This window comes from Aquipseudomonas alcaligenes NBRC 14159 (assembly GCF_000467105.1).
GTDB classification, from domain to species: Bacteria; Pseudomonadota; Gammaproteobacteria; order Pseudomonadales; family Pseudomonadaceae; genus Aquipseudomonas; species Aquipseudomonas alcaligenes.
In genome coordinates, this window is the sequence record NZ_BATI01000002.1 from 54,630 (window position 1) to 112,300 (window position 57,671).

At 66.9% G+C, this 57,671-nt stretch carries 46 protein-coding genes and 1 pseudogene (2 of these 47 cut by a window edge); 35 read left to right on the plus strand and 12 right to left on the minus strand.

What is annotated here, in order from left to right:
• Window positions 1-319, minus strand: the start of a protein-coding gene (locus PA6_RS00600; RefSeq protein ID WP_021698910.1) for an NAD(P)H-dependent flavin oxidoreductase. It extends 725 nt beyond the left edge of the window; only the first 319 of its 1,044 coding nucleotides appear in the window; its start codon is at window positions 317-319; its stop codon lies off the left edge, out of view.
• An 86-nt stretch (window positions 320-405) separates the two neighbouring features.
• Here PA6_RS00600 and PA6_RS00605 point away from each other — a divergent pair, with 86 nt between their 5' ends.
• From PA6_RS00605 to PA6_RS00625, 6 genes are all read left to right on the plus strand, one after another.
• The gene (locus PA6_RS00605; RefSeq protein ID WP_021698911.1) at window positions 406-1,284 is read left to right on the plus strand and encodes a LysR substrate-binding domain-containing protein; all 879 of its coding nucleotides are present in this window, start codon (window positions 406-408) and stop codon (window positions 1,282-1,284) included.
• Between the two features lie 65 nt (window positions 1,285-1,349).
• Window positions 1,350-3,269, plus strand: coding sequence for a DUF294 nucleotidyltransferase-like domain-containing protein (locus tag PA6_RS00610; RefSeq protein WP_021698912.1), 1,920 nt, complete (start codon window positions 1,350-1,352; stop codon window positions 3,267-3,269).
• The gene (locus PA6_RS00615; protein WP_043216089.1) at window positions 3,266-3,958 is read left to right on the plus strand and encodes a 3'-5' exonuclease; all 693 of its coding nucleotides are present in this window, start codon (window positions 3,266-3,268) and stop codon (window positions 3,956-3,958) included. The genes PA6_RS00610 and PA6_RS00615 overlap by 4 nt, the downstream gene beginning before the upstream one ends.
• Window positions 3,959-4,061: 103 nt before the next feature.
• The gene (locus PA6_RS00620) at window positions 4,062-5,186 is read left to right on the plus strand and encodes a PepSY-associated TM helix domain-containing protein (RefSeq protein ID WP_021698914.1); all 1,125 of its coding nucleotides are present in this window, start codon (window positions 4,062-4,064) and stop codon (window positions 5,184-5,186) included.
• Window positions 5,183-5,341, plus strand: a complete 159-nt coding sequence (locus PA6_RS23805; protein WP_021698915.1) for a hypothetical protein — start codon at window positions 5,183-5,185, stop codon at window positions 5,339-5,341. Before PA6_RS00620 ends, PA6_RS23805 begins: the two co-directional genes overlap by 4 nt.
• Window positions 5,342-5,495: 154 nt before the next feature.
• Window positions 5,496-6,467 (plus strand): alpha/beta hydrolase, encoded by a 972-nt coding sequence (locus PA6_RS00625; protein WP_021698916.1) that lies wholly within the window; start codon window positions 5,496-5,498, stop codon window positions 6,465-6,467.
• 35 nt (window positions 6,468-6,502) lie between these two features.
• Here PA6_RS00625 and PA6_RS00630 read toward each other — a convergent pair whose 3' ends face one another.
• Complete coding sequence (locus PA6_RS00630) at window positions 6,503-6,880, minus strand: hypothetical protein (protein ID WP_021698917.1); 378 nt, start codon at window positions 6,878-6,880, stop codon at window positions 6,503-6,505.
• Window positions 6,881-7,288: 408 nt separating this feature from the next.
• On the opposite strand from PA6_RS00630, the gene PA6_RS00635 reads away from it, so the two are divergent.
• The 11 genes from PA6_RS00635 (at window position 7,289) to PA6_RS00685 (ending at window position 20,783) form a co-directional block, all read left to right on the plus strand.
• On the plus strand, window positions 7,289-7,684 hold the full coding sequence (locus PA6_RS00635) for a YkgJ family cysteine cluster protein (RefSeq protein ID WP_021698918.1): 396 nt from the start codon (window positions 7,289-7,291) through the stop codon (window positions 7,682-7,684).
• A gap of 486 nt (window positions 7,685-8,170) precedes the next feature.
• On the plus strand, window positions 8,171-9,706 hold the full coding sequence (locus PA6_RS00640) for a glycosyltransferase (protein ID WP_021698919.1): 1,536 nt from the start codon (window positions 8,171-8,173) through the stop codon (window positions 9,704-9,706).
• 13 nt (window positions 9,707-9,719) lie between these two features.
• Window positions 9,720-10,865, plus strand: a complete 1,146-nt coding sequence (locus PA6_RS00645; protein ID WP_021698920.1) for a PilZ domain-containing protein — start codon at window positions 9,720-9,722, stop codon at window positions 10,863-10,865.
• Between the two features lie 8 nt (window positions 10,866-10,873).
• Window positions 10,874-12,193: an SEL1-like repeat protein gene (locus tag PA6_RS00650; protein ID WP_021698921.1), complete on the plus strand. Its 1,320-nt coding sequence runs from the start codon at window positions 10,874-10,876 to the stop codon at window positions 12,191-12,193.
• The gene (locus PA6_RS00655; protein WP_021698922.1) at window positions 12,190-13,566 is read left to right on the plus strand and encodes an alginate export family protein; all 1,377 of its coding nucleotides are present in this window, start codon (window positions 12,190-12,192) and stop codon (window positions 13,564-13,566) included. The genes PA6_RS00650 and PA6_RS00655 overlap by 4 nt, the downstream gene beginning before the upstream one ends.
• A gap of 15 nt (window positions 13,567-13,581) precedes the next feature.
• Window positions 13,582-15,009, plus strand: coding sequence for an MBOAT family O-acyltransferase (locus PA6_RS00660; protein WP_021698923.1), 1,428 nt, complete (start codon window positions 13,582-13,584; stop codon window positions 15,007-15,009).
• A 9-nt stretch (window positions 15,010-15,018) separates the two neighbouring features.
• A complete protein-coding gene (locus tag PA6_RS00665; RefSeq protein WP_021698924.1) occupies window positions 15,019-16,131 on the plus strand; it encodes an alginate O-acetyltransferase AlgX-related protein in 1,113 nt (370 codons plus the stop codon).
• 15 nt (window positions 16,132-16,146) lie between these two features.
• Window positions 16,147-16,785 (plus strand): alginate O-acetyltransferase AlgF, encoded by a 639-nt coding sequence (locus PA6_RS00670; RefSeq protein ID WP_021698925.1) that lies wholly within the window; start codon window positions 16,147-16,149, stop codon window positions 16,783-16,785.
• Between the two features lie 8 nt (window positions 16,786-16,793).
• Window positions 16,794-18,173, plus strand: coding sequence for an alginate O-acetyltransferase AlgX-related protein (locus PA6_RS00675; protein WP_021698926.1), 1,380 nt, complete (start codon window positions 16,794-16,796; stop codon window positions 18,171-18,173).
• Window positions 18,164-19,267, plus strand: coding sequence for a polysaccharide lyase (locus tag PA6_RS00680; RefSeq protein ID WP_021698927.1), 1,104 nt, complete (start codon window positions 18,164-18,166; stop codon window positions 19,265-19,267). Before PA6_RS00675 ends, PA6_RS00680 begins: the two co-directional genes overlap by 10 nt.
• Before the next feature lie 4 nt (window positions 19,268-19,271).
• Window positions 19,272-20,783 (plus strand): right-handed parallel beta-helix repeat-containing protein, encoded by a 1,512-nt coding sequence (locus PA6_RS00685; RefSeq protein ID WP_021698928.1) that lies wholly within the window; start codon window positions 19,272-19,274, stop codon window positions 20,781-20,783.
• A 126-nt stretch (window positions 20,784-20,909) separates the two neighbouring features.
• Here the strand turns inward: PA6_RS00685 and PA6_RS00690 are convergent, their stop codons facing one another.
• From PA6_RS00690 to PA6_RS00705, 4 genes are all read right to left on the minus strand, one after another.
• Window positions 20,910-21,935, minus strand: coding sequence for an HAF repeat-containing protein (locus PA6_RS00690; protein WP_162149668.1), 1,026 nt, complete (start codon window positions 21,933-21,935; stop codon window positions 20,910-20,912).
• Window positions 21,936-22,087: 152 nt separating this feature from the next.
• Window positions 22,088-23,842, minus strand: coding sequence for a phosphoethanolamine transferase CptA (gene cptA, locus PA6_RS00695; RefSeq protein ID WP_043216092.1), 1,755 nt, complete (start codon window positions 23,840-23,842; stop codon window positions 22,088-22,090).
• 79 nt (window positions 23,843-23,921) lie between these two features.
• A complete protein-coding gene (locus PA6_RS00700; protein WP_021698931.1) occupies window positions 23,922-25,982 on the minus strand; it encodes a methyl-accepting chemotaxis protein in 2,061 nt (686 codons plus the stop codon).
• Window positions 25,983-26,160: 178 nt separating this feature from the next.
• Window positions 26,161-27,585: an aminotransferase-like domain-containing protein gene (locus PA6_RS00705; RefSeq protein ID WP_043216094.1), complete on the minus strand. Its 1,425-nt coding sequence runs from the start codon at window positions 27,583-27,585 to the stop codon at window positions 26,161-26,163.
• A 97-nt stretch (window positions 27,586-27,682) separates the two neighbouring features.
• On the opposite strand from PA6_RS00705, the gene PA6_RS00710 reads away from it, so the two are divergent.
• The 6 genes and pseudogenes from PA6_RS00710 to PA6_RS00740 all read left to right on the plus strand — a co-directional run bounded on the left by PA6_RS00710 (window position 27,683) and on the right by PA6_RS00740 (window position 34,821).
• A complete protein-coding gene (locus tag PA6_RS00710) occupies window positions 27,683-28,621 on the plus strand; it encodes a DMT family transporter (protein WP_043216096.1) in 939 nt (312 codons plus the stop codon).
• A 4-nt stretch (window positions 28,622-28,625) separates the two neighbouring features.
• Window positions 28,626-30,516 (plus strand): annotated as a pseudogene (gene moeB, locus PA6_RS00720) (molybdopterin-synthase adenylyltransferase MoeB).
• A gap of 9 nt (window positions 30,517-30,525) precedes the next feature.
• Window positions 30,526-31,440: a PLP-dependent cysteine synthase family protein gene (locus PA6_RS00725; protein ID WP_021698936.1), complete on the plus strand. Its 915-nt coding sequence runs from the start codon at window positions 30,526-30,528 to the stop codon at window positions 31,438-31,440.
• A gap of 18 nt (window positions 31,441-31,458) precedes the next feature.
• Complete coding sequence (locus PA6_RS00730) at window positions 31,459-32,439, plus strand: serine O-acetyltransferase (RefSeq protein WP_043216100.1); 981 nt, start codon at window positions 31,459-31,461, stop codon at window positions 32,437-32,439.
• 3 nt (window positions 32,440-32,442) lie between these two features.
• Entirely contained in the window at window positions 32,443-33,171 is a 729-nt protein-coding gene (locus PA6_RS00735; RefSeq protein ID WP_021698938.1) for an alanyl-tRNA editing protein, read from the plus strand.
• 168 nt (window positions 33,172-33,339) lie between these two features.
• Window positions 33,340-34,821 carry a M4 family metallopeptidase gene (locus PA6_RS00740; RefSeq protein ID WP_021698939.1) on the plus strand — a complete coding sequence of 494 codons (1,482 nt, stop codon included), beginning with the start codon at window positions 33,340-33,342 and terminating at the stop codon, window positions 34,819-34,821.
• A gap of 67 nt (window positions 34,822-34,888) precedes the next feature.
• Here PA6_RS00740 and typA read toward each other — a convergent pair whose 3' ends face one another.
• Together typA and thiI are read right to left on the minus strand one after the other, a co-directional pair.
• Window positions 34,889-36,706, minus strand: coding sequence for a translational GTPase TypA (gene typA, locus PA6_RS00745; RefSeq protein ID WP_021698940.1), 1,818 nt, complete (start codon window positions 36,704-36,706; stop codon window positions 34,889-34,891).
• Between the two features lie 133 nt (window positions 36,707-36,839).
• Window positions 36,840-38,297 carry a tRNA uracil 4-sulfurtransferase ThiI gene (thiI, locus tag PA6_RS00750; RefSeq protein ID WP_021698941.1) on the minus strand — a complete coding sequence of 486 codons (1,458 nt, stop codon included), beginning with the start codon at window positions 38,295-38,297 and terminating at the stop codon, window positions 36,840-36,842.
• A gap of 330 nt (window positions 38,298-38,627) precedes the next feature.
• Between thiI and glnA the strand changes: the two genes are divergently transcribed.
• The 9 genes from glnA (at window position 38,628) to PA6_RS00795 (ending at window position 52,209) form a co-directional block, all read left to right on the plus strand.
• A complete protein-coding gene (glnA, locus tag PA6_RS00755) occupies window positions 38,628-40,037 on the plus strand; it encodes a type I glutamate--ammonia ligase (protein WP_021698942.1) in 1,410 nt (469 codons plus the stop codon).
• 164 nt (window positions 40,038-40,201) lie between these two features.
• Window positions 40,202-40,762 (plus strand): DUF4124 domain-containing protein, encoded by a 561-nt coding sequence (locus tag PA6_RS00760; RefSeq protein ID WP_021698943.1) that lies wholly within the window; start codon window positions 40,202-40,204, stop codon window positions 40,760-40,762.
• A 14-nt stretch (window positions 40,763-40,776) separates the two neighbouring features.
• Window positions 40,777-41,400: a DUF4124 domain-containing protein gene (locus PA6_RS00765; RefSeq protein ID WP_021698944.1), complete on the plus strand. Its 624-nt coding sequence runs from the start codon at window positions 40,777-40,779 to the stop codon at window positions 41,398-41,400.
• A 197-nt stretch (window positions 41,401-41,597) separates the two neighbouring features.
• Complete coding sequence (gene glnL / locus PA6_RS00770; RefSeq protein WP_021698945.1) at window positions 41,598-42,680, plus strand: nitrogen regulation protein NR(II); 1,083 nt, start codon at window positions 41,598-41,600, stop codon at window positions 42,678-42,680.
• Window positions 42,677-44,110 carry a nitrogen regulation protein NR(I) gene (gene ntrC / locus PA6_RS00775; RefSeq protein ID WP_021698946.1) on the plus strand — a complete coding sequence of 478 codons (1,434 nt, stop codon included), beginning with the start codon at window positions 42,677-42,679 and terminating at the stop codon, window positions 44,108-44,110. Before glnL ends, ntrC begins: the two co-directional genes overlap by 4 nt.
• Before the next feature lie 245 nt (window positions 44,111-44,355).
• Window positions 44,356-46,470 (plus strand): TonB-dependent siderophore receptor, encoded by a 2,115-nt coding sequence (locus PA6_RS00780; protein WP_021698947.1) that lies wholly within the window; start codon window positions 44,356-44,358, stop codon window positions 46,468-46,470.
• A 180-nt stretch (window positions 46,471-46,650) separates the two neighbouring features.
• Window positions 46,651-48,843 carry a YccS family putative transporter gene (gene yccS / locus PA6_RS00785; protein ID WP_021698948.1) on the plus strand — a complete coding sequence of 731 codons (2,193 nt, stop codon included), beginning with the start codon at window positions 46,651-46,653 and terminating at the stop codon, window positions 48,841-48,843.
• 272 nt (window positions 48,844-49,115) lie between these two features.
• A complete protein-coding gene (locus PA6_RS00790; protein WP_021698949.1) occupies window positions 49,116-50,300 on the plus strand; it encodes a BaiN/RdsA family NAD(P)/FAD-dependent oxidoreductase in 1,185 nt (394 codons plus the stop codon).
• Between the two features lie 130 nt (window positions 50,301-50,430).
• The gene (locus tag PA6_RS00795) at window positions 50,431-52,209 is read left to right on the plus strand and encodes a diguanylate cyclase (protein ID WP_021698950.1); all 1,779 of its coding nucleotides are present in this window, start codon (window positions 50,431-50,433) and stop codon (window positions 52,207-52,209) included.
• Window positions 52,210-52,222: 13 nt separating this feature from the next.
• Here the strand turns inward: PA6_RS00795 and PA6_RS00800 are convergent, their stop codons facing one another.
• Entirely contained in the window at window positions 52,223-53,077 is an 855-nt protein-coding gene (locus tag PA6_RS00800; RefSeq protein WP_239068341.1) for an HDOD domain-containing protein, read from the minus strand.
• Between the two features lie 97 nt (window positions 53,078-53,174).
• Here PA6_RS00800 and PA6_RS00805 point away from each other — a divergent pair, with 97 nt between their 5' ends.
• Window positions 53,175-53,633 carry a GNAT family N-acetyltransferase gene (locus tag PA6_RS00805; RefSeq protein WP_021698952.1) on the plus strand — a complete coding sequence of 153 codons (459 nt, stop codon included), beginning with the start codon at window positions 53,175-53,177 and terminating at the stop codon, window positions 53,631-53,633.
• A gap of 94 nt (window positions 53,634-53,727) precedes the next feature.
• On the plus strand, window positions 53,728-54,573 hold the full coding sequence (locus PA6_RS00810; protein ID WP_021698953.1) for a hypothetical protein: 846 nt from the start codon (window positions 53,728-53,730) through the stop codon (window positions 54,571-54,573).
• On the opposite strand, the gene PA6_RS00815 is transcribed toward PA6_RS00810, so the two are convergent.
• Window positions 54,554-55,330, minus strand: coding sequence for a substrate-binding periplasmic protein (locus tag PA6_RS00815; RefSeq protein ID WP_021698954.1), 777 nt, complete (start codon window positions 55,328-55,330; stop codon window positions 54,554-54,556). The genes PA6_RS00810 and PA6_RS00815 overlap by 20 nt on opposite strands.
• Before the next feature lie 96 nt (window positions 55,331-55,426).
• Between PA6_RS00815 and PA6_RS00820 the strand changes: the two genes are divergently transcribed.
• The gene (locus PA6_RS00820) at window positions 55,427-55,897 is read left to right on the plus strand and encodes a hypothetical protein (protein ID WP_021698955.1); all 471 of its coding nucleotides are present in this window, start codon (window positions 55,427-55,429) and stop codon (window positions 55,895-55,897) included.
• Here PA6_RS00820 and PA6_RS00825 read toward each other — a convergent pair whose 3' ends face one another.
• Complete coding sequence (locus PA6_RS00825) at window positions 55,898-56,953, minus strand: cyclic nucleotide-binding domain-containing protein (protein ID WP_021698956.1); 1,056 nt, start codon at window positions 56,951-56,953, stop codon at window positions 55,898-55,900.
• A 257-nt stretch (window positions 56,954-57,210) separates the two neighbouring features.
• Window positions 57,211-57,671, minus strand: partial view of a M48 metallopeptidase family protein gene (locus PA6_RS00830; protein ID WP_043216102.1) — the 3' portion only. 37 nt of this gene lie beyond the right edge of the window; 461 of the gene's 498 nt are visible here — the last part of the coding sequence; its start codon lies off the right edge, out of view — the gene reads right to left on this strand; the stop codon is at window positions 57,211-57,213.

The window sequence follows — 57,671 nt, forward strand, 5'->3', positions numbered from 1 at the left end:
TCTCGCGCAGCGCCGCCGGCGGTGCGGCGCCGAACTCGGCAAATAGTGGACGCAGGCGCTCCAGCCAGGCCTGCTCGCGCGCCGCATCGGCGCGGGCCGGTGCATGGCAGAACAGGTTGAGGTTGAACGGGCGGGCCGTCAGCGCGCGGGTCTGCGCGACCAGCTCACGGGCCTGCGCCGGCGTACTCGCGCCCAGACCCAGCGAACCCAGGCCGCCGCCCTCGGACACGGCGGCAGCCAGCGCCGGCGTGGAGACCCCGACCATCGGCGCCTGGATGATGGGATGGTGGATACCGAGCAGTGCACACAGGGACGACATGAACAGCCTCCGCGGGATTGACCTATCAATCTCGATTAAAGATTATTTATAAAACATTATTCTTATTTTGAGATTTATAGAAGCCCATGGATCTCACCAGCCTCGCCCTCTTCCGCGCCGTGGCCCTCGAGCAGAGCGTGACCCGCGCCGCACAGAGCCTGCAGCGCGCCCAGTCGAACGTCACTACGCGCATCCAGCAGCTGGAGGAAGAGCTCGGCGCCAGCCTGTTCCTCCGCGAAGGCAAGCGTATGCGGCTGACCGAGCAGGGCCAGGCCTTTCTCGCCTACGCCGAGCAACTGCTGGCACTGGCCGACGAGGCGCGCCAGGCGCTGCACCCCGCACAGCCGAGCGGGCGCCTGCGCCTGGGCAGCATGGAAAGTACTGCGGCGGCGCGCCTGCCGGAGCCGCTGGCGCGCTTCCATCGCAGCTATCCGCAGGTCAGCCTGGAAGTCAGCACCGGGCCCAGCCAGGCCCTGCTCGAAGGCGTGCTGGCACGGCGCCTGGACTGCGCGCTGATCGCCCTGCCGCAGCACCTGGCACAGGGTCGCTGGCAGGGCGAGGCGCTGGATCAGGGCCTGGAGGGCGAGGCGCTGTTTCGTGAGGAACTGCTCTTGCTCCTGCCGGCCGACCATCCGCCGGTACAGGAGCCGGCGGACGTTCGACTGCGCACCCTGGCCGGCTTCGCCCAGGGCTGCAGCTACCGGCAGATCGGCGAGCGCTGGCTGAGCCAGAGCGGTGCGCCACTGCGGGTACAGGAAGTCGGCTCGTACCACGCGATTCTCGCCTGCGTGGCCGCCGGCACATGCGCTGGCGTGGTGCCGCGTGCGCTGCTGGAGCTGCAGCGCACGCCGCCAGCAGTGCGCCGGGTGCCGCTGCTTGAGGTGGATACGCTGCTGGTCTGGCGCCGCGGCTACGCGGCACCGGCCTTCCGCGCCTGGCGCGAGCAGCTAGGCTCTGCGACCTAGGTCCAATAGCCGCCGCACGCGGGCGGCGCGACCATCGGTGTAAACCACGCCCCCGGGAGCGTCGCATGTCGTCCAGCGTTGCCGGCAAGACGGCCGTTCTGCAGAACATCCACGGCACCATGGAGTTCCTGCGCAAGTACCCGCCGTTCAACCAGATGGACAGCGCCCAGCTGGCCTACCTGGTAGAGCATTGCCAGCTGCGTTTCTATGCCGCCGGCGAGAGCATCATCAAGCCCGGCGACGGCCCGGTGCAGCACTTCTATATCGTCAAGCAGGGGCTGGTGGTCGGCGAGCGCCCGCACTCGGCGCGGCGCGGCAGCGAGACCACCTTCGAGATCGCCAGCGGCGAGTGCTTCCCGCTGGCCGCCCTGCTCGGCGAACGCGCCACCCGCACCGAACACCTGGCCGGCGAGGACACCTTCTGCCTGCTGCTGGGCAAGGACGCCTTCGTCCGCCTGTTCGCCCAGTCCGCGCCTTTCCGTGACTTCGCCCTGCGCGGCGTGTCCAGCCTGCTCGACCAGGTCAACCAGCAGGTCCAGCTGCGCGCCGCCGAGAACCTCGGTGCGCAGTACTCGCTGGACACCACCCTGCGCGAGCTGGCCCTGCAGCAGCCGGTGGCCTGCAGCGCCGCCACGCCGCTGCGCGATGCCGTGCGGCGCATGCACGAACAGCATGTCGGCAGCATCGTGATCGTCGACGAGGGCGAGCGCCCCGCCGGCATCTTCACCCTGCGCGACCTGCGCCGGGTGGTGGCCGCCGGTGAATCGCTGGAGCAGCCGATCAGCGCACTGATGACCCAGCGCCCGTTCCACCTGCCACCGGAGGCCAGCGCCTTCGATGCGGCCCTGGCGATGACCGAGCGGCATATCGCCCACGTCTGCCTGGTGGAGCACGAGCGCCTGGTCGGCGTGGTGTCCGAGCGCGACCTATTTTCCCTGCAGCGGGTCGACCTGGTGCACCTGGCCCGCACCATCCGCCACGCCGGCCGCATCGAGACGCTGGTAGCGCTGCGCAGCGACATCCGCCTGCTGGTCGAGCGCATGCTGGCGCATGGTGCCAGCTCCACGCAGATCACCCAGCTGGTCACCCTGCTCAACGACCATACCGTGTGCCGGGTGATCGAACTGGTGCTGGAGGAGCTGGGTGATCCCGGCGTGCCCTTCAGCTGGCTGTGCTTCGGCAGCGAAGGGCGGCGCGAGCAGACGCTGCACACCGACCAGGACAACGGCATCCTGTTCGAGGCCGACAGTCCCGAGCAGGCCGAGCACATGCGCCAGCGCCTGCTGCCGGTTGCCCGGCGCATCAACCAGCGCCTCGCCGAGTGCGGCTTCGCCCTCTGTCGCGGCAACATCATGGCCGGCAACCCCGAGCTGTGCCTGTCGCGCCGCGAGTGGGCGCAGCGCTTCGCCGCCTTCGTCCGCGAGGCCACCCCGGAGAGCCTGCTGGCGTCGAGCATCTACTTCGACCTGCGGGTGGTCTGGGGCGACGAGCAGGGCTGTGCGCAGCTGCGCCGCCAGCTGCTCGCCGACGTGGCCGACAACAGCCTGTTCCAGCGCCTGCTGGCGGCCAACGCCCTGCGCCACCGCCCGCCGCTGGGGCGCTTCCGCGACTTCGTGGTGGCGCGCAAGGGCGCCGAGAAAGACACCTTCGACCTCAAGGAGGAAGGCCTCACGCCGTTCGTCGATGGCGCCCGCCTGCTGGCCCTGGCCCATGGCGTGGAGGACAGCAGCACCCTGCGCCGCTTCGCCGAACTGGTGCGCCTGGAGGTGATCGACGCCCAGGACGGCGCCGCCTACGAGGAGGCCTACCACTTCATCCAGCAGGCCCGCCTGCAACTGCACCAGCAGCAGGCGGCCCAGGATCTGCCGCTGTCCAACCGCCTCGACCCGGACAGCCTCAACCACCTGGACCGGCGCATCCTGCGCGAGTCCTTCCGTCAGGCCCAGCGCCTGCAAGCCAGCCTGGCGCTGCGCTACCAGCTATGAAGAAGATGCTCGACTGGCTGCGCAGCAGCCCCGCCATCGATCCACGCAGCCTGCGCCTGCCGGCCTCGGCAGCGCTGGACGAGCGCCCGCTGAGCGCGCAGCGCATGGTGGTGGTCGACCTGGAAACCAGCGGCCTCAACCTGCAGCGCGATCAGTTGCTGGCGATCGGCGCGGTGGTGATCGAGGACGGAGCCATCGACCTGTCCCAGCAGTTCGAGTGCACCCTGTGCCAGCCCGGCCACCGCGCCGGCGCCAGCACCCTGATCCACGGCATCGCACCCAGCGCGGTGGCCGCCGGCCGCGATCCCGCCGAGGCCCTGCTGGCCTTCATGGAGTTCGTCGACGACAGCCCGCTGCTGGCCTTCCACGCACCGTTCGACCAGCACATGCTCGAACGCGCCCTGCGCGAGACACTCGGCTACCGCCTGCGCCATCCCTTCCTCGACGTCGCCGTGCTGGCCCCGCTGCTGTGCCCGGACGCCCCGCCCTACAAGGGCCTGGACGAGTGGCTGGGGCACTTCCGGCTGCAGGCCAGCGAGCGTCACCACGCCAGCGCCGATGCCCTGGCCACGGCCGAGCTGGCGCTGATCCTGTTCAGCAAGGCGCGCCGCCAGGGCCTGGACAGCCTGGCCGAACTGCAGCGCCGGGCGCAGAGCTGGAAACGCCGGCAACTGGCGCATTCGCTCTGATCCACCGATAGAGCGGATCAATATCATTTGTAAAATACTCTCGATTCAAACAGCCCGCGCGCTCCACTAGAATGTACGCCCTCCCCAGGTCCTGGCTGCCTTCATGCGTTCCACCACCATCCGCCGCTGGTCCGTTGTCCATACCTGGACCAGCCTGATCTGCACCCTGTTCCTGTTCCTCCTGGCGCTCACCGGCCTGCCGCTGATCTTCCACCACGAGCTCGAACACCTGCTCGGTGAAGCACCAGAGCTGCGCGAGATGGCCCCCGGCACGGCGCACCTGGACCTGCAGCAGCTGGTCGAGGCCGGCGAACGCCACCGCCCCGGCGAGGTGGTGCAGTACCTGGGCTGGGAGGAAGACGAACCCAACGGCGTGGTCACCATCATGGCCGCCACCGCCGGCACCGAACCGAATTCGTCACATACCTTCATGCTCGACGCGCGCACGGGCGAGGCAGTGGAGATGCCAGCGGCCAACGGCGGTTTCATGATGCTGATGCTGCGCCTGCACGTGGACCTGTTCGCCGGCCTGCCGGGCAAGCTGCTGCTGGCCTCTATGGGCGTCCTCTTCGTAGTGGCGATCATCTCTGGCGTGGTGCTCTATGCGCCCTTCATGCGCAAACTGCGCTTCGCCGAAGTGCGCGACAAGTCCAACCGCCTGCGCTGGCTGGACCTGCACAACCTGATCGGCATCGTCACCCTGACCTGGGCCCTGACGGTGGGCGTTACCGGGGTGATCAGCGCCTGCGCCGACCTGCTGATCGAAGCCTGGCGCGGCGACACCCTGGCGGCCATGGTCGAACCCTACCGCGACGCGCCGCCGCTCACCGAGCGCGCCCCGGCCAGCCGCCTGCTGGAAATCGCCCAGGCGGCCGCGCCCGGCATGCGCCCGGACTTCATCGCCTTCCCCGGCACACGCTTCTCCAGCGAGCACCATTACGCGGTGTTCATGGTCGGCAGCTCGCACCTGACCTCGCACCTGTGGACCCCGGTGCTGATCGACGCCCGCACCCTGGCAGTCACCGCCGTCGGTACCCGCCCCTGGTACATGGACGCCCTGGCCATGTCGCAGCCGCTGCACTTCGGCGACTACGGCGGCCGACCGATGCAGATCCTCTGGGCGGTGCTGGATGTGCTGACGCTGATCGTCCTCGGCAGCGGCCTGTACCTCTGGTGGGTGCGCCGCCGCGCACCGCGCGCGACCTTGCGCGACGAGGTGGCGGCATGAGGCAGTCGACCTTCGCCATCCCCGCGCTGCTGGCCATACTCGGCGCCACCGGCCTGTTCGCCGCCCTGCTCGGCGACGGCGCGTGGGATGCCCTGGCCTGGCTCGGCCTGGGCCTGCCGGCCGTGATCGGCACCTGGCCGCTGCTGAGGCGCTGAAAGGTACTGGCGAAAGCGCCATGCCGGCCTAGCGTTAACTCAGGCAGAGAGCGGCAGCACAGGAGTGCCCCGCTGTCAGTCCCTTGTCCCTCGTCGTTCTGCCAGAACCGCCGCCCACACGGCACCCGTCTGCGCAACGCCTGGGAGTCACGCCATGCTGTTCATTACCAATCGCTTCCCGACCGACTCGATCCGCACCGTGGCCGACCGGCCATTCGAGTTCGACCTGAGCAACAACGCCCCCAGCCACTCGGTGTACTTCTGCCAGCGCAAGAGCAAGAAGAAACTGGTCGAACTGGGCAGCAAGGCCTTCCTCGACCACCTGCACGAAGCGCCGCAGCGCCAGGTGCTGCTGTACATCCACGGCTTCTCCAACCTGCCGGACGATGTGTTTGCCAATGTCGAGGAGTTCCAGCGCCTGTGCGACCAGACGTCGGCCAAGGAAGTGCTGGTGATCCCTGTGATCTGGCCATGCGACAACGATCTGGGGATCGTCAAGGACTACTGGGACGACCAGAAGTCCGCCGACTACAGCGCCATCTCCCTGGCCCGCGCCCTCAGCCTGTTTCTCAAGTGGCGCGACGAGCGCGAGGCGGCGGGACTCGACAGCTGCCTCAAGCGCATCAACGTACTGGCCCACTCGATGGGCAACCGGGTGCTGCGCGAGACCCTTTGCGAGTGGGACCGCTACGACCTGGCCCAGGGCGTCCCCATGCTGTTCCGCAATACCTTCCTGATCGCCGCCGACATCGAGAACGAATCGATCCATCGCGGCCAGCGCGGCGAGCTGATCTCGCATGCCTCGCGCAACGTGGTGGTGTACTACGCCTCGGACGACCTCGCCCTGCGTGGCAGCAAGGCGGCCAACCTGAAGAACCGCATCGCCTCGCGGCGCCTCGGCCACAGCGGCCCGGAGAACATGGACCTGGCGCCGCACAACCTGTACGCGGTGGATTGCGATGACGTGAACACCCGCTACGACACGCCCAAGGGGCACTCGTACTTCCGCAGCGACGACAAGGGCAAACCCGGCGTGGTGTTCCAGCACCTGTTCGAGTGTCTGCGCAGCGGCCGGGTATTCCCCCAGGACGAGGCCAAGCGCTCGACCATCCTGCGGGCCAAATGAGGCGAACGGGACAACGCGCCGGGCCGGCGCAGCACTCAGGGCTTGCTGAGCATCTCGCGGTGAGCCTTGAGCTGCTCGAGCATCTGCTCCATGTGCTGGATGTGCTGGTCCACCTGCTCCGGCGTATCCAGCGGCATCATCATGCCCGCGCCCTTGCCCATACCCATCTGCATGCCGCCATGCATCGGGCAACCGCCCATCATCTGCATGCTGCCGCCCATGGCCTGGCGGTGCTCCAGCATCAGCTTGTGCCGCTCCTCGGGCGTTTTGCCGGCCATCCAGCTCTGCTGCAGCTCGCGCATCTGGGTCATGTGCTGCTGCCACTGCTGCTCGGCGCCGGCTTCCGTGGCGGCCCAGGCGCCACCGGCCAGGCCAAGCGCCAGCAGGCCGGCAAGAAGAGTTTTGATGTTCATCGCATTGCCCTCGCAAGGGTGGGTGAACTTTCACTCTAGGACAGCCGGCAACCCGCGGGCTGATCTGCATCAAGCATCGGCCCGCCAGCGGACCAACGGAAATACCGGGCACAGAAAAAAGAAAACCCCGCTTGCGCGGGGTTCTGCAGACTGGTTCCTGACATCCGTGGTCGGTGCGCCATCCTGGCGAACAATCCTTCATGTCCCTGTTCTTTTAGGTGCGCTTCCTGCGCTAAGTCCTTGAAAGAGAGATTAATCCGACTGATGGCATGCTGATAGCAGCCTTCGCCGGCGCACCGTGTAGGCCAAAGCTTACAAAGCCGCCGAGCGGGAAGGGGTTCACAAAGCTGGTGTGACCGCTATCATCGCGCGCCTGATTTGCCTGCGCCCTGCGCCATCGAGCCTGACATGAGACCGCAACTGATCGCCGCCGCGGAAATCGACCGCGTCGAGACCTGGACCAAATACAACAAGGACATGTGCACCAGCTGCATGTCGACCTGCTGCACCATGCCGGTGGAAGTGCGCATCGCCGACCTGATCCGCCTCGGCGTGGTCGACGAATTCGAGCGCGGCGAGCCGCCGAAGAACATCGCCAAGCGCCTGCAGAAGGAAGGGCTGATCGAGCGCTTCAACCAGAAGTCGGGCATCTTCACCCTGACCCGCATGAGCAACGACGACTGCATGTACCTGGACCGCAAGACCCGCCTGTGCACCGTCTACGACAAGCGCCCGGATACCTGCCGCAACCATCCGCGCATCGGCCCGCGTCCCGGCTACTGCGCCTGGCGCCCCAAGCAGTGATCGCGGCGCGCGGCGAGCGCCAAAACGGTTCATCGCCGCCCCGCGCTGCCCGAACAGGTGGCAAAAAAGATCGATAGATAATGCCGAGCCATGTGCTCGGCATTGTTTTTTATCGAGCGCCATTTTTTAGGCGCAACTTAACCCATTGATTCAAAAAAGCCTTTCAAGGCCCAGGCACAACACCCACAAGCACTTAGGGCTGCCTCTGCAGAAATTCACACAACTGCATTAATTTTGGCGCACTGTCTGCACTGTGGACTGCAGCACAGATCGCCGAGTTCACGGCGACCGCTTTCAAGACCAAGAACAGCTGCGCATTTCACCTTCGCCACGCTTTCCACTGCCTCGATCTGACTTGCAACCAACCTTCCGGGATGAGGGGTAGGCAATGGATTTGGGTATCGGATTCCCCGCAGTAGCGCCTCGACAGCCAGGCCGTTTCACCACGCACGCCCCCGCGACCAACCACCCCTGCGGGAGCTGAGCATGTCTGGTCATACCGCTGACAGCGCCCTGCCGCTGTCGCAGGGCAATCCCTGCGCCCGCTTCTTCGGCTGGACCTGCCTGTTCGCCCTGATCGCCCTCTGCTCGGGCCTGGTCGACCCCAGCCTGCTCGACCCGGCGCACAAGCACTTCATCCTGCTGATCGGCGGCATCGGCCTGTGGCGCTATGGCAACGCCGCCATGCACTACCTGCGCGGCATGTACTTCATGCACTGGAAATTCCCGCGCATGCGCCGCGCCGTGGAGGCCATGGGTGAAGCCGCCCTGCCCTCGCAGATATTCATGGTGGTAACCAGCTTCCGCATCCCCACCCACACCACCTACAAGGTGTACCGCTCGGTGTTCGAGGAGGTGCAGCGCCTGCCCGTGCCCTGCACGGTGATCGTGTCCATCGTCGAGAAAGCCGACGAGAACTTCATCAAGCAGATCATGCGCGACTGCGTCAGTCCGGCACGCGACGACATCAAGCTGGTGGTGGTGCGCGCCCGCGGCACCGGCAAGCGCGACGGCCTGGCCCATGCCTTCCGCGCCCTGTCGCGGCAGATGCCGCTGGAGGACGCGGTGGTCGGCGTGGTCGACGGCGACACCATGATGCTGCCCGGCTGCGTGGAGAACGCGGTGAAGTTCTTCGCCTACCTGCCCAGCGTCGGCGGCATCACCACCAACGAGTTCTGCCAGGTCGAAGGCGGCAAGCTGGTGCGCGAGTGGCACTCGCTGCGCTTCGTCCAGCGCCACATCAACATGTGCTCCATGGCCCTGTCGCGGCGGGTGCTGACCATGACCGGGCGGCTGTCGTTCTTCCGCGCTTGCGTGATGACCGACCCAGCCTTCATCCGCGATGTCGAGGCCGACTTCCTGCAGCACTGGCGCCTCGGCCGCTTCCGCTTCCTCACCGGTGACGACAAGTCCTCCTGGTTCAGCCTGATGCGCGCCGGCTGGGACACCTTCTACGTGCCCGACAGCCACACCCTGACGGTGGAGCACCCGCCAGACAGCAACTTCCTGCGCGCCACCCGCCAGCTGATGTTCCGCTGGTACGGCAATTCCCTGCGGCAGAACTTCCGCACCACCCGCCTGCTCGGGCTGCGGCAACTGGGGGTGTTCACCATGTATGTGCTCTATGACCAGCGCGTGTCGATGTGGACCAGCCTGCTCGGGTTGACGGCCTCGGTGGTCGCCGCCCTGCTGTATGGCGTGGAGTTCCTGCTGGTGTACCTGTTCTGGGTGCTGCTGTCGCGCACCCTGGTGACCCTGCTGATGCTGTTCGCCGGGCACCCGGTCGATCCGCTGTACCCGCTGGCGCTCTATTACAACCAGATCGTCGGCTCGGCGATGAAGGTGCATGCCCTGTTCCACATGGACCAGCAGAGCTGGACGCGGCAGAAGACCACCCTCGACCGCAGCGATGCGGCCTTCGACCAGGCCCTCAACCGCTGGTCCTCGAAAACCATGCAGGCCTCCGCGCTCGCGCTGTTCGGCGGCGTCGTGGCCCTGCTCCTCACCCTGTCCCAACCCTGAGAGGCGGAACGCCATGAGCAGTGCCATTTCCTCGATCGCGCCCAATGTGGTCCACGAAGCGGTGGACGAGCGCCAGCACGTGCGCAGCAAGCTGCCGGCGCGCGTCGTCCTGAGCGGCGCCGACGACAGCTTCGCCTGCGAACTGCAGGACATCTCCCTCGGCGGCCTCGGCCTGCGCTGCTCGCGCGAGCTGCCGCAGGGCGCGCTGTATGACGCCGCGATCCAGCTGGAGCTCAACCAGGTGGCGCTGACCATCGACGCCCGGGTCAAGGTCATCGCCGAGCGCGGCGGCCTTATCGGCGTCGAGTTCGTCGAGCTGGAACCGCGCAAGCGCGACATCCTGCGTTACCTGCTGAGCGCCTACCTGTCCGGTGAGATCGCCGACGTCAACGGCCTGTTCAACGTCATGCAGCGGGAGAACTACATCAAGCAGCGCAAGCAGAGCCAGAGCGGTGCGCGCACCCGCCTGGAGCGGGCCCGCGCCCTGCTGGGCAGCGCCGGCTACCTGGCGGCGGGCCTGGCAGTGGCCGGGGTGCTGGCCTACAAGAGCTACCTGCTGTTCTTCAGCGTGCCGGCCAGCCAGGCGCTGGTCAGCGCTGACGCGCACATCCTCAGCATGCCGGAGAACGGCTATGTGCGTTTCCTGCTGCCCGCCGGCGTGCAACGGGTCAAGGCCGGCGAGCCGATCGCCAGCGTGTCCACCCAGCTGGCCACCAGCTTCACCACCCCGGCCGACCTGGAGGCCCTGGCGCGCCTGTCGCAGAACGACCTGCAGAGCCTGCTCGGGCGCACGCTGATCGAAACCACCCTGGCCAGCCCCTGCGACTGCTACGTGTATTTCCCGAGCAAGCCCACCGACGGCTACGCCTACAAGTTCGCCGAACTGGCGCACCTGATCCCGGCCGACGACGACCTCTACGTCAAGGCCAGCTTCCCCTTCGACAAGCTCAAGGGCCTGCACGACATCAGCGCCATCGACCTGCAGGTGTTCGGCGAGCCGGAGCCGCGCAAGGGCAAGGTGATCCGCTCGGCGGTGGACGCCGAGAACCAGACGCTGGTGCTGAGCATCAAGCCGGACCAGGCCCTGCCGCTGACGGCCTACCAGCAACCGGTGACGGTGGACCTGTTCAAGGGCCTGCCGCTGACCAGCAGCCTCTAGGAGCCGCCATGTCGTACCGCGCGACCGCCAGCCTGCTCGTCCTGCTGCTCTGCGCCGGCCTGACCCAGGCCGCCAGCCTGGCCCAGGTGCAGTACCGCCTGCACCTGGACCCGAGTGCCGACGTCGAGGCCGACCTGCGCGCGCTGGTCGAGCGTGGCGACCAGCCGGCCATGCTGCTGCTCGCCGACCAGCTGGCCCGCACCGGCCAGCATCAGGACGAGGCCATCGCCCTGTACCAGCGCGCCTTCGCCGACGGTCATGGCGAGATCGCCGCGCTGGCGCCGCTGGCGGCCCAGGTCGAACGCCAGCCCGACGGCCGCGAAGCACATCGCGCCTTCTTCGCCCAGGCGCTGCAGCGCTACCCGCTGAGCCGCGACTTCGCCACCCTGACCACCAGCCTGGATGTGTTCCTGGTCTACCCCGAACTGTTCCCGCGGGCCGAGCCACAGGCGCTGATCGAGCTGTACCGGCGCGCCTGCATCGACGCCTGCCACCTGAACCTGTACCGCGCCCGCCTGGCCGAGCTGAACGGCCAGCAAGCGCTGGCCGAGAGCCTCTACCTGCAAGCCTTGCGCGAGGATGCGCGCGCCGTCGACCGGCTCTACCAGGCGCTCGGCGAACAGCAGGACACGCTGTTCCCGCAACGGGTGCAGCCACTGCTGGCCGAGGCCGACGCCTTGCCGCTGGGCACCGTGCAGGCCATCGGCAGCCTGCTCAGCAGCATCCCGCGCGAACACGATCCCGAGGTCATGGCCTGGCTGGACAACGCCATCGCCCGTCAGGCCGACTCGGCCAGGGTGGCCAAGGCCAGCTACATGATGTCGGCCCCCGAGAACTACGCGGCAGAAGACGTCTTCGCCCTGATCGACCGCATCGAGCAGACCCGTTCGCAGGAAGGCCGCGCCCTGCGCGCCTCGGCCTATCTGGTGCGCGGCTGGCGCACCCTGGACCCGTTCAAGGCCAAGGCGATCATCGACGGCCTGCTCGCCGAGGGCTACCAGAACGCCTACCTCAACCTCGGCGAGCTCTACAGCATGGGCGGCCTGGACCAGGTCGACCAGGCCCAGGCCATCGCCACCTACCGCCTGCTCGCCGCCCGCGGCGTGCCTTCGGCCTTCTACCGCATCGCCACCATCTACGGGGGGGGCAAAGGCATCTGCAACGACCCGATCAAGGCCTACGCCTACGCCAGCCTGGCCGTGGAGCGCGGCGAGCTGGGCGCGCGCAAATACCTGCGCGAACTCGACGGCAAGCTGCCCGCCGGCGACCGCGAACGCGCCCTGCAGGCCCGTGCCGGCATCCTCAAAGAGCTAGAGGCGACCCTATGAAACGCTGCCTGCCCGCCCTGCTCTGCCTGCCCTGGCTGGCACTGGCCCAGGCCGAGGAATCGGCCCGGGAAATCGTCGCCGACGCAGATACCCCGGCGCAGGAGAAAGTCACCGACCTGGGCCGCTTCGAGTTCGCCCAGAAGGCCACCCTGCAGGGCGGCTACGGCCCCGAGGACGGCACCCTGGGCAATGACCGCAAGGGCTTCTACGGCCTGCGCTACGAGCCGACCCTGGCCTGGTATTCCGAGGAAGGCGCCTGGTCGCGCTGGCAGGGCTTCGGCCGCGCCTGGCTGAACTACAACTCCGGCCAGGCCAGCACCCCGCTGCAGGAAAACGAGGCCCAGCAGCTCGAATACTTCAGTGCCGAGCTGCGCGAGTTCTACCTGCGCCGCAACCTGCTCGGCGACGACCCGCGCTTCGCCCTCTCCGTGGGCCGCCAGCGCTTCGGCGACTACTTCGGCCTGTGGTGGGACGACAGCATCGAGGCCCTGCGCCTGGACTACGACGACAGCTTCGCCCGTGGCTTCGTCGCCATCGCCGAGCAGTTCCACAGCTACAACAGCGACATCAGCAGCCTGGACGCCGACCAGCAGGACATCGCCTACCTGATGGGCGAGTACGCCCTGCGCTGGCAGGCGCAGCAGTGGGCCGGCCTGCGCCTGATGATCGAGCGCGACCACAGCGGCCGCGACGAAACCGACGACCCGCTGGACTTCCGTGGCCAGCGCCTGGGCCTGTTCGCCAGCGGCGAGCAACTGGGCTGGGGGCTGCTCGACGACTATCGCCTGGAGCTGGCGATGCTCGACGGCGACAACCGCTACAACGATGGCCGCGACCAGGATGTGCGCGGCTGGGCCCTGCTCAGCGAACTGGGCAAGCGCTTCGACGACAGCCCCTGGCGGCCGCGCCTGTACCTGCACGGCGGCCTCACCGACGAGCCGGACGAGGACGGCGACGGCTTCCGCCTGAATGCCATCCAGTCCGACCGGGTGGCCGACCCCGAGACCTACAGCACCGGCTTGGTCAGCGCCTTCGTCGGCGTCGACCTGCGCAACCTGGCGTTCTATGGCATCGGCCTGGACAGCCAGCCACGGCCGCGCCAGCAGCTCGACCTGCGCCTGACCGACCTGCGCCTGCGTGACGAAGACGGCGAGCTGCCGCTGCGCGCGAGCGCGGACGGCGAGCGCAGCGGCGGCCACCTGGGCCAGACGCTGGACCTCAACTACTTCTGGGAGATGTTTCCGCTGGCCTACGAAAGCCGCCAGGTGCAGGTCAACGCCCTGCTCTCCCTCAGCTATTTCCGGGCCGGCAGCGCAGTTCGCGGCCTGGACAACGACTACCAGGCCAGCTTCGGCCTGGTGCTGCGCTACTGACCGCGAGGTGTCGCCATGGTCTTCACATCCAACGTGTTCCTGTTCCTCTTCCTGCCGGTGTTCCTGCTGGTGTACTACGCGGTCAAGGACTCCTGGCGCTCCTACGTCATCGTGCTGGGCAGCTACCTGTTCTACGCCTGGTGGCGCCCGGACTTCCTCCTGCTGTTCGTCGCCATCTCCTACTGGAACTACTGGTTCGGCCTGCTGATCAAGCGCCGCATCGACGCCGACGACAAGAAAAGCGCGTTCCGCCTGCTGTGCCTGGGCGTGGCCGGCGACCTGGCGGCGCTGGGTTACTTCAAGTACGCCAACTTCGGTGTCGAGGTCATCGCCGCCGCGCTGGCGCCGCTGGGCATCAACACCTTCACCCTGGAACACATCATCCTGCCGCTGGGCATCTCCTTCTACGTGTTCCAGGCGCTCAGCTACATCGTCGACATCTACCGCAAGGACGCCGAACCGACCCGCCGCTTCGTCGACTTCGCCGCCTTCATCGCCCTGTTCCCGCAGCTGGTGGCCGGCCCCATCCTGCGTTACAGCCTGATCGACCAGCAGCTCAAGCAACGCACCCATTCCATGGAGCTGTTCAGCCTGGGCGCCTGCCGCTTCATGCTCGGCTTCATCAAGAAGGTGCTGATCGCCGACTCGCTGGCGCCCATGGGCACGGTGATTCTCGGCAGCTCGGAGCCGCAGATGGTGGATGCCTGGTTCGGCATGCTCATCTGCCTGCTGCAGCTGTACTTCGACTTCTCCGGCTACAGCGACATGGCCATCGGCCTGGGCATGATGATGGGCTTCCGCTTCGCCGAGAACTTCAACCAGCCGCTGCTGTGCCAGAGCCTGACCGAGTTCTGGCGACGCTGGCACCTGACCCTGGCCGACTTCCTGCGCGACTACATCTACGTACCGCTGGTGCGCTCCAAACGAGTCAGCGCCGACGGCGCGCTGTTCTGCACCATGCTGCTGTCCGGCTTCTGGCACGGCGCCAGCTTCGCCTACATCTTCTTCGGCCTGTACTTCGCCGTGCTCATGGTGGCCGAGCGCCGGCTCGGCCTGGTGACCAAGATCGGCGGCCCCTACAAGTGGTGGCGCAACCTGCTGGCGCTGATCTTCGTGGTGGGCGTGATGCCCTTCTTCATCACCGGCGACATGCAGCACGCGCTGCGCATCATCCCCGCCATGCTCGGCTTCAACGGCATCGGCTCGCTGGAGGTGTACCTGCTGGCGACCTCGCAGATGACCCTGGCCTTCACCCTGGTGGCGGTGGTCTGGCTGCTGCTGGCCGGGCGCCTGAACCTGCGCTTCTACGCCGGCGCCCAGCAGGGCTACTGGATGCAGCACGTCGGCGGGCTGAGCATGCTGGCGCTGTGGGCCGCCTTCGGCCTGTCGCTGAGCCGCCTGGCCGCCAACTCCTTTTCTCCCTTCCTCTACTTCCAGTTCTAGGAGGCTGCCATGTCATTCCCCGTCATGAGTTCGGCAAGCAGGGTCAACGGCGTCCTGTTCATCCTGTTGCTGGCCGCCATGCTGCTCTACTCCACCCCCCGGGTAGTCGCGTTCGCACGCACCCAGGAACCGTCCACCGCCGCCACGCAGTTCATGAGCGGCGAGCTGCTGCGCCAGTTCGAGGACTACTACGACAAGGGCCTGTTCCTGCGCCAGCCCTCGGTGGAGGCCTGGGCCAGCCTGCAGTACCTGCTGTTCCGCGAGGGTTCCAGCGGCGTGGTGCTGGGCAAGGACGGCTGGCTGTTCAGCAACGAGGAATACCGCGTTCCCGGCGCCTACCAGCAGGCGCTGGAGGAGCACCTTGCGCGCATCGCCGAGGTGGAAAAGACCCTCAAGGCGCACAACAAACGCCTGATCCTGCTGCCGCTGCCGCTCAAGCTGGATGTCTACGAGGAGTACGCCAGCCGTGCCCCGGACGCGCGCGCCAAGGCGCTCTACGACGACTTCCTCAGCGGCCTGCGCGCACAGCGCATCGAGGTGGCGCCGCTGCGCGAGGCCTTCCTCGCACAGAAGGAGCAGCAGCCGCTGTTCCTGCCCACCGATACCCACTGGACGCCCTACGGCGCCCGCCTGGCTGCCCAGGAGCTGGCCCGCCAGCACCCGGAGCTGGTCGGCAGTACGCCCTACACCTCGCGCCAGGTGGCGCAGAAGGAGCTGTCGGGCGATCTCAGCAACTACCTGCAGTTCAGCCGCGAGCTGGCGCCGGAGCGCTTCCAGCCGAGCCCGCTGCCGGTGTTCGAGACACTCAAGGCCGAGCAGCAGGCCAGCGATGCGGCGCTGTTCGGCGAGGCCGCCCAGCCGATCATGCTGGTCGGCTCCAGCTACACCAAGATCGACGACTGGAACTTCCCCGGCTTCCTCAAGGAGTCCCTGCGCACCGACCTGCAGACCACGGCCGTGGAGGCCAAGGGGCCGTTCTACGCCATGGAGCAGTTCCTTGCCGGGCAGAAGCTGACCGACCCGGAGATCACCACGGTGATCTGGGAATTCCCGGTACGCACGCTGCTGGCGGAAAAACCCGTGACCTCCGGCTGGCAGGTCGCCGCCAACCAATTCTTCTGACTGGAGACTGAACCCATGAAAGCCCTTTCCCGCCTGCTGCTCGCCCTCGCCCTGCTCGCGCCAGCCCTGAGCCCGGCGCAGGATGGCAATGCCGCCCTGTACGACGCCGTGGCGCCGGCCGGCTCGGCCTACCTGCGAGTACTCAACCTGTCCGCCAGCGGCGCCGAGGTGATGCTCAGCGGCAAGAGCGCGGCGCAGAAGGTCAGCGCCGGCCAGCTCGGCAACTACCTGTTCAGCGCGCCCGGCACGCACAAGGTCACGGTCGGCGGCGCCAGCCTGCAGGCCGACCTCAAGCCCAGCAGCGCCACCACCCTGGTGTACGACGGCAGCAACCTCCAGGCCATCGCCGACAACTATGTGGAGGACAGCAAGAAGGCGCAGATCGCCTTCTACAACCTCACCGACAAGCCGCTGTCGCTGAAGACCCTGGACGGCAAGCATGCAGTGGTCGAGGGCGTGGCCAGCCAGCAGGCCGGCACGCGCATGGTCAACGAGATCAAGATCGGCTTCGCCGCCTACGCCGGCGAGCAGAACCTGGCCAGGTTCGACGAGCTGTTCCTAAAGAAGGGCCGCTCCTACAGCTATGTGGTCATCCCCAGCGGCGCCGGGGTGCGCACCATCGCCGCGATGAACGGCCTGGACAGCATCAAGTAGCCGCCGCCATGAGCCTGCCCCGTCTGCTCCTCGCCAGCCTGCTGCTCGCCGCGCCCGCCCTGCGCGCGGCCGAGCAGTGCGACCTCGACTGCCTGCTGTGCCCGGGCCTGGCCGACCCCGCGCACTACGGCGAAGGCATCATGAAGTCGATGAAGTACGTCGCCCCGGGCAAGGACACCTGGCTGTTCCGCTCCGAGGTGGACCTGAGCAACGACTTCGGCATTCCGCCCGCCATGCGCCCGCAGTTCAAGCGCCTGATGGACGCCTTCCACGCCCGCGGCACCCAGGTGGTGATCGCCGTGCAGCCGACCCGCGGCATCATGCACCGCGACAAGGTGCGCGCGGACAGCGCCTACGGCTTCGACTTCACCACCGCGCGGCGCAACCTGGCCAGCTTCCTCGACCAGCTGCGCGCCGGTGGCGCGGTGGTGCCGGACATCCTGCCGCTGGTCGACAGCCCGCCCGAACAGGACTACTTCTTCCGCCGCGACCACCACTGGACGCCGGCCGGCGCCATGCACACCGCACGCCTGGTGGCCGACAGCATCAGGCAGCAACCCTTCTACGCCGACCTGAGCAAGAAGCAGTACCGCACCGAGCCCGGCGTGATGGTCCCCAAGGACGGCACCATGAGCCGCGCGCTGAAGAAGATCTGCGGCAACAACTACGGCTTCCAGTACGCCCGCGGCTTCCAGACCGTGCCGGCGGGCGACGACCTTGGCGCGCTGTTCGACGAGCAGAGCAGCCAGGAGGTGGTGCTGGTCGGCACCAGCAACTCGGCCGCGCGCGACGACGACACCAAGAACTACAACTTCGACGGCTACCTCAAGGAATACCTCAGCGTCGATATCCTCAACGTCGCCCTGCCCGGCGCCGGCCAGGAGGGCGCGCTGCTCAACTACCTGCAATCGCCGGACTACACGCCGGACGCCCCACCGAAGCTGATCATCTGGGAGCTGCCGGCCAGCTTCCGCCTGGAAGACCCGCTGATGTACCGCCAGCTGCTGCCGGCCATTGCCGGCGGCTGCGCCAAGGGCCAGGTACTCGGCGAGCGCAAGAGCGAGCTGCCGGCGCTGCCGCGCGGCCAGCGCTTCGAGCTGCTGAGCAATGGCGGCGCGCAGCGCCTGGACCTGCGCGGCAAGCCGGGCTTTCTCGATATCCAGCTGGCGGACAAGAACCTCAAGGACTTCTACGTCATCGTCTATTACGACAACGGCCAGCGCGACAAGCAGTGGTACCGCCGCGAGGCCATAGTCGCTGGCGGCCAGTACTACCTGGAGCTCAGCCAGGACGCCGCCTACCGCGACGCCAACCTGCTGTCGGTATTCATCGAGCCGACCGAGGACCTGGCCGCGCCCGTGGCGGTGGAGACCCGGCTATGCCTGTAAGAGCGCTGCTAGCCCTGCTGCTCTGCGCCGGCGCGGCGCAGGCGCAGCCGCAGTCGATCTGGCCACCTCGGCCGCTGCCGCTGGCGGCGCAGATCGGCGACTACCGCCAGCTGGAATGTCCGAAGGCCGTACCCGAGCCCTACACCGGGGCGTTGCAGATCGACAGCAAGTACGACCAGAGCGACGCCAGCCGCTCGACCCTCAGCGGCAAGGTGTCGGCGCGCTCCAAGGAAACCCATGCGCGCCTGGCCGAGTACACCCAGCGCCTGGCGCAGTTCGCCGACTACCTGGTGCAGGCGAAGAATCCGCGCCAGGCCGGCACCGCCCTGGCCTGCCTGGACCAGTGGCTGCAGGCCTGGGCCGAGGCGGGCGCGATCGAGAGCCGCGATGCCAGCAAGACCGGCCTGGCCGCGCGCAAGTGGGCGCTGGCGGCCATCGCCTCGACCCTGCTCAAGAGCCAGGCCCTGAGCGGTGGCCGGCCAGCGCTTTCCAGCGCACAGCGGGCCTGGCTGCAGCGCCTGGCCGAGCTGGTGATGGACGACTACCGGCCGCGCCAGGCGGCGGACTTCGCCTACTTCAACAACCACGACTACTGGGCCGGCTGGGCCGTGGCCGCCAGCGGCATGCTGCTCGGCCGCGACGACTATGTGGCCTGGGGCGAGCGCAACTTCCGCCGCGGCCTGGCGCAGATCAGCGACTCGCCGCACGGCCCCTACGCCTACCTGCCCAACGAACTGGGCCGCGGCCAACTGGCGGCCAACTACACCCACTACGCCATGGTGCCGCTGCTGCTGCTGGCCGAATCCTCGCGCTACAACGGCCCCGGCCTCAGCGCCGAGGATGACCGGCGCCTGCAGCGCCTGGCCGACTTCGCCGCCCTCAGCCTGCTCGACCCGCAGCGCCTGGCCGAACTGCGCGGCCAGCCGCAGCACGAGGTGCCGCCGTACAAGCTGGTGTGGCTGCTGCCCTTCCTCGACCTGTACCCGCAGCACGCCCTGGCCCTGCGCCTGCAAGCCAGCGCCGGCGCGGCAGCCACCGCCTACGGCCAGCTCGGCGGACGCCTGGCGCCGCTCTATCCCCACGTTGCGAGGTAACCCTATGGCCGCGCTCGACTACCTGCGCCGCTGCGCGCCGCTGCTGCTGATCGCCTTCTGCGGCCTGTGCCCGGCACAAACCCGCACGCTGCTGCATCACCAGCTCGAGGCCCTCGGCGAGCACCCGCAGCAGGCGCAGATCGCCGCCCTGCTGGCCACCCCGGCGCAAGGCCTGGACCCGACGCAGTTCGCCGTCGCCACACCGGGCGGGCGTGGCCGGGCCAGCCTGACCAGCCTGTTCTCCGCCCAGGCCGGCAGTTGGCCCTTCGAGCCCTTCGTCAGCAGCGGGCTGTTCCGCGTGATCGCCGACTACCAGGCGCACCACCCGCAGGCGCTGCTGCTGGACGACGGCAGCCTGAGCCTGGAGCAACTGGCCAAGGTGCTGAACGACCCGCGCATCCTCAAGCCGCACAAGGACGGCTACCTGCTCAGCTACCCGCTGCTGATCGGCCCCAAGGGTGCGCTGCTGGTGGAGGACCAGCGCCTGTACCTGAACAGCCGCGCCGGCGCCGCGCTGATCAACCGCGGCCAGCTGGTACTGCGCCGGGCCCAGCTGCAGAGCTGGGCCGGCGAGCAGAGCCAGCTGGCGGCCAGGCCGTTCCGCCCCTTCATCATGGCCTGGGCCGGCAGCTTCACCCTGATCGAACAGTCGCAGCTGGCGCGCCTGGGCTACAACGCCCACCTGGCGCGCGGCCTGACCAGCCGGCGCAGCGCCCAGCAGCCAGCCGCCACGCCACCCGCGCGGGTGCTGATCCGCGCCAGTGAGCTGCGCGAGATGGCCAGCGGCGTGGAGCTGCACGACAGCCTGGCGCTGATCGAGGACTCGCAGTTCAGCGAGCTGCAGCAGTACGGCCTGGACCTTTCCGCCAGCCGGGTCGGCATCGCCCGCAACCGGATCAGCGACGTACGCAACCACAGCGGCATTCGCCTGCGCGACGGCAGCGCCGGGCTGATCGCCGACAACCTGATCGGCAACATCGGCAAGTCCGCCATCGAGGCGCAACTGCAGGGCGGCGCCCTGGCCCTGCAGAACAACCGCATCGGCGGCACCGGCGCCAGCGCCATCGTCCTCACCGGCAGCCCGCAGCAGCCGGCCGAGGGGCTGCTGGTGGCCGGCAACCTGATCGGCAACAGCCAGGGCAGCGGCATCGACGGCCAGCACATCGGCCGCGCCCTGATCGTCGACAACCGCATCAGCGGTAACCCGGAGTACGCCATTCGCATCCGCAACGAGCCGCCGCTGCCGGGCGAGATCAGCCTGCTCGGCAACCAGCTGGGCAATGTCGGCAAGGCAATGATCCACCTGCAGGGCGTCAACCGGCTGTTGCTCGGCGGCAACCACTACCTGGGCCTGGCCAGCCAGCAGCACATCCTCGACGGCGACCTGCTGCCGGTGCAGAGCCTGCTGCTGGAGACCACCCTCAAGCACGGCTGCGTGGCGCAGCTCGACCTGCTCGCCGAGCAGCAGCCAAGTGCGCCACTGCAGCGCGCGCCGCGTTGCGGGCAGAGTATCTAGAGCGGCCTCCCCTCTCCCGCCGGGAGAGGGTGCCCGCAGGGCGGGTGAGGGTGGCAAGGGCCGCGAGTGGCTTGCAGATACCCTCACCCCGGCCCTCTCCCGGAGGGAAAGGGCGATGGCTGCAGCCTACTCGTCCAGCACCGGCACCAGCAGCAACGCGTGCACCCGGCCGAAGACATTGCGCCCCATCGCCACGATCACGCCCTGGTCGTTGATGCCGAGGCCGGCCTCGATGGTCCAGCCGCCGGGGTCGGGAATCAGGCCGTTGAGGTCCTGCATGCCCTCCTCCAGGCTCCAGACGAAGCCGACCGCGCCGCTGGCCGTGTCCGCCTGGCCGACCACGCGCACCTGCGCGTTGACGCACTTGGCATAGCTGTTGGCGCCGCCGAGGGTGCCGAGGTCCTGCAGGCCACCCGCGCTGGTCCAGACAAACGCATGCTCGGCCCCCGCCGCGCTGGCGTAGCCGACCACCGCGCCGCTGGCGCCAATGGCCTTGCCGTAGCTGTTGCCGCCGTCCAGGGTGCCGAGGTCCTGCAGGCCGAGGCTCGGGTCCCAGCGGAAGGCATGCGCGGCGCTGCCGACATGGCTGAAGCCGGCCACCTGGCCGGACTCGTTGATCCCGGTGGCGTAGCTGTTGCTGCTGGCGCTGCCGAGCACGCCGAGGTTCTGCATGCCCGCCGCTGCGCTCCAGCGGTAGGCGCGGTACTTGCCACTGGCGATCTGGCTGTAGCCGGCCACCTGCCCGGCATCGTTGATCTCGCGCGCATAGCTGTTGCCGCCACCGAGGGTGCCGAGCAGCTGGAAGCCGCCGTCCGCGCTCCACAGGAAGGCGCGGTCGACGCCGCCCTGCGGGCCATAGCCGACCACCTGGCGGCTGGCATTGATGCCATAGGCATAACTGGCGCTGCCGCCCAGGGTGCCGAGGTCCTGCATGCCGCCCTCGGCGGTCCAGATAAAGGCATGAGCACCGAGGCCGGCATAGCTGTAGCCGACCACATCGGCATTCTCGCTGAGCCCGTGCGGCACGCTGTAGGAGGTGGCGATCAGGCTGCCCAGATCGCTGAGTACGTAGAACTGCGCCTGCGCCGGCAACGCCAGGCAGGCAAGCAGGCCGCCGGCGACGCAGCCGGCGCGAAGAGAAGGTTGCGACATGTCACCCATACCCCGATGGCTGAAGGGATCGGCAGGAACGAGGCGACTGCGGGACGCGAAGAGGGATGTAGCGAGGGGCGCCACGTGAACGTGGTCTGCGCCTGAATGTGAACCGCCCGCCCGGCGCCGTCAAGCGCCGGCGGGCGTCCGTCTCACAGGGGCTGGGCGGGGGTGCTTGCAGCCGCCTGCTGAGCCACTTCGCTGTCCACCGGCTTGGGCCGGATCAGGCTGAAGTCGATCAGGTTCTGCGGCTGCTGCGGATCGCCGATCAGCAGCGGGCGGGCCTTGAATTCGTTGCTCACCAGGCTGCGGCTGCGGTCGTGCTCGGCGAAGTCGAGGCCGGCCAGGTCGGCCCAGGTATGCACCAGGCTGGAGCTGCTGAAGGGGCGCGCCAAGGCCTGGGCGAAGTCACGGGGCTGCTGCGCCTGCCACTTCGGCGAATTCCACAGGAGGAAGGGAATGGTGTACATCGGGTCGGTCGGCGCCGCCTCGTTACGCCCCAGCACCTCGGCCTTGGGCGCGTCGAACACGGCCTCGCCGTGGTCGGCGAGGTAGAGCAGGAAGCCGTTGGGGTCGGTGGCGGCGAAGCGCTTGATCAGGCTGGAGACGACGAAGTCGTTGTACAGCACCGCGTTGTCGTAGGCGTTGTAGGTCGGCAGCTGGTCCTCGCTGACATGCGCCGGCGCGCCGCTATGGTCGGTGAAGCGCTCGTACTCCGGCGGGTAGCGGTACTGGTAGCTCATGTGGGTGCCGAGCAGGTGAACCACGATGAACTTGCGCGGCGCGTCCTCGGCCAGCACCTTGGCGAACGGATCAAGCACGTCGCCATCGTACTGGCGGGCATTCTGCTCACGGTTGTTGTTCAGGTAGAACTGCTCGTCCGCCTGCTTGGAGAAGGTGGTGAGCATGGTGTTGCGCTTGGTGATGGTCTGCTGGTTGGTAATCCAGTAGGTCTTGTAGCCGGCCTGCTTCATCACGCTGACCAGCGACGGGGTATTCAGGTAGGCGTCCGGGTTCTCCTGGTCGGCGAACGTCAGTACCTGCTGCAGCGCCTCGATGGTGTAGGGCCGCGGGGTGACCGCGCCGGTGAACACCTGCAGCTGGTCGCGCAGCTGGTCCAGTTCCGGCGTGGTCTTGCGGCCATAGCCGTACAGGCTCATGCGCTGGCGGTTGGTCGACTCACCGATGACCAACACCAGGGTGGCCGGCTGGCCGGCATGAGCGTCGCGCAGGTCGGTCAGCGGCGCGATGCGCTGGCGGCCCTCCAGCAGCGCCTGCATGTTGGCCAGCTGAGAACGGTACTGGCGATAGCCGACCACCAGCTGCCAGGGCGTGGCCGGCTCGATGCGCGCCTCGAACTTCTCCAGCGCCACCGCGACATCGTCGTGCTTGCTGAACTGGCGGATCGCCGGGTAACCGATCGAGGCGAACAGGAAGAAGGCCGCGGCCAGCGCCGCCGCCGGGCGTGGCAGGTACACCGGACGTACCTGGCGCCAGAGCAGCCAGGCGCCCAGGCCGTAGGCGAAGAAGGCCGGCAGCATCCACCAGGCGAAATACTGCGCCAGATACTCGCTGCCTTCGCTGACGTTGGACTCGAAGAGAATGAAGATCACGCTCTGCGAGAACTCCTGGCCGTAGATCAGGAAGTAGCCGAAGCCGGCCAGCGAGCACAGCCACAGCGGCACGCCGATCAGCGCCGCGAGCATCCGCGCCCGCGCCGGGAACAGCAGCAGCGGCACCAGCCACAGCAGGCTCAGCAGCAGCGACTGGCGCAGGCCGGAGAAACCCGCGCTGCCCGTGGCGTAGATCAACGCCTGGGTAACGCCGGAGAAATACCAGAAGAACAGCAGGGTCCAACCCAGGCCGCGCCAGTCGACAGCGGCGCGGGCACGTTGTGCATCAGTCATCACAGCCCCAAGCGCTGGCGGGGAATCCGCCTTATCTCCCGAACTCTGCCAGGGGACCTGTGAAAACTTCGTCAACGCCTCACTGCAGATGGAAATGCGCGGTGTTCTGCGCCAGGCTGCGGCTGCCCTCGCCCAGCCGGTCGGCGACGCCATGCACCGCCTGCGCGCCCTGCAGCAGGCTGGCGGCGGCCTGGTCGACCTGCTGGATATTGCCGCTGACCTCCTCGGCGGTGGCCGCCTGCTGCTCCACGGCGGCCGCGATCTGGGTGAGCATGTCGCTGACGCGCTGCACGGCGCCGGCGATTTCACCGAGATGATCGCCCAGCTCGGTGACCGCACCGGCATCGCCCTCGGCCTGGCTGCAGGCCGTCTGCATCAGCTCCACCGACTGCAGCACCACACGCTGCAGGGCCTCGACCGTGGCACTGATCTCGCGGGTCGACTCCTGGGTGCGCTGCGACAGCGAGCGCACCTCGTCAGCCACCACGGCGAAGCCACGTCCGGCCTCGCCGGCCCGCGCCGCCTCGATGGCGGCATTCAGCGCGAGCAGGTTGGTCTGCTCGGCGATGCCCTTGATCACGTCCACCACGCGGTCGATCTGCTGCGCCTGCTGGCGCAGCTCGGCCAGCGCCGCCGCGGTATCGCCCAGGCGCGCGGTGAGCTGGCGCATGCTGGCAGTGGTCTGCTGGCTGCGCTGGTTGCTCTGTTCGGCAATCGCCAGGGTCTGGCCGGCATCCTGCGCGGCCAGCTCGCAGTTCTGCGCCACGCTCTGCGCGGTGGCCGCCATCTGCGTGGCGGCGGCGGCGATCTGGCTGACCTGCTGCTGTTGCTGCTCCACCGCGCCAAGGGCGCGGCGTGCCTCGTCACTGAGCACCAGCACGGTATCGCCCAGTTCGGCGCTCTCGCGGTTGACCCCCTGCAGCGAATCGCGCAGCTGCGCCACCGCGTCGTTGAGGGCGGCGCCGATCAGCGCCAGCTCGTCCTTGCCATGCACCGTGACGTGGCGGCGCAGGTCGCCATCGCGCAGTGACTGCGCCAGCGAGGTGATGCGCCAGCTGCTGCCGCGGATCGATGCCTGCAGGCAGACCAGCGCGTAGAGCGCCAGCGCGACCAGCAGGCCAAAGGCCCCCAGGGTGAAGATCAGGGCACGCAGCGCCTTGCTGCGGTACTGCCCGAGGCGGGTGTCCAGGGCCTGCAGAGTGGCCTGCTGCAGTGCCTCGACATGCCCCAGCGCGCCATCCATGCCGCGCTCGAACTCGGCGGCCTTGAGGGTGATACCGGCGTCGCCGTACATCTGCTGATCGAGCTGCTTGAGCCAGGCATCCAGGCCGGCCAGGCTCTGCTGGTAGGCCTGCCCCCAACTCGCCAGGGAGGCCGGCAGCTCGCCCTGCAGGCGCTCGCCGAGCTTGCCCAGCTGCAGCCGCGACTCCCCGGCGGTGGCGCGGATCTCGCGCAGCTGCAGGCGGCTCTGCAGGCTGAACTGACCGGCGACCACCGCGCCCTGGCCGACACTGGCGAGCACGCCGAGGCGCTGCTGCAGACGCGGCGCGTCCTGGGTGGCCAGCTGCATGAGCAGATAGGTCTCCAGCCAGGGGTCGAGAATCAGGCCGCTGTCGGTGGCGATCTGCTCGCGCAGGGCGGCGAGGCGTTGCTGGGCCAGGGTGAAGCGGTCATAGGCATCCGGCCACCAGCCGACGCTGCCCAGCGCCTGCGCCCTCAGGCCGTCGCGCTCGCCCTGCAGGGCCTGCAGATCAGCCAGCACCTGCTTGCTGGCACCCTCGGCGGCCAGCACCTGCTGCAACGCCTGCAGCGCCTCGTCCAGTTCGCCATCGGCCTGCTGCAGGCGGCTGAAAGCGGCCTGCGTCTCGTCACTGGCCTGGCGATTGCGCTCGGTGGCCTTCCAGCGCGCCGTGAGGTTGCGCTGGCCCAGCAGCTGGCGCTCGACCCGGTCCAGCGCCTGCAGCTGCAGGACGCCGGAGCGCTCGTCGTCGACCACCCGGAGCTTGCCCAGGTAGTTGTCGCCGATCGACCAGGCGGCGTAGCAGAGTGGCAGAAGGAACAGCAGCGCCAGCAACTGGAACTTGCGGGCGAAACTGAACCGTTCCAGAGCGTTCACACCAGGCAGCAACAAGGCATTCATCGTCGAACTCCTGAATCGGACGAAACCGCGAAACGCCTGGTACAGCAAATGCCGCGCCAGGCGCCCGCTGCGTCGAGGCTATGCGCTAGGTATCGGAAGCCTCGTCGACTTCATGAGCTAAACGATAGAAGCATTGCGCCATCCAGGTGCAGAAAGGCGCCATGCGGGCCTGCCGCGATCACTCGGCGAACGGATCGCTGCCCTGGCGCAGGCTGTTGCTCAGCGCCTGGAAGCCCTGCAGCAGCAGCGCGTCGTCATGCGAGGCATTGCTGACGCTGGCGCGGACGAATTGCGGCACCGCCGCGCGCCCGACGGCAAAGGCCTCCGCCGTGGCGACCAGGTAATTCTTCAGTTTCAGCTCGGCCTCGACGTCCGAGGCCCGCCAGGGCTCGGGCACCTCGATCCAGAAATGCGGGCATTGCGGGTGCGTGCGATAGCTCAGGCCTTCCAGCAGCCCCTCGACCAGCTGTTTGCGCCGGCCGATCTCGATGATCTGCTGGCGTAGCAGCTTCTCCGCGACACTGCTCTCGATCCAGCCACTGGCCAGCTCCATCGCCAGCGGCGTGGCCATCCAGCAGCTGCCGCGCAGGGCGGCAGCGATGCGGCTGATCAGCGGCACCGGCGCATGCAGGTAGCCCACCCGCAACCCGGCGGCCACCGCCTTGCTCAGGCTGCCGATCAGCACGCTGCGCTCGGGGGCGTAGAAGCTCAGGGGCGGCGGACGGTCCTCGACCAGCACCGCATGCGCCTCGTCCTCGATGATCAGTAGGTTGTGCTCGCGACAGACGGCGACCAGCGCTTCGCGCCGCGCCACGGACAGCACGCCGGTGGTCGGGTTCTGCAGGGTCGGCGTGCAGTACAGGGCGGAAATGCGGTGCTGCCGGCACAGCTCGTCGAGCGCCGCCGGGATCAGCCCTTCCTCGTCCATCGCCGCACCGAGCAGCTTGATGCCGAGCATGCGCGCGGCGCTGATCAGGCCCGGATAGGTGAGCTGCTCGGTGACCAGGGTATCGCCGGCGCGCAGCAGGGCCATCAGGGTACAGAGCAGGCCGTGCTGGCCGCCGTTGACGCACAGCACCTGCTCGGCCTGGGGGCGGAAGTCGCCGTGGGCCAGCCAGCGCGCACCAGCCTGGCGATAGCGCGGCAGGCCGGCGTCCGGCGTGTACAGGGTCATCTCGGCCAGCGTCTGCGGGTTGCGCGCCAGCTCCAGCAGGCTCTGCGCCAGCAGGCTGGTCTCGGCGCCGGGGATGTGCATGTTGCGGCTCATGTCGAACTGCTCGGGCCGCTCCTCGACGAAGTTGCTGAAGCCGATGTCGCGCTTGCGCTCCAGGTCGCGCTGGCGCACGAAAGTGCCATCGCCGACCCGCGCCACCACCAGCCCCATGCGCTCCAGCTCGGCATAGGCCCGGCTGACCGTGCCGATGGTTACCCCCAGGCGATCGGCCAGGCTGCGGTGCGGCGGCAGCTTGGCGCCGCCCTCGATGCTGCCATCGAGAATCCGCAGCTCCATGGCCTCAGCGAGGCGCTTGTACTTGGCGCCATGCCCCGAGCTTAACGCATCGCGCAGCATTGACACCGTGTCAATAATTGGTTTGACAGCCATTTTTCGTCCAAATAGCCTCATTGACCAGTATCAATGCCAATTGATCTCTGGATTTAAGGGGTCAATTTTGTGATCACGAAGGATTGTCATCATGCCAATGTCCGCAGCAATTGCAAACACCGGAAAAGCCAGGGGGCAGTGGCTGGCCGCCCTGATCACCAGCCTGCTGTTCCTCACCGTGTGCCTGAGCTGGGGCACCACCTGGCTGGGCATCAAGATTGCCGTGGAAACCGTACCGCCGCTGACCGCCTCCGGCCTGCGCTTTCTCATCGCCTTCCCGCTGTTCCTCAGCTTCGCCCTGATCCGCGGTGACTCGATCTTCTTCCCGCGCAGCCACCTGGGCTTCTTCGTCTTCGTCACCCTGGGCTACTTCAGCCTGCCCTACTACCTGCTCAACTATGGCGAGACCCATGTCTCCTCCGGCCTCACCGCCCTGCTGTTCAGCTGCATGCCGGTGTTCATCCTGATCTTCTCCGCGCTGTTCCTGCGCGAGCGCATCTACCTGTCGCAGGTGGTGGGCATCGGCATCGGTTTCGCCAGCCTGTTCATGATCCTGCGCAGCCAGGGCCTGAGCCTGGCGCACGACGAATTCAGCGGCGTGCTGGCCATCCTCGCCGCTGCGGTGATGCATGCCCTGTGCTACGTGGTGACCAAGAAGCAGGGCGCCGAGATCAGCGTGATCACCTACAACACCCTGCCCATCGGCCTGGCCGGCATGATGCTGTGCCTGGTCGGCCTGGGCGTGGAGCAGCCGGACTTCGCCGCCATCAGCACGCGCTCCTGGATGGCACTGACCTACCTCGGCCTGTGCGCCTCGGTCGGCGGCTTCATCGTCTACTTCTTCCTGCTCAAGCGCCTGAGCCCGGTGATCCTGTCCTTCGTCTTCATCATCTTCCCGGTATTCGCCGTGATCATCGGCTCCTGGTACGAGGGCCAGCCGATTTCCCGCGACCTGGCGCTGTACTCCGCGCTGCTGCTGGCCGGCTTCGCCATCACCAAGGTGCCGGTGGAAAAGCTCCTGGCGAAGCAGGTCTGACGCGATGAACCACCAGGACGCCCTCTCCCCGCAGGCGCTGCAGGCCATCTACCGTCATGCCGCCGCCACCTACCCCGAGGAATGCTGCGGCTTCGTCTTCGCCGACGCCCGCGTGCACCTCGGCGAGAACATCCAGAACCAGCTCAACCGCCTCGACCCCGAGGTGTACCGGCGCAGCGCCGCCAACGGCTACACCTTCGCGGTGGCCGACACCCTGCTGCTCAGCCGCAGCCTGCGCAGCGACAACCCGGTCCGGGTGATCTACCACTCGCACCCCGATGTCGGCGCCTACTTCAGCCGCGAGGACGAGGACAAGGCGCTGTTCATGGGCCAGCCGATCCACCCGGTGGCCTACCTGGTGGTGGACGTGCGCGCTGGCGTGGCGCACGGCGCCAAGCTGTTCGAGTGGAACGGCAAAGAATTCGTCTGCAGCCGGGAGTTCCCCGGCTCCCCCGATAGCCATTGATAAAGGAGGTTTGGCTATGAGTGTGGTGATTGTTCCGGAAGTGCTGGGCCGTGTTGCCAGGTTGCCCGCCACCCGACTGGAGGGGGCCGGCGCGACGGTTCGCGAACTGGTGGAAGACGTCTGCACGCGCCACGCGGCGCTGCGCGAGCACCTGTTCTACGGCAACGACCAGTTCAAGGAGCACTTCCTGCTCACCGCCGGCGGCGAGCTGCTGGAGGCCGACAGCCCGCTGCCGGCCGATGCCGAGCTGGACATCCTGCTCGCCACCTCCGGCGGCCTGGACTGCGATGAGCTGAGCAACGACGAAGTGCGCCGCTACGTACGCCACATCACCCTGCCCGACGTCGGCCGCCAGGGCCAGCTGCGCCTGAAGCAGGCGCGCGTGCTGATCATCGGTACCGGCGGCCTGGGCTCGCCGGTCAGCCTGTACCTGGCCGCCGCCGGTATCGGCACCCTCGGCCTGGTGGATTTCGACCGGGTCGAGAGCAGCAACCTGCAACGCCAGGTGGTACACGGCAGCGCCACCCTGGGCATGGCCAAGGTCGAGTCGGCGCGCCGCCGCCTGCTCGACCTCAACCCCGCCATCCGCATCGACGCCCACGACTGCGCGCTGACGGCGGACAACGCCCTGCAGCTGGTCAGCAACTATGACCTGGTGATCGACGGCACCGACAACTTCACCACCCGCTACCTGCTCAACGATGCCTGCGTGCTGCTCGGGCGCCCGCTGGTGTATGGCGCGCTGCACCGCTTCGACGGCCAGATGAGCCTGTTCAACTACCGCGAGGGCCCCTGCTACCGCTGCCTCTACCCGCAGAGCCCGCCCGCCGAACTGGCGCCCAACTGCAATGCCGGCGGGGTGATCGGCGTGTTGCCGGGGGTGGTCGGACTGATCCAGGCCACCGAGGCGATCAAGCTGATCCTCGGCATCGGCGAGCCTCTGGTCGGGCGCCTGATGCGCTTCGACGCGCTGGCCATGAAGTTCAGCGAGGTGCGCTTCAAGCGCCGCCCCGACTGCCCCAGCTGCTCACCGACACGCCGCGACCGCAGCCTGCAGAGCGAGGTACCGGTGCAATGCGCCAGCGCCCTGCGCGACACGGCGTTGCCGGCGCAGCTGCTGATCAGCCCGCAGTTGCTGCAGCTGAGCCTGAGCCGCGGCGACGACCTGCAGCTGCTCGACGTGCGCGAAGCCAACGAACTGGAAGTGTGCGGCCTGGCGCAGGCACGCAATATCCCGCTGGGCGAGCTGGACCTGCACCTGCACGAGCTCGACCCTGAGCGACCGCTGTGCCTGATCTGCTACGGCGGCCCGCGCGCCGAACGCGCCGCCCAGCGCCTGCTGGAAGCCGGCTTTTCACGCCTGCAGGTGCTGCAGGGCGGGCTCAAGGCCTGGGCGCGCGACATCGACCCCGACATGCCGCTGTACTGAGGTCGCGCGATGATCCATGAGTCCCTGCTACAGGCCATCGGCGAGACACCGGTGGTGCGCCTGGCCGCCTTCAGCGCGGAAACCGGGCTGGAGGTCTACGCCAAGCTGGAATCGCTCAACCCGGGCGGCAGCCACAAGGCGCGCATTGCCCTGGCCATGGTGCGCGATGCCGAGGCGCGCGGCATCCTGCGCCCCGGCAGCGGCCAGACCATCATCGAACCGAGTGGCGGCAACACCGGCATCGGCCTGGCCATCGCCGGCAACATCCTCGGCTATCGCGTGGTCCTGGTGATACCCGACAACTACAGCCCGGAGAAGCAGAAGCTGCTGCGCCTGTACGGCGCCGAGGTGGTGCTGTCCGACAGCCGCCGCGGCAACAACTCGCACGGCGAGCTGGCCATGGCGCTGCAGCTGGAGAACCCCGGCTACGTGATGCTCAACCAGCAGCGCAACCCGGCCAACCCGGAAATCCATCGGCGCACCACCGCGCAGGAAATCCTGCGCGACTTCGCCACGCTGCCGCCGGACTGCCTGGTGGCCGGCATCGGCACCGGCGGCCACGTCACCGGCCTGGGCGAAACGCTCAAGGCGGCCTGGCCACAGCTGCGGGTGTTCGGCGTGGAGCCGGAGCAGTGCGACCTGCTTGCCGACTGCCACGCCCCGCACGAGATCCAGGGCCTTTCCATCGGCCTGGTACCGGCCATCCTCAACCTCGGCGTGCTCGACGGCATGCTCAAGGTGACCAAGCAGGACTGCCTGGCGCGAGTACGCCAGACCATGCGCGGCGACGGCGTCAGCCTCGGGCTGTCATCGGCGGCCAACCTGGCGGCCATCGCCCAGCTGGCCACTGAACTGCCGCGCGGAACCCTGGTGCTGACGCTGATCTATGACAGCGTCGACAGCTACCTAGCCCACTTCGACTGACCCGTGAAGGACGATGGGATGCGCACCTACCTCGACAGGCTGAAGCTCTACGATGTGCTGCTCGACCACCTGGTGCATGCGCTGCAGCCAGCGCAGATGGAGCTGCTGCTGCCGCACCTGGACGGTCTCATGGACAGAGCCGTGCGCCAGGTGAGCGAGGACTTGCAGGCCTATGCCGAGCGCGACCCGGCTTCCGGCGGGCGCAGCGAGCTAATCCTCGACAGCTACGCCTCGTTCAAGGCGGTGCTCTATCACCGCCTGGCGCACCAGGTCTGGCGGCTCGGCGAACTGCCCGACCGCGAGATCATCGCCCACCGCCTGGCCAATACCGGCAAGCTGCAGTCCGGGGTGGAAATCCACCCGGCGGCCCGCATCGGCCGGCGCTTCGTGCTGGATCATGGCTTCGGCACGGTGATCGGTGAAACCTGCGAGATCGGCGACGACTGCTACCTGCTCAGCGGCGTGACCCTGGGCGCCTGCGGCATCGCCGACAACCCCGGCGGCAAGCGTCACCCCAGGCTGGGCCACGGCGTGGAGGTCGGCGCCGGCGCGCGCATCCTCGGCGCGGTGGACATCGGCGACCACGTGTTCATCAGCCCGGCCTGCGTGATCACCCGCGACGTGCCTGCCAACACCCGCGTCAGCATCGCCAACCAGCTGCAGCTGCAGCGCTGCGGGCAGGCCGGCGGCCGCGGCTTCCTCGGCGCCTTCGCCCTGGGCGAGCGCCTGCACCTGGTCGGTGAACTGCCGGACGCCGAGGACATCAGCGTGCTCGATGCCGACCATCACCCACTCGCCTGCCTGCGCCTGGAATGCACGGTGCGCGAGCGCCACCACCGCCAGTATCGCCTGCGCAATCTCGGCGCCGTGGTGCCTCCGCCCTGCTACCCGTTGCACCTGCGCGTCGATGGCCAGGACATCACCCTGCTCGACCCACCCGGCCTGAGCAGCCTGGTGAGCACGGTACTCAAACCCCACCTGCTGAGCCTAGGAGGCTGACCCATGTCGGCGTTGACCCTGCAGACCCGCGCCCTGTTCGACGAAGCGCCCTATCAGCACTGCTTCACCGCCCGCGTGCTGGCCGTCAGCGAGCAGGGCGTAGCGCTCGACCAGACGCTGTTCTACCCCACCGGTGGTGGCCAGCCCGGCGACCAGGGGCACTTGCTGCTGCCGGACGGCTCGGCCGTGGCGGTGCTCGGCACCCAGCGTGATCCGCTGCTGCGCGCGCTCATCTGGCATCAGCTGGAGTCTGGCGCAGCCAACGCACTGCAGGCCGGCATGGAGGTGCAGGGCTGCCTGGACTGGGAACTGCGCCATCGCCACATGCGCATGCATACCTGCCTGCATCTGTTGTGCGCCCTTGTCGACGCCCCGGTGACCGGCTGCAGCATCGCCGCCGACAAGGGCCGCCTGGACTTCGACCTGCCCGAGTCGACCCTGGACAAGGAACAGATCACCACACAGCTCAACGAGCTGATCGGCGCTGCCCTCGAAGTGCGGGCACAGGAGCTGCCGGCCGGCGAATACAACCGCCTGCTGCAACTGTGCCGCACGCGCATCCCGCCGCCCGCCAACCACGGCATGGTCCGGGTGATCGAAATCCCCGGCGTCGACCTGCAACCCTGCGGTGGCACCCATGTGCGCAACACCGCCGAGATCGGCGCGGTGGTCTGCGACAAGATCGAGAAGAAGAGCCGGCACAACCGACGGGTCACCCTGCGCTTCGCCTGAGCCTTCCACCACAGCGGCGCCCCTGGCGCCATGCCTGACTGCCTTCCCTTTTCATCGCCTCTGGCAGGGCTACCCGCCCAGCAACGGCGATGAGCACTCCGCGCCGCCCACAAGGCGGCCGGAACCTAACCCCCCGGAGCACCCCTCCGCCCCATCCAGGAGAAGACCATGCCTAGGAAACTGATCCCGCAGTCGCTGTTACTGGCCAGCCTGGCCGCCCCTGCCACCACCTTCGCCGCCGAGCTGGTGGATGTTGCCAGCCTGCCGCAGCCCCGCGCCGGCGTCGCCGCTGGCGATATCCACAGCACCCTCGGCCTGGCCCCGGAAGAACTCGATGCCGACAGCAGCGCACGCCTGCCCAACGGCACCCGCGTGACCCGCTATCAGCAGTTCTACAAGGGCATACGCGTGTGGGGCGAGGCCATCACCGAAGCCAGCGGCCCGCGCCCCCAGCGCAGCGGACGCATGCTGGTCGGCATCGAGCAGGATCTGACCCGTGACGCCACCCCGACACTGACGCGCGAGCAGGCCCTGCAGCAGGCCAAGGGGCTGGTTGCCAGCGCACTGCCGCCGCGCAACGAGCAGAGCGAACTGGTGGTACGCCAGAACGAGCAGGGCCAGGCCCAGCTGGCCTACGTGGTGTCCTTCTTCCTCGGTGGTGCCAAGCCGTCACGCCCGCACTTCATGATCGAGGCCAACAGCGGCGAGCTGCTGCAGCGCTGGGAAGGCCTGGCCCATGCCGAGGCCAGCGGCCCTGGCGGCAACAGCAAGACCGGCCAATACCTCTACGGCACCCAGTACGGCCCGCTGATCGTCAGCCGCGACTGCCAGATGAACAGCGGCGATGTGATCACCGTCAACCTCAACCAGCGCTACGACAACAGCAGCGTCACGCCTTTCCGCTTCGCCTGCCCGTACAACGACTACAAGGCCATCAACGGCGCTTTCGCCCCGCTCAACGACGCGCACTATTTCGGCAACCTGGTGTTCCAGATGTACGGCAGCTGGTTCGGCGGCCTGCGCCCGCTCAACGAGCGCAAGCTGTACATGAAGGTGCACTACGGCAACGGCTACGAGAATGCCTTCTGGGACGGCCAGGCGATGACCTTCGGCGACGGTCGCAGCCGCTTCTACCCGCTGGTATCGCTGGACGTGTCGGCCCACGAGGTCAGCCACGGTTTTACCGAGCTGAACTCGGGCCTGGTCTACGAGGGCCAGTCCGGCGGCATCAACGAGGCCTTCTCGGACATGGCCGGCGAAGCCGCCGAATACTTCATGAAAGGCAGCAACGACTGGAAGGTCGGCGCCGACATCTTCAAGGGCAACGGCGCACTGCGCTACATGGACCAACCCAGCCGCGACGGTGCCTCCATCGAGCATGCCGCGCAGTACCATGACGGCATCGACGTGCACCACTCCAGCGGCGTGTACAACCGCGCCTTCTACCTACTCAGCCGCACCCCCGGCTGGAACCCGCGCAAGGCCTTCGAGGTGTTCGTCGACGCCAACCGCTTCTACTGGACCGAGACCAGCAGCTTCACCCAGGGCGCCTGCGGCGTGATCCGCTCGGCGCAGAACCGCAGCTACGGCAGCGCCGAGGTGGTCGCCGCCTTTGCCGCAGTCGGCGTCAGCTGCCCGACCCTGCTATAAACGCGGCGGCAAGAAAAAGCCCCCGACGGATCGCTCCGCCGGGGGCTTTTCATTCACTGCGCGAGGATCAGACCTTGCTGCGCTCGTAGCGCTTGCGGTCGTTCTCGTTGAGCATCTTCTTGCGCAGACGGATCGACTTCGGCGTCACTTCCACCAGCTCGTCATCGTCGATGAATTCCAGCGCCTGTTCCAGGGTGAATTTCAGCGCCGGGGTCAGCTGGATGGTTTCGTCCTTGCCGGAAGCGCGCATGTTGTCGAGCTTCTTGGCCTTGGTCGGGTTGATCACCAGGTCGTTGTCGCGGCTGTGGATGCCGGCCAGCTGGCCTTCGTAGACTTCGTCGCCCGGGCTCAGGAACAGCTTGCCGCGGTCCTGCAGGGTTTCCAGGGAGTAGGTCAGCGCGGTGCCGGTGGCCATGGAGACCAGCACGCCGTTCTGGCGGTGGGCAACGTCGCCGGCCTTGACCGGACCGTAGTGGTCGAAGGTCGAGGTCAGGATGCCGGTGCCCGAGGTCATGGTCAGGAAGGCGTTACGGAAGCCGATCAGGCCGCGCGCCGGGATGATGTATTCCAGACGGATACGACCCTTGCCGTCGGGGATCATGTTAGTCATGTCGCCCTTGCGCATGCCCATCTGCTCCATCACCGGACCCTGGTGCTGTTCCTCGATGTCGATGGTGACGTTCTCGTAGGGCTCCTGCTTCTCGCCGTCCTTCTCGATGATCACCACTTCCGGGCGACCCACGGCCAGCTCGAAGCCTTCGCGGCGCATGGTTTCGATCAGTACCGACAGGTGCAGCTCGCCGCGGCCGGATACCTTGAACTTCTCGGCGGAATCGCCCGGCTCGACACGCAGGGCCACGTTGTGCAGCAGTTCCTTGTCCAGACGGTCTTTGATGTTGCGGCTGGTAACGAACTTGCCTTCTTTACCGGCGAACGGCGAGTCGTTGACCTGGAAGGTCATGCTCACGGTCGGCTGGTCGACGGTCAGCGGCGGGCGGGCTTCGACGTTCTGCGGGTCGCACAGGGTGTCGGAAATGAACAGCTCGTCCATGCCGGAGACGCAGACGATGTCGCCGGCTTCGGCTTCGGCCACTTCCACGCGCTGCAGGCCGGAGTGGCCCATGATCTTCAGCACGCGGCCGTTGCGCTTGGTGCCGTCATCGCTGATCGCCACCACCGGGGTGTTGGTCTTGATGCGGCCACGGGCGATACGGCCGATACCGATCACGCCGAGGAAGCTGTTGTAGTCCAGCTGCGAGATCTGCATCTGGAACGGGCCGTCGACGTCAACGTCCGGAGCCGGCACGTGGTCGATGATGGCCTGGAACAGGGCGTCCATGTTGTCGTCCATCTTCTCGTGGTCCATGCCGGCGATGCCGTTCAGGGCCGAGGCGTAGACGATCGGGAAGTCCAGCTGCTCATCGGTGGCGCCGAGGTTGTCGAACAGATCGAAGATCTGGTCGATAACCCAGTCCGGACGCGCGCCCGGACGGTCGATCTTGTTCACCACCACGATCGGACGCAGACCAGCCTTGAACGCCTTCTGGGTCACGAAACGGGTCTGCGGCATCGGGCCGTCCTGAGCGTCGACCACCAGCAGCACGGAGTCGACCATCGACATCACGCGCTCAACCTCACCGCCGAAGTCGGCGTGGCCGGGGGTGTCGACGATGTTGATGTTGTAGCCGTTCCACTTGATGGCGGTGTTCTTCGCCAGGATGGTAATGCCGCGCTCTTTTTCCTGGTCGTTGGAGTCCATCACGCGCTCGGATTCCGCTTCTTTGCGGTCGAGGGTGCCGGAGAGCTTCAGCAGCTTGTCTACCAGGGTGGTCTTGCCATGGTCGACGTGGGCGATGATGGCGATATTGCGCAGTTTTTCGATCACGATGTCGTCTCGATTGATGATTCTGGAAGCTGTGACCTGGCAGTGTGCCTGGCCGTTGTGAATTCGGGATTACGCGCCGCGAGGCTGGTCGGGAGGGCGGTGGCGGATACTGCCACCGAGCAGGCCGGCCCTTTTAATGCGGGCGATAGACGCGAACATTGGCATGCCCCTCGCTAAGCAGATGGTGGGCATGCAGGCGGCTCATGACGCCCCTGTCGCAATACAGCAGGTACTGGCGGGTCTCATCCAGTTCCTTGAAACGGTTGTTCAGCGCGTAGAACGGCAGGGGCTGCACCTCGACGCCGTCGAGCTGCAGCGGCTCGTCCTCGGCGGCATCCGGATGACGGATATCGAGCACGATCTGCCCGGCCAGTGCCTCGGCGACGATCTCGACCTGCAGGTCCTTGCCCAGCTCGTCGATCACCTTGTCCACCGTCACCCGCGTCGCACGCTCCAGGGCGCGCTCGAGGATGGCCATGTCGAACTGGCTCTCCTCGTGCTCGATGCGCATGGGCTTGGCCTTGGTGGTCGGGTTGACCGAGATCACCCCGCAGTATTCAGGCATGTTCTTGGCGTATTCGGCGGTACCGATGCGCACCGCGGTATCGATGATGTCCTGCTTGTGCGCGGCGATCAGCGGGCGCAGCACCAGGGTGTCGGTGACCGCGTCGATCACCGAAAGGTTCGGCAACGTCTGGCTGGACACCTGGCTGATCGCCTCGCCGGTGACCAGTGCATCGATATGCAGGTCCTCGGCGATGCGGCTGGCGGCGCGCAGCATCATGCGCTTGAGCACCACGCCCATCTGGCTGTTGTCGACCTTGCCGAGAATCTCGCCCACGACTTCTTCGAAGGGCACACTAATAAAGAGTACGCGGTGCGAGCTGCCGAACTTCTGCCACAGGTGGTGCGCCACTTCCATCACGCCCAGTTCGTGGGCACGGCCACCGAGATTGAAGAAGCAGAAGTGGGTGAGCAGGCCGCGGCGCATCATCTGGTAGGCGGCGACCGTGGAATCGAAGCCGCCGCTCATCAGCACCAGCGTCTGCTCGATCGAACCCAGCGGGTAGCCACCAAGGCCCTCGTGCTGGGCATGGACGATCAGCAGGCGGTCATAACGCACCTCGAAGCGCGCCTCGACCTCGGGCTTCTTCAGGTCGATGCCGGCGGCACCGCACTCGCGACGCAGGCGGCTGCCGACATGGGTCGCCAGGTCCACCGAGGAGAAATCATGGGTGTTGCCAGCGCGCTTGCAGCGCACGGCGAAGACCTTGCCGGCGATTTGCACACCAAAGTGCGCACGGCACTTCTCGAAGGTGTCGTCGAAATCGACGTAGGGATACTCGTGCACTTCGAGGAAGTGGGCGACGCCCGGGGTGCAACGCAGGCGCTCGAACATTTCCGCCTGCACCTTCGGCTCGGTCACCCCGCTGATCAGATCGAGGTTGTCCCACTCGCCCTGTACCTCCAGCTCGGGGTCCAGGTCGCGCAGCACCGTGCGGATGTTCTTCGCCAGCTGGCGGATGAACTGCTTGCGCACCGGCCGGCTCTTGATGGTGATTTCCGCGAAGGGTTTGACGATCAGTTTCATGAAGTAGCGGGTGCCGGGCAGGATGCCAAAAAACAGGGGCGCGGATTATAGCGGAAATTGTTCAAGCTTTGATCAAAAACAATAAACACCCGCCAATAGCACCAAAAAAGTGCGTTACGCGATTACAAGGCACCGATTCGGTGCGCAAAAATGCTGAAAAAATCGCCATAGCCCGCACAAGCCCTGAGTTTCAGGCCTCCTGCCCATTCCGGGGCACTGGCATACAATTTGCTCCCTTGTGAGGCAGCCTGGTCTGGCGGACTATCGCGCCCGTTCTAGGCCCCTATTCCGGCGGCTGGCACAGCCAGCCCCAAACACCTGGAGAGCACCATGTCGAAGTCGCAGCAACTGATCAAAGAACACGACGTGAAGTGGGTGGACCTGCGTTTCACCGACATCCGCGGCCAACAGCACCACATCACCATGCCCGCTCGCGATGCCCTGGACGAAGACTTCTTCGAACACGGCAAGATGTTCGACGGCTCCTCCATCCATGGCTGGAAAGGCATCGAAGCCTCCGACATGATCCTGCTGCCGGACGACGAGACCGGCGTACTGGACCCGTTCACCGAAGAGCCGACCCTGATCCTGGTCTGCGACGTGATCGAGCCGTCCACCATGCAGGGCTACGATCGCGACCCGCGCGCTATCGCCAAGCGTGCCGAGGAATACCTGAAGACCACCGGTATCGGTGACACCGTATTCGCCGGTCCGGAGCCGGAGTTCTTCATCTTCGACTCCGTCAAGTTCAAGTCCGACATGTCCGGTTCCATGTTCAAGATCTTCTCCGAGCAGGCAGCCTGGAGCAGCGACATGGACATGAACGGCGCCCAGGGCAACAACGGTCACCGTATCTCGGTAAAAGGCGGCTACCTGCCCACTCCGCCGGCCGATCCGGATCACGAAATCCGTACTGCCATGTGCAACGCCCTGGAAGAGATGGGCCAGACCGTCGAAGTACACCACCATGAAGTGGCCGGCGCACAGAACGAGATCGGCGTTAAGTTCAACACCCTGGTGAAGAAAGCCGACGAAGTCCAGACCCTGAAGTACTGCGTGCACAACGTCGCTGAAGCCTACGGCAAGACCGCCACCTTCATGCCGAAGCCGCTGTACGGCGACAACGGTTCGGGCATGCACGTGCACATGTCGATCGCCAAAGACGGCAAGAACACCTTTGCCGGTGAAGGCTATGCCGGTCTGTCCGAGACCGCCCTGTACTTCATCGGCGGCATCATCAAGCACGGCAAGGCGCTGAACGCCCTGACCAACCCATCCACCAACTCCTACAAGCGCCTGGTTCCGGGCTTCGAAGCTCCGGTGATGCTGGCCTACTCGGCCCGTAACCGCTCCGCCTCGATCCGCATCCCGTATGTCGCCAGCCCGAAAGGCCGTCGTATCGAAGCGCGCTTCCCGGACCCGGCTGCCAACCCGTACCTGTGCTTCGCCGCGCTGCTGATGGCCGGCCTCGACGGCATCCAGAACAAGATCCACCCGGGCGATGCCGCCGACAAGAACCTGTACGACCTGCCGCCGGAAGAGTCCAAGCTGATCCCGCAAGTGTGCGGCAGCCTGAAGGAAGCCCTGGAAGCGCTGGAGGCCGACCATGACTTCCTGCTCAAAGGTGGCGTATTCAGCCGTGACTTCCTCGATGCCTTCATCGAGCTGAAAGCCGAAGAAGAAATCAAAGTGCGCACCTTCGTGCACCCGCTGGAATACGACCTGTACTACAGCGTCTGATCCAGCACCGACCGCGCACGCGGCCGGCTTGAAAGAGGCCTCCTTCGGGAGGCCTTTTTTGTCTGCGGATTTTCTTGCGCCAGGCCACGCCGAGCGCCCCTTGTACTTGCCAGGCAGGCGCAGCGGTGCAACCCTTGCTCGCAGAATCATTCAGGAGCCCGACGATGCGCCTGCTCACCACCTGCCTGCTCTGCGCCCTGGCCCTGCCGGCCACCGCGCAGATCTACAAATATACCGATGCCAACGGCAACACGGTCTTCACCAACCAGCCCCCGGAAGGCCAGGCCAGCGAGTCCGTCGAGCTGAAGCCGACCAATACGGTGGAAGCTCAGCAGCCAACGGTAGTGGAACAGAAGGAACAGCCGAGCGATGCCCTTCCCCCATATAGCGACTTGATACTCACCGACATTCCGACCGAAGAGGCTCTGCGCGCCAATAACGGCACCTTCAGTGTCGGGGTGAAGATCAAGCCGCGCCTACAGGCCGGCCATGCCTTCCGGCTGCTGCTGGATGGGCAGCCCTACGGCCAACCGAGCAATGTGCCGCGGCTGCAGCTGACCAACATCGACAGAGGCGAACACAGCCTCGCCGTAGAGGTCATCAGTGGCGAGCGCCAGATACAACGGAGCCCCACGGTCGTCTTCACCGTGCAGCGCATTAGTGTGAACAGCCCTGCCCGAGCGAAGCCTACCCCGCCCAAGCCTACCCCCAAACCTGCTACCTGATACCGAAGGGCCCCATGCCACGCTCGCTGTTATGCCTGCTGCTCTGCCTCGTCTGTACCACCAGCCAGGCAGGTGTCTACACCTACATCGATGCCGAGGGAAATCGCGTTTTTACCGATAAGCCGCAATCTGAGCATGCCGAGCGCATTGAGCTATCGCCTCCGAATGGTATGTCCGCCAGCAAACCTGCTGCTCCGGCGGTAATAGCACCCGCAATTCCCCGCGAGCTCAGTTATCAGGTATTGCGCATCCTTATTCCCGAGCCAGATGCCACCATTCGCGACATGGCCGGTAATTTGATCATCACCGCCACCAGTGAGCCCGGCCTCCATCCTGGCCATGGCTTTCGCTTGATCATGGACGGCAAACCCATGGGCACTCCGGGTGCAAGCCCGGTTTTTTCGCTGGAAAACATTGACCGGGGCACTCATCAGATATCAGTGGAAATAGTTGACCCTCAGGGGCGTATCGTCGAGCGCACACCTGCCCAGCCCTTCCACATGAAGCGTATTTCCCTGGCAGAGAAACGCCGCGCCAATCCTTGCAAGAAGAAGGACTGGGGGGTGCGCCCGGAATGTCCGATCGAGGACAAGCCGAAAGATCCGCCCAAGGACATCCCGCTGATCCCCTTCATCTGATCGTCCGGATCAATGCACCATTTTGACGCATTAACCTGCACCGATTTCTATACTCTCCCTGTTTTGGTTCACTCGATCAGTCGCCGGCTGCGCCGAAACGCAGCCTGAAGAGCGGCGTCAGGCAAAGATGCGCGTCTTTTCGGGGCCTTGGTTTGCTTTTTGCATTTTCCAGCCCATCGCCAGGACCCAGACCTGCCATGATCAACGACGCGCTGCACCGCCTACTGCTGGACAACCTGACCACTGCAACCATCCTGCTCAACGCCGAGCTGCGCCTGGAGTACATGAACCCGGCCGCCGAGATGTTGCTGGCGGTCAGCGGCCAGCGCAGCCACGGCCAGTTCATCAGTGAACTGTTCACTGAGTCGCCCGAGGCGCTGAGCTCGCTGCGCCAGGCCGTGGAACACGCCCACCCTTTCACCAAGCGCGAGGCGATGCTCACCTCGCTGTCCGGGCAGACCATCACCGTCGACTATGCGGTGACGCCGATCCTCAGCCGCGGCCAGACCCTGCTGCTGCTGGAAGTGCACCCGCGCGACCGCCTGCTGCGCATCACCAAGGAAGAGGCGCAGCTGTCCAAGCAGGAAACCACCAAACTGCTGGTGCGCGGCCTGGCCCACGAGATCAAGAACCCGCTCGGCGGCATTCGCGGCGCGGCCCAGCTGCTGGCGCGCGAGCTGCCGGACGAAGGCCTGCGCGACTACACCAACGTGATCATCGAGGAAGCCGATCGCCTGCGTAACCTGGTCGATCGTATGCTCGGCTCGAACAAGCTGCCGAGCCTCGCCATGACCAACATCCACGAGGTACTGGAGCGCGTCGGCAGCCTGGTCGAGGCGGAGTCCCAGGGCAGCATCACCCTGGTGCGCGACTACGACCCGAGCATCCCCGACCTGCTGATCGACCGTGAGCAGCTGATCCAGGCCGTGCTCAACATCGTGCGCAACGCCCTGCAGGCGCTGTCCAGCCAGAGCGACCTGCGCCTGGGCCGCATCAGCCTGCGCACCCGCACCCTGCGCCAGTTCACCATCGGCCATACCCGCCATCGCCTGGTGGTGAAGATGGAGATCATCGACAACGGCCCGGGCATCCCGCCGGAGCTGCAGGAAACCATCTTCTACCCCATGGTCAGCGGCCGCCCCGACGGCACCGGCCTGGGCCTGGCCATCACCCAGAACATCATCAGTCAGCACCAGGGCCTGATCGAATGCGAGAGCCATCCAGGCCATACCGTATTTTCGATCTTCCTGCCCCTGGACCAAGGAGCCGCACCGTCATGAGCCGCAGTGAAACCGTCTGGATCGTCGACGACGACCGCTCCATCCGCTGGGTCCTGGAGAAGGCCCTGCAACAGGAGGGCATGACCACCCAGAGTTTCGACAGTGCAGACGGCGTGCTGACCCGCCTGACCCGCCAACAACCGGACGTGATCATCTCCGACATCCGCATGCCGGGCGCCAGCGGCCTCGACCTGCTGGCGCGGATTCGCGACCTCTATCCGCGCCTGCCGGTGATCATCATGACCGCGCACTCCGACCTGGACAGCGCGGTCGCTTCCTACCAGGGCGGCGCCTTCGAGTACCTGCCCAAGCCGTTCGACGTCGACGAGGCCGTCTCGCTGGTCAAGCGCGCCAACCAGCATGCCCAGGAGCAGCAGGGTCTGGAAGCGCCGGCTGCGCTGGGGCGCACCCCGGAAATCATCGGCGAGGCGCCGGCGATGCAGGAGGTATTCCGCGCCATTGGCCGCCTCTCCCACTCCAATATCACCGTGCTGATCAACGGCGAGTCGGGTACCGGCAAGGAGCTGGTCGCCCACGCCCTGCATCGCCACAGCCCACGCGCGGCAGCGCCGTTCATCGCACTGAACATGGCGGCGATTCCCAAGGACCTGATGGAATCCGAGCTGTTCGGCCACGAGAAAGGCGCCTTCACCGGCGCGGCCAACCAGCGCCGCGGGCGCTTCGAGCAGGCCGACGGCGGCACCCTGTTCCTCGACGAAATCGGCGACATGCCCGCCGACACGCAAACCCGCCTGCTGCGCGTGCTGGCCGACGGCGAGTTCTACCGGGTCGGTGGCCACACCCCGGTCAAGGTCGATGTGCGCATCATCGCCGCCACCCACCAGAACCTCGAATCGCTGGTGCAGGCCGGCAAGTTCCGCGAGGACCTGTTCCACCGCCTCAACGTGATCCGCATCCATATCCCGCGCCTGGCCGACCGCCGCGAGGACATCCCGACCCTGGCCCGCCACTTCCTCGGCCGCGCCGCTCAGGAACTGGCGGTGGAGCCCAAGCTGCTGAAGAGCGAGACCGAGGATTACCTCAAGCACCTGCCCTGGCCGGGCAACGTGCGCCAGCTGGAGAACACCTGCCGCTGGATCACCGTGATGGCCTCCGGTCGCGAGGTGCATATCGACGACCTGCCGCCGGAGCTGCTGAGCCAGCCGCAGGAAAATGCCCCGGCCGCCAACTGGGAGCAGGGTCTGCGCCAGTGGGCCGACCAGGCCCTGGCGCGCGGCCAGTCGAGCCTGCTGGACAGCGCCGTGCCGGCGTTCGAGCGGATCATGATCGAGACCGCACTCAAGCACACCGCCGGCCGCCGCCGCGACGCCGCCGTGCTGCTGGGCTGGGGCCGCAACACCCTGACCCGCAAGATCAAGGAACTGGGCATGAAGGTCGATGGCGGCGACGATGACGACGGTGACGACTGATCACCAGCCCCAGTGATCCCGGCGCAAAGCCGGGGTCACTGACCTCTGCTCTTCAGCAACAGCGGCATGCAGGCACACTGCAGCCAGCTCTTCTGCACACTTCCACTCCGACCTCCCGCCCCCATCAGCCTGAAAGCCCATGCATACAGGCAGCTTCCCTATGGCCCGGTCCATATAATAAAATATAATCATTATCAAATAAGATAATTACTCAATAATATCTGCCCGCCGGAAACTCCCTCAACATGCGCCTTACCCTGCTCACCCTCTGTGTCCTGAGCTGCCACGCTCCTGCTGTCTGGGCCGAAAGCACACCGCTGCAACTGGACGCCACCAACATCGACGCCAGCGCCGAAAGCACCGAGCGCGCCGACGGCCCCGTCCAGGGCTACCTTGCCACGCGCTCGGCCAGCGCCACGCGCACCGACAGCACCGTGCAAGACACGCCGCAATCGATCAGCATCGTTACGCGCAACGCACTGGAAGACACCGGCGCAACCAGGCTTACGGACGCCCTCGACTATGCAGGCGGCGTCGGCCGGGGCAACAACTTCGGCGGCCAGGGCCTGACCGGCTACAACGTGCGCGGTTTCACCAGCGGCGAGTTCTATCGCAACGGTTTCCCGGTCAACCGCGGCTACCCGAATGCCCCGGACGCCTACAACATCGAGCGAGTCGAAGTCCTGCGCGGCCCCGCCTCGACCCTCTACGGCCGCAGTGATCCCGGCGGTACCTTCAATGTGGTGTCCAAGCAACCACAGACCGAGAGCCAACTGGTGGTGGGCAGTCAGCTCGATGATCAGGGCATGCAGCGCGGCACCCTGGATGCGACTGGCGCCCTGGACGAAGAGCAGCGCCTGACCTATCGCCTGAATCTGGTTGGCGAAGGTGGCGACAGCTTCCGTGACAACGTGGAGAGCGAACGCTATGGCGTCACGCCCACGCTGAGCTGGCAAGCCACCGATGCCACACGGATCACCCTGGAGGCCGACATCCTGCGTAACAACCACCCACTGGACCGCGGCCTGACCCGCTATGCCAATCAGGCCGGCACGGCCTCACGCGACACCAATGTCTGGGGCGAAGGCAGCGACAACATGCTGCACAACGACAACGAGATGGTGCAGGTGCGCTTCGAGCACCTGCTCAACAACGACTGGATGCTGGCCGGTGGCGTGCAGTACCTCAACGGCACCTTGCAGGGCAACGCCGTCGAGGCCAATGACCTGGCAGCCGACGGCCGTACACTCGGGCGCAACTTCAGCTGGCGCAAACTGGAATGGGACGACCGTGACGCGCAGCTGAATCTGACCGGGAATTTCTCCGCCCTGGGCCTGGAGCACACCCTGATCACCGGCATCGAATATGAAGACTACGACTACAAGTCGCTGATCCGCCGCTCCAGCGGCTCGACCAGTGCCTACCCGGTCGACCTCTTCGACCCGCAGTTCGATCAGGCACGCCCGGCACTGACCCGGACACCGACCGACAACTACGAAACGCTCGACACCATGGCAGCCTTCATCCAGGACCAGGTGCAGCTCACCGAGCGCCTGCAAGCGCTGATCGGAGTGCGCTTCGAGCACTTCGACCATGAGTACCGCGACTATGTCTCGGGTTCCAGCTGGAGCAACGAAGACAATGCCACGACCCCTCGCGCCGGGCTGACCTACCGCCTGACCGACAACCTCAACGCCTACGTCAACGCTTCACGCTCGTTCAAGCCCAACAGCGGCGCAAGCCGCCAGGGTGGTGGTTTCGATCCGGAGGAAGGCAAGGCCTACGATATGGGCCTCAAATGGCAATCGCCCGACCAGCAGTACAGTGTCGATGCGGCGATCTATCAGATCGTCAAACAGAACGTGCTGACCATCGACCCGGTCGACGTCACTTACCAGATCGCCGCCGGCGAAGTGCGTAGCCGCGGCTTCGACCTCAACATCACTGGCAACCTGACCCCCGAGTGGCGCGTAATCGCCGGTTACGCCTATGTCGACGCGGAAGTGAGCGAAGACAACTCGATCCCCGAAGGCACGCACCTGGCCAACATTCCACGCAACAGCGCCAGCCTGCTTAACGTCTACGAGTTTCAGGATGGAGTCGTCCGCGGCCTGGGCCTGGGTGCCGGTATCAAATATGTCGACGACCGCGCGGGCAAAACCGATGCAACGTCCTTCGAGATGGGGGACTACACCACGGTCGACCTGCTGAGTTACTACCAGGTCAACGAGCACCTGCGCCTGAACCTCGACCTGAAGAACCTGTTCAACGAGGACTACGAGGAAAGCGCGTTCCAGAACTATGCCTACCCCGGCGCACCGCGCACCGTGCAGGCAGGTTTCACCTACAGCTTCTACTGACCCGCGGCAGCCCTATGCTGGGAGCGAATCTGTAGCGCTGCCATCTACCCAACAAAACGGGCCTGCGGGCCCGTTTTCATTGCAGGCTTATCAGTTATCTGCACAAATGTTCGCTAAACGGTGCCTCCTGAAGGCCCACCGCCGTCTTCACGGCGAATCTATTGCATTGATCAGGCTGCCATGTCCTCATCGCTGAACGACACCCTGCGCCAACTCTGGGCGCGCGAGAAGTTCACCTACGGTGTCCGCGTATTCATCGCCCTGGCCGGCGCCATGGCGCTGTGCTGGTACCTGGACCGCATCGCCTTCGTCATTCCGTTGTTCCTCGGCTGCATCGCCAGCGCCCTGGCCGAGAGCGACGACCATTGGCGCGGCCGCACCCAGGCCCTGCTGGTCACCCTGGTCTGCTTCGGCGCCACGGCCACCGCCGTGCAGTTGCTGTTCCCCTACCCCTGGCTGTTCGGCAGCGGCCTGGCGCTCGCCGCCTTCGCCATGACCCTGCTCGGCGGCATTGGCGAGCGCTACGCGGCGGTAGCGCAGGCCACACTGATCCTGGCCATCTATACGGCGATCGGCCTGGAGCATCGTGCCGGCATGGCCGGCGGCTTCTGGCAGGAGCCGCTGCTGCTGATCGGCGGTGCCGCCTGGTACGGCCTGCTCGGCATCCTCTGGAGTGCGCTGTTCAGCCAGCAGCCGGTGCAGCAGGCGCTGGCGCGGGTGTTCGAGGAGCTGGGCGCCTACCTGCGCCTGAAGGCCTCGCTGTTCGAGCCGGTGCGCAAGATCGACATCGAGGCCCGCCGCCTGGAGCTGGCGCGGCAGAACGGCCGGGTGGTGACGGCACTGAACCAGGCCAAGGACATCATCCTCAACCGCATGAGCCGCAAGCGCAGCGGGCAGAAGATCAACCGCTACCTCAAGCTGTACTTCATCGCCCAGGACATCCACGAGCGCGCCAGCTCCTCGCACTACCCCTACAACGCCCTGGCGGAAGCCTTCTTCCACAGCGACGTGATGTTCCGCTGCGGCCGCCTGCTCAGCCAGCAGGGCAAGGCCTGCCAGGCGCTGGGGCGGGCCATCCGCCTGCGCCAGCCGTTCGACTACAACGACAACAGCGAGGCCATGGCCGAACTGGATGCCTCCATGGCTTACCTGCGCGAGCAGAACAACCCGGCCTGGCGCCGCCTGCTGCGCGCCCTCGGCGCCCTGGCCGGCAATCTGGCAACCCTGGAACGCAAGCTGACCAGCGCCAGCAACCCGGACGCCCTGGCCGACGAGCAGGACAGCGCCCTACTGGATCGCTCGCCGCAGAGCCTGAAGGACGCCTTCGAGCGCCTGCGCCAGCACATCACGCCGACCAGCCTGGTGTTCCGCCATGCCCTGCGCCTTTCTGCTGCGCTGCTCGCCGGCTACGGCCTGTTGCACTGGATCCACCCACAGCAGGGCTACTGGATCCTGCTCACCACCCTGTTCGTCTGCCGCCCGAGCTATGGCGCCACCCGCCTGCGCCTGGTGCAGCGGGTCGGCGGCACCCTGATCGGCCTGGTCCTGGGCTGGGCGCTGATCAGCCTGTTCCCTGACCCGCTGCTGCAGTCGCTGTTCGCCGTGGCGGCCGGGGTGGTGTTCTTCACCAACCGGGTCGACCGCTACACCCTGGCCACCACCGCCATGACCCTGGTGGTAGTACTGTGCTTCAACCAGATCAGCGACGCCTACACCCTGCTCTGGCCACGCCTGGTCGATACCGTGCTGGGCACCACCATTGCCGGCCTGGCGGTGTTCTTCATCCTGCCCGACTGGCAGGGGCGCAAGCTCAACCAGGTGCTGGCCAGCACCCTCAGCAGCAACAGCCGCTACCTGCTGCAGATCATGCAGCAGTACGAGTCCGGCGCGCGTGACGACCTCAGCTACCGCCTGGCCCGGCGCAACGCGCACAACGCCGACGCGGCGCTGTCCACCACCCTGTCCAACATGCTTCTGGAGCCTGGCCACTTCCGCAAGGATGCCGAGACCGGCTTCCGCTTCCTGGTGCTGTCGCACACCCTGCTCAGCTACCTCTCGGCCCTCGGCGCGCACCGCGCGAGCCTGGCCGACGACGCCAGCGACGCCCTGCACGACCGCGCCGTGGCCCATATCAGCCAGAGCCTGGAGGCCATCGCCGCCTGCCTGCGCGACAACCAGCCGGTGGCGGTGTACGACGAGACCGACCAGCGCCTGGCCGAGGAACTGGAGCAGCTGCCCGATGACATGGATGAGGGCCACCGCCTGGTGCAGGTGCAGCTGGGGCTGATCTGTCGCCAGCTGGGGCCGCTGCGCACCCTGGTGGCGCATCTGCAGAAGGCCCCGCCGCAACCGGGCGAGGCCCAAGCGGCCTGAGACACCCCCTCTGCCGTTAACGGGCGAGGGGTGACGAATAGCACGTTGCCGCTGTTGCCCCCTCTCCCATTTATGGGAGAGGGCTGGGGAGAGGGTCACCGCACCAGAGCCGACGCGGCCACGCCCACTCCGCCAGTCGTAGCCCGGATGCAATCCGGGAGCGGGGCGGCCTGTTTCCCGGATTGCATCCGGGCTACACGACGACTGTCCTCAAGCTATCCGGCGCCTTTCCGCTAGAATGCGCGCCTTCTGCGAACAACCGAGGTTCAGCCGTGTCCTTCTTCCCGGTCATCATCATCGGCGCCGGCGCCGCCGGTCTGATGTGCGCAGCACAAGCCGCCGCCCGCGGGCGCCAGGTCCTGCTGCTGGACCACGCCAACAAGCCGGGCAAGAAGATCCTCATGTCCGGTGGCGGGCGCTGCAATTTCACCAACATGTACTGCGAGCCGGCCAACTTCCTCTCGCACAACCCGCACTTCTGCAAGTCGGCCCTGGCCCGTTACAGCCAGTGGGACTTCGTCGAACTGGTGGTCAAGCACGACGTGCCCTACCACGAGAAGAAGCTCGGCCAGCTGTTCTGCGACCGCAAGGCCAGCGATATCCTCAATCTGCTGCTGGCCGAGTGCGACGAGCACGGCGTCGACCTGCGCCTGGACACCAGCATCGAAACCATTACCAAGCTGGATGGCGGCTACCGCCTGCACACCAGCGCTGGCGAGTTCAGCTGCGAGTCGCTGGTGATCGCCACCGGCGGCCTGTCCATCCCCACCCTTGGCGCCACCGGCTTCGGCTACCAGGTGGCCAAACAGTTCGGCCATACCCTGCTGCCGACCCGCGCCGGCCTGGTGCCCTTCACCATCACCGAGCCTCAGCTCAAGGCGCTGTGTACCGAGCTGTCCGGCACCTCGGTGGAGGATTGCGTGGTCAGCTGCAACGGCGTCAGCTTCAAGGAGAACATCCTGTTCACCCATCGCGGCCTGAGCGGCCCGGCGATCCTGCAGATTTCCTCGTACTGGCAGCCGGGCGATGCCATCAGCATCAACCTGCTGCCGCACATCGACCTGCCCGCGTGGCTGGCCAGCCAGCAGCAGGACAGGCCGAACAGCGAGCTGAAGACCCTGCTAGCCGAGCTGTTCACCAAGAAGATGGCCGGCCTGCTGGCCGAGCAATGGTTCGTCAGCAAGCCGCTCAAGCAGTACACCCCGGCGGAGCTGGAGGCAGTGGCGCAGAAACTGGCCGAGTGGACCCTGGTACCGGCCGGCACCGAGGGCTACCGCACCGCCGAAGTAACCCTGGGCGGCATCGACACCCGCGAGGTGTCGTCGAAGACCATGGAGTCGCAGAAGTCGCCGGGGCTGTACTTCATCGGCGAGGTGCTGGATGTCACCGGCCACCTCGGCGGCTTCAACTTCCAGTGGGCCTGGGCCTCGGCGCACGCCGCCGCGCAATTCGTCTAGGGCCATCCCGCGCCGGAGTCCATCCGCCGTGTGACGCCAGGAAAGCCCGGAGAATGCTGGCGACGCCGCTGGCGCTCTGCCAGTATTGGCGGGTGGCCGCCCGCCGGCACTCCTGAATGCGGAAAACCCGATGCACCGCTGTCGCTACGCCCTGCTGTTACTGCTCTGCCTACTGGCCGTGCCGGCTCGTGCGACTCTGCTGCTGACGGAAAACCTGCCGCCCCTGCCGTTGCTGGGTCAGATCGAGTCGCTCAGCGACCCCGAAGGTCGCCTGCAGCTGGAGCAACTGATCGCCGAGCCGCAGCGCTTCCAGAGTACGGCCGGGCGCCGCGACCTCGGTTTCGGCTATGTCGACGGCGCCATCTGGCTGCGCCTGGAAGTCCAGTCCGCGGCCCCGCGAGCGACCGACTGGCGCCTGGAGCTGGACTATCCGTCGCTGGACCTGGTGCAGCTGTTCGATGTCGGCAGCGATGGCATGCGCCTGGCCCGCAGCGGCGACATGGTCGCCTACGCCGAGCGCAGTGTCGGCAACCGTACCCCGGTGTTCGACCTGCACCTGCAGCCGGGCGAGCGGCGCACCCTCTACCTGCGCGCCAGCTCGGCCGGCAGCATGACCCTCAGCGCGACCCTCTACAGCCGCGCCGACCACGAGCAGCACAGCATCCGCGGCTACGTGGTGCAGGCCATCTACTGTGGCGCGCTGATCGCCCTCGGCTGCTACAACCTGCTGCTGTTCCTCGCCCTGCGCGAGCGTCCCTTCCTCTACTACGTGCTGTTCGTCGGCACCTTCTGCGTCGGCCTGCTCGGCCTCAACGGCCTCGGCTCGCAGTTCCTCTGGCCCCAGGCCGGCTGGTGGACCAACCGTGCACTGCCGTTCGGCATCAGCGGCGCCGGCGCCATCGCGCTGCTGTTCGCGCGCAGTTTCCTCGACACCCGGCAGTGGCTGCCGCGCTGGGATCGCGCGCTGCGCCTGTGGTTCCTGGTGATCTCCTGCTGCGCCCTGGCGACCCTGCTGCTGCCGGTACAGCAGGCGCTGCAGCTGATGTCCGCCAGCGGCGTCAGCGTCTGCGCCCTGCTGCTCAGCGTCGCCTTCGTCAGCGTAAAGAACCGCGTGCCCGGCGCCGGCTTCTTCGCCCTGGCCTGGACCATGCTGTTGTGCGGCGCCGCCCTGCTGGCGCTGCGCAACTTCGCCCTGATCCCGTCCAACTTCTTCACCCTGCACGCCATGCAGATCGGCTCGATGCTGGAAATGATCCTACTGTCCTTCGCCCTGGCGGCGCGCTTCAACGCGCACAAGCGCCTGCGCGAGCAGAGCCTGCAACAGCAGGAGCGCCAGCTGGAGCAGCGGGTGGCCGAGCGCACCGAAGAGCTGGCAGCCGCCAACCAGCGCCTGCAGGCACTGGCCATGCAGGACCCGCTGACCGGCCTGGCCAACCGCAATGCCCTGCAGCAGCATCTGAACATGGCGCTGCGCCGCGCCCTGCGCAACCGCCAGCCACTGGCGGTGCTGCTGATCGACCTCGATGGCTTCAAGCCGATCAACGACCAGCATGGCCATGCCCTCGGTGACCAGGTACTGGCCGAAGTGGCGCTGCGCCTGCAGACCTGCGCCCGCGAGAGCGATCTGGTGGCGCGCCTGGGCGGCGACGAGTTCGTCCTGGTGTGCGAAGCACTGCCGGCCGCGGACCACGCGCGCCAGGTTGCCGAGCGCATCCTCGAACAGCTCGGCCAACCGATAGAAACGCCCGGCGGCGAAGTCCGCATAGGCGCCAGCATCGGTATCGCCCTGAGTCATGGCGACGACAACCCCACCAGCCTGATCCGCCAGGCCGACATGGCCATGTACCGGGCCAAGGCCGAGGGCCGCAACCGCGCCTGCTTCGACGCTGCGGCGATGCTCGACAACTGAGCCACAGCGGGGCTCAGCGCAGGGTCTCGGCGATGGCGCGGATATCCGCCCGATGGCTGACCAGCAGTTCCAGCTCACCGTTGTCGCCGATGAAGTTCAGTGGCGGCAGCAGCTTGTGGTAGGCCGCCAGCTCGACCAGCAGCGGTAGTTCGGCCTGCGCACTGCGCTCCTTGATGGCGTGGAACAGCGCCAGGTTGACCAGATCGATCAGGCACAGCTCGGGGCCCTCGCGGTGGTCCCAGTTGCCGGCAGCGCGGATCACCGCGATGTACTCGTCGTCCACGGCCCACTTCTTCAGCACGATCACCCCCAGCGACTTGCTGTACTCGCGGCACAGCTTGTAATACAGCTCGCCGGAGGGAATCTGCAGCTCGTCCTTGAAGGCCGAGAGCACCACCAGGGTACCCACCTCGCTGAGCAGGCTGGCCAGCAGGGCGTGCTCCGGCGCCACATGCCCGAGCAGGCGGGCCAGCATGGCGCAGATCCCGGCCTTGAGCGTCAGCCGCTCCCACACTTCCATGAACAGGCGCTTGTGCGCCGGGCTGTGCAGGGTGAACAGGCTCTTGATGCTGTGAACCATGGTGATGCGGTCCACTTCACCCACCCCGAGCAGCACGATCACGTCCTGTAGGGTGCGCGGCGCCACCGGGTGGCGATACAGCGCGGAAGACGCATGTTTCATCAGCAAGGCGGCCAGCGCCGGATCACGCCCGATCAGGCGTGCCAGCGCGCCGACGCCGACCTGGCCGTCGCTCAGCGCCCGGCGGATGTCCAGGGTCAGCGTCGGCAGGCTGGGCAGCTGCTCCTGCCCCTGCATCAACTGCGACACCACCCGCCGGTAGATCGAATAGTCCGACGCCTCGGCCACCACCACGCACCTCCCGTCCCCGCTGTCAGTGTAGGTGGCCCGGCAACCCGGCGGCGCTACAATCGCCGCTCCGCGATCTGCCGAGGCCACTGCCGCCATGCCCATTACCTGGCACACACTGCATCACTCCGCGCTGAGCACACGCGACCTCTACGCGCTGCTCGAACTGCGCTCGCAGGTGTTCGTGGTCGAGCAGAACTGTGCCTACCAGGATGTCGATGGCCAGGACCTGAGCGCCGACACCCACCACCTGCTGGCCCGCCAGGACGGACAGCTGCTGGCCTACCTGCGCCTGCTCGATCCCTCGACCCAGGGCGGCGAGGTGGTGATCGGCCGTGTGCTGACGGCTCCCGCCGCACGCGGCAGCGGTCTGGGGCACGCACTGATGGAACACGCCATCGAGGCCTGCGCCCGGCTCTGGCCGGGACGGCCGATCTACCTCTCGGCCCAGGCCCATCTGCAGGGCTACTACGGCCGCTACGGTTTCCTCGCGGTGACCGAGCCCTATCTGGAAGACAACATTCCGCATATCGGCATGCGCCGCGCAGTCGCCTGATCAAGCCCGCTCGACACGCAATCTCCACAGCGCCTGCGCACAAACTCCACAGCCCGCCGGCAGACTGCCGCCGACCGCACAAGGGAGTTGGCGCATGCTGTATCTACTGGGTTTTCTGTTGCTGGCGGTGTTCTGCCTGAGCGTACTGATTCGCGCGTTTCTGCTGTTTCCGCTGCGCGCCCTACGTCATGGCTGGGCACCGGCACTGCGCCGCTACGGCCTCAGCCTGCTGCTCTGCGCTGCCGTGCTGCTGTGGGAGCTGGGCGCGCTGTACGGCTTCAGCTGGCAGCAGCTGGGACGTGCCGATCGCGGGCAGATGGTGGATGCCGCCGTGGCCTTCGCCTACCCCGAGGCCTATGCCGATCTGGACGAGCTGCGTAACGACTACGCGCACTTCCGCCCCGAGGTCAGCTACTGGGACAGCTGGGATTACCAGGACAGTGTCGAAGTTGCGGATAAGCTGCTGGGCCGCACCGAGTACCAGATCCGCCTGCCCGACCTGGTGGTGGTCGCCGATATCCATGGTCAGCCGCTCTATCATTTCCCGCTGGACGAAGAGCAACAGGTGATGCCGGACCGCCCGGTACTGGGCCTGGTCGGTGACATCCAGGACCTGCGCGAGGCTGCGCCAGTGCACGAAACCCTGGGGCTGCGCTGGAGCAACCCGCAGTATGGTGAGGCGGAAATCCACGACAACTGTTTCAGCGCCTTCAGTCCCCTGTCCCGCGAGCAGCACCTGGAGCTGACCAGCTCCGGCGCCGAGCCGCTGCGCATGGGACGCCCGCTGGGCTACTACCGGGTGCAGGTCCAGCTCGGCCAGTGGGACGGCAGGCCGAGCAACTCGGCCAGCCGCCAGCGCATCAGCCGTGCCGAGTTCCTGCGCGAGCGCCAGGCCTGTCGCGCCCGCGCCGCCGCGTCGGTCAGCGCCCGGCGGGAGTAAGCAGCTCGGCGGGAATGGGCTGTCCCGGCAGCCAGCGGCTGTAGATCAGGGCAAAGCTGCCGTCGCGCTTCATCGAGTCCAGCGCCTGCTGCCAGTTCAGGATCACGCTGTCCGGGGTGCTGGGCGAGAAGGCGATATAGGCGGCGCTGCTCAAAAAGCCGTGCAGGGGCTCGACGTCCTGCAGGCGCAGGTCACCCAGGGCCAGCAGGTCTTCCAGGGTCACGTTGTCGGCCACCACCACCGGCACGCGGCCATGACGCAGCATGGTCATCATCTGCTGCGGGCCCTTCACACCGACCAGATTGGGCAGACCACGCGCCTGCAGCGCCTGGTAGCTGTACCACTGGCGCGGCACGGCCACCTGGCCGATGCGGGTGACATCCTCGAAGCGCTCGATGCGGATACCCGAGCCGCGCAGGGCATAGAAACTGGTGACCGCCACCACCACCGGACCCACCCACTTGAACAGCCGCTCGCGCTCGGCGGTGCGCATGGTGACGAACAGCGCCGTGTTCGGCTCGAGCTGCGCCGCCTGATAACCGCGCGCCCAGGGCACCACGCTGATGCGCCCGTGATCGCCGGTACGCTCGAACAACTCGCGCACCAGGTCGACCGCCAGGCCCACCGGGCGGCCATCGCGGGAATAGTTCAGCGGCGGATACTCTTCCGTATAGAACTGCAGCGACTGGGCCTGCAGAGCAGCGCTCAGCCCCAGCACAAGCAGGCCGACCAGACAGCGCCAGAGGGTTCTGCGCATTACGACTCACCTCGCCTAATTCCTCTGCAGTCTAGCGCGCGACCGCCGTCCGCCGTGCTGATAACCTGCACCTCCTCAGCCACCGACGCCCCGCACATGGACAAACTCCTTCTCCAGCAACAGGTATGCCGCCGCCTCGCAGACGATCTGGCGCTGCTGCTCGCGGCCGCCGAAGACGCCCGCCAGGCTGCCACCCACGAGGAAAGCAAGGCCGAGAACAAGTACGACACGCGCGGCCTGGAAGCCTCCTACCTGGCCGCCGGCCAGGCCCGCCGTGCCGCCGAGATTCGCGCCGCCCTGGCGGCCTGGCAGGCCCTGCAACTGCGGGCCTACGATGACACGCAGGGCATCCAGCTGGGTGCGCTGATCTGGCTGGGCCACGCCGGCGGCGGCCGGCAGTGCCTGCTGCTGGGGCCGGACGGCGCCGGCCTGAAGCTGCAGCACGACGGCCAGGAAATCACCCTGATCACGCCGCACGCACCACTGGGCCGGCAACTGCTGGGCCAGGGTCCGGGTGACCAGGTACAGGCCGGCACCCAGGCCTGGGAAGTGCTGCGCGTCGAGTGATCAGGCGGCCGCCGACTGCTCGTCCCCCAGCAGGTACGCGTCGAAGCCCAGCTGGTTGAGCAGGTGCACGGCCAGTTCGCTGCGGATGCCGCCCTCCGGGGTGACCACGTAACAGGTGGCCCGGTCCAGGCTGTCGGCGTGGGTACGCAGGTTGGCCACCGGCAGGTTGAGGCTCTCCGGCTGATGGCCGAGGCGATACTCGGCCGCCAGGCGCACGTCCAGCAGCAGGTGCGGACGCTGCCCCTGTCGATCCAGGCGCTGCAGGTCGCTCTTGCTGATACGCGGGATCAGGGTCGGGCGCACCAGTTCGACGAAGTCGTCACGGTGCAGGCGGGCCAGTTCGCCGTCCTCCAGCATGATCACACTGGCCGAGCGCACGGCGCCGCTGACCAGCGCTTCCTCGCCGAAGAAGTCGCCACGCTCCAGCACCAGCGCCGGCTGGTCGCGGTAGGCAGCCAGCAGGCTGACCTGGGCGCGGCCGCGCTTGAGGACGAAGAAGTGCTCGCCCGGCTCGCCGTAACCGACCACCCGCTCACCGGCGCGGGCCTCGACGTACTCGAAACGCGCCAGCAGGGCATGCAGATGGGAAGGCGGCAGACGCCCGAACAGCGGCGTGGCCAGCAAGCGCGCCAGCCAGTCGTCCTCCTGTTCCTCGACCTGCAGCTCGCCCAGGCTGCTGACCTGATAGGCCGCCTCCTGGCTCCAGCCCAGCAGACGCTGCAACAGCTGATGCTCGACGGCAAACAGACGTACAGCGGTGACGGCCCTGATGCTGGCCGGGTTGCTCTGCCCCGGGTTCAGCGGCAGGTGGGCCTGGGCTGATCCCCCCTCGATGTGTTGCTTGCCCGCGCTACCGCCATCCACGCTGACGCGCCCCTCCAGCAGGTAGTACTGCGCCACGGAGCGCTCGCCCCGTTGCAGCAGCGGGGTACCGGCCGGGTATTGCAGGTACTGCAGGCTGGCATGCAGCTGCTGGCGATAGTGCGGTGTGAGGAAATCCATCGGGCTGAAGCTGCTCAACTGTTCGCAGGTCAGCTGGGTAGGTGCAGTGCTCATGATCGAACCTCCGCGAGAGAACGCGGCCTTGCGCGATGAGGGCGCTCCTTTGCCGGGGCCTGCCTTAACCATAGCGTTTCGCCATCTGCCCGGTACGGACGCTGGTCGGATTACCCGCGCCACGGATCAATACCTATTGGATTCAAAAGGTTGCGCACATAAACCGGGGATGACTCTGTGGATAAGCCGGGGAACAGTCCATGCAGCGCAGGCGCGGCGTGCCCTGCACCGCGCTGTACGGTTTTCGTCCAGCGCCTTCAGGCGCCCTGCAGGTCGCGCCAGGTCAGGTACAGGCGCAGGTCGAATTCCAGCTGGTGGTAATCCGGCAGCATGTACTGGCACAGCTTGTAGAAGGCCTTGTTGTGCTCGGCCTCCTTCAGGTGGGCCAGCTCGTGCACCACGATCATGTTGAGGAACTCCGGCGCCGCCTCCTTGAACAGCGCGGCCACGCGAATCTCCTTCTTCGCCTTGAGCTTGCCGCCCTGCACCCGCGATACCGCCGTGTGCAGGCCGAGTGCGCGATGGGTCAGGTCGAGGCGATTGTCGTACAGCACCTTGTCGATGGCCGGCGCGCTGCGCAGGTACTCCTGCTTCAGCTCCACGGTGTAGCCGTACAGGGCCTTGTCGCTCTGTACCTGGTGGCGGTTGGGGTAGCGCCTGGCCAGGTAATCGCCCAGACGGTCCTCGGCGACCATCTGCATCACCTGCTGCTGCAGGT

What these genes read in the sequence shown, in the direction of transcription:
- PA6_RS00605 (WP_021698911.1), top strand. Translation starts at nt 406, where the DNA reads ATGGATCTCACCAGCCTCGCCCTCTTCCGCGCCGTGGCCCTCGAGCAG.
- PA6_RS00610 (WP_021698912.1), top strand. Translation starts at nt 1,350, where the DNA reads ATGTCGTCCAGCGTTGCCGGCAAGACGGCCGTTCTGCAGAACATCCAC.
- PA6_RS00615 (WP_043216089.1), top strand. Translation starts at nt 3,266, where the DNA reads ATGAAGAAGATGCTCGACTGGCTGCGCAGCAGCCCCGCCATCGATCCA.
- PA6_RS00620 (WP_021698914.1), top strand. Translation starts at nt 4,062, where the DNA reads ATGCGTTCCACCACCATCCGCCGCTGGTCCGTTGTCCATACCTGGACC.
- PA6_RS23805 (WP_021698915.1), top strand. Translation starts at nt 5,183, where the DNA reads ATGAGGCAGTCGACCTTCGCCATCCCCGCGCTGCTGGCCATACTCGGC.
- PA6_RS00625 (WP_021698916.1), top strand. Translation starts at nt 5,496, where the DNA reads ATGCTGTTCATTACCAATCGCTTCCCGACCGACTCGATCCGCACCGTG.
- PA6_RS00630 (WP_021698917.1), bottom strand. Translation starts at nt 6,880, where the DNA reads ATGAACATCAAAACTCTTCTTGCCGGCCTGCTGGCGCTTGGCCTGGCC.
- PA6_RS00635 (WP_021698918.1), top strand. Translation starts at nt 7,289, where the DNA reads ATGAGACCGCAACTGATCGCCGCCGCGGAAATCGACCGCGTCGAGACC.
- PA6_RS00640 (WP_021698919.1), top strand. Translation starts at nt 8,171, where the DNA reads ATGTCTGGTCATACCGCTGACAGCGCCCTGCCGCTGTCGCAGGGCAAT.
- PA6_RS00645 (WP_021698920.1), top strand. Translation starts at nt 9,720, where the DNA reads ATGAGCAGTGCCATTTCCTCGATCGCGCCCAATGTGGTCCACGAAGCG.
- PA6_RS00650 (WP_021698921.1), top strand. Translation starts at nt 10,874, where the DNA reads ATGTCGTACCGCGCGACCGCCAGCCTGCTCGTCCTGCTGCTCTGCGCC.
- PA6_RS00655 (WP_021698922.1), top strand. Translation starts at nt 12,190, where the DNA reads ATGAAACGCTGCCTGCCCGCCCTGCTCTGCCTGCCCTGGCTGGCACTG.
- PA6_RS00660 (WP_021698923.1), top strand. Translation starts at nt 13,582, where the DNA reads ATGGTCTTCACATCCAACGTGTTCCTGTTCCTCTTCCTGCCGGTGTTC.
- PA6_RS00665 (WP_021698924.1), top strand. Translation starts at nt 15,019, where the DNA reads ATGTCATTCCCCGTCATGAGTTCGGCAAGCAGGGTCAACGGCGTCCTG.
- PA6_RS00670 (WP_021698925.1), top strand. Translation starts at nt 16,147, where the DNA reads ATGAAAGCCCTTTCCCGCCTGCTGCTCGCCCTCGCCCTGCTCGCGCCA.
- PA6_RS00675 (WP_021698926.1), top strand. Translation starts at nt 16,794, where the DNA reads ATGAGCCTGCCCCGTCTGCTCCTCGCCAGCCTGCTGCTCGCCGCGCCC.
- PA6_RS00680 (WP_021698927.1), top strand. Translation starts at nt 18,164, where the DNA reads ATGCCTGTAAGAGCGCTGCTAGCCCTGCTGCTCTGCGCCGGCGCGGCG.
- PA6_RS00685 (WP_021698928.1), top strand. Translation starts at nt 19,272, where the DNA reads ATGGCCGCGCTCGACTACCTGCGCCGCTGCGCGCCGCTGCTGCTGATC.
- PA6_RS00690 (WP_162149668.1), bottom strand. Translation starts at nt 21,935, where the DNA reads ATGTCGCAACCTTCTCTTCGCGCCGGCTGCGTCGCCGGCGGCCTGCTT.
- cptA (WP_043216092.1), bottom strand. Translation starts at nt 23,842, where the DNA reads ATGACTGATGCACAACGTGCCCGCGCCGCTGTCGACTGGCGCGGCCTG.
- PA6_RS00700 (WP_021698931.1), bottom strand. Translation starts at nt 25,982, where the DNA reads ATGAATGCCTTGTTGCTGCCTGGTGTGAACGCTCTGGAACGGTTCAGT.
- PA6_RS00705 (WP_043216094.1), bottom strand. Translation starts at nt 27,585, where the DNA reads ATGGCTGTCAAACCAATTATTGACACGGTGTCAATGCTGCGCGATGCG.
- PA6_RS00710 (WP_043216096.1), top strand. Translation starts at nt 27,683, where the DNA reads ATGTCCGCAGCAATTGCAAACACCGGAAAAGCCAGGGGGCAGTGGCTG.
- PA6_RS00725 (WP_021698936.1), top strand. Translation starts at nt 30,526, where the DNA reads ATGATCCATGAGTCCCTGCTACAGGCCATCGGCGAGACACCGGTGGTG.
- PA6_RS00730 (WP_043216100.1), top strand. Translation starts at nt 31,459, where the DNA reads ATGCGCACCTACCTCGACAGGCTGAAGCTCTACGATGTGCTGCTCGAC.
- PA6_RS00735 (WP_021698938.1), top strand. Translation starts at nt 32,443, where the DNA reads ATGTCGGCGTTGACCCTGCAGACCCGCGCCCTGTTCGACGAAGCGCCC.
- PA6_RS00740 (WP_021698939.1), top strand. Translation starts at nt 33,340, where the DNA reads ATGCCTAGGAAACTGATCCCGCAGTCGCTGTTACTGGCCAGCCTGGCC.
- thiI (WP_021698941.1), bottom strand. Translation starts at nt 38,297, where the DNA reads ATGAAACTGATCGTCAAACCCTTCGCGGAAATCACCATCAAGAGCCGG.
- glnA (WP_021698942.1), top strand. Translation starts at nt 38,628, where the DNA reads ATGTCGAAGTCGCAGCAACTGATCAAAGAACACGACGTGAAGTGGGTG.
- PA6_RS00760 (WP_021698943.1), top strand. Translation starts at nt 40,202, where the DNA reads ATGCGCCTGCTCACCACCTGCCTGCTCTGCGCCCTGGCCCTGCCGGCC.
- PA6_RS00765 (WP_021698944.1), top strand. Translation starts at nt 40,777, where the DNA reads ATGCCACGCTCGCTGTTATGCCTGCTGCTCTGCCTCGTCTGTACCACC.
- glnL (WP_021698945.1), top strand. Translation starts at nt 41,598, where the DNA reads ATGATCAACGACGCGCTGCACCGCCTACTGCTGGACAACCTGACCACT.
- ntrC (WP_021698946.1), top strand. Translation starts at nt 42,677, where the DNA reads ATGAGCCGCAGTGAAACCGTCTGGATCGTCGACGACGACCGCTCCATC.
- PA6_RS00780 (WP_021698947.1), top strand. Translation starts at nt 44,356, where the DNA reads ATGCGCCTTACCCTGCTCACCCTCTGTGTCCTGAGCTGCCACGCTCCT.
- yccS (WP_021698948.1), top strand. Translation starts at nt 46,651, where the DNA reads ATGTCCTCATCGCTGAACGACACCCTGCGCCAACTCTGGGCGCGCGAG.
- PA6_RS00795 (WP_021698950.1), top strand. Translation starts at nt 50,431, where the DNA reads ATGCACCGCTGTCGCTACGCCCTGCTGTTACTGCTCTGCCTACTGGCC.
- PA6_RS00805 (WP_021698952.1), top strand. Translation starts at nt 53,175, where the DNA reads ATGCCCATTACCTGGCACACACTGCATCACTCCGCGCTGAGCACACGC.
- PA6_RS00810 (WP_021698953.1), top strand. Translation starts at nt 53,728, where the DNA reads ATGCTGTATCTACTGGGTTTTCTGTTGCTGGCGGTGTTCTGCCTGAGC.
- PA6_RS00815 (WP_021698954.1), bottom strand. Translation starts at nt 55,330, where the DNA reads ATGCGCAGAACCCTCTGGCGCTGTCTGGTCGGCCTGCTTGTGCTGGGG.
- PA6_RS00820 (WP_021698955.1), top strand. Translation starts at nt 55,427, where the DNA reads ATGGACAAACTCCTTCTCCAGCAACAGGTATGCCGCCGCCTCGCAGAC.
- PA6_RS00825 (WP_021698956.1), bottom strand. Translation starts at nt 56,953, where the DNA reads ATGAGCACTGCACCTACCCAGCTGACCTGCGAACAGTTGAGCAGCTTC.